Origin of the sequence: Solimicrobium silvestre, from assembly GCF_002976435.1 — a bacterium.
Classification (GTDB): domain Bacteria; phylum Pseudomonadota; class Gammaproteobacteria; order Burkholderiales; family Burkholderiaceae_D; genus Solimicrobium; species Solimicrobium silvestre.
Genome location: NZ_PUGF01000031.1, coordinates 1 through 52996 on the forward strand (window position 1 = coordinate 1; position 52996 = coordinate 52996).

Consider the following 52996-nt stretch of genomic DNA (forward strand, 5'->3'; position numbering starts at 1 on the left):
TGACGCGCGTATTACATCAGGGCCAGAGCAAAAAACCGCTCATCTATCAGGCCGTATAGATACACGCAAGCTTACCTACTGGTTGAAATCAAATTCTTCTTGCAAAACGGGTGGAGTCCATAGATACCGTGTTGCGCACAACCAAACATTTAAAAACGCGGCAGGACGCACAGCAATTAACAGTAGGATTTTATGGCAGAGTAGCGCGCATTGCGCGAATACATCAGGAAGGGTTGAAAGATAAGGTAGCTAAAAATGGCGTTGACTATCAATATCCAGAACGGCAATTGCTGGGTTTTAGCCCCAGCGATCACACGCTGATTCGGGAGTCGTTGTTGCTGCATTTAAGTAAAAATTAACGCACTATGAAATCATTTTTTGATTAAGTGATCGCCCGCATAGCGTCAAAATTTGAGGCCGCTGGCGTACACAATATGCGGCGTAGCAGCAACCCTTTATTGTTTATTCTAATGGATCGACCAATTAAACCTCAGCTGCACTGCATACCTCCCCATTTTCCAAGGCTACGAGATAGCTCTCCAAATTGTTAGCAATTTTTTCAAGGACACGAGGAAAGAACGGAACGAGATCTTCAAAGCTGGCATCGTCTGTTAAAGATCCACCATGATAGTGACGGCAGTGCGCAAGAATGTCGTGACGCTCTTGGCGAGGAAGCTGCACAAGTGGGTCTCGATCATTGTAATCATGAAGTCCAGAAAGATGTATAAATGCGCAACCAAACTTGTAAACGGATTGCGTCCAACCTTGTAAAGATTGCGAAAGATCGACCATTTCTCTATCTGTCACTGTAGCACGCGAGTTTTCCTGTAACCATTTTTCGCCTTTGACCGAGGCCTCGATAAGCAATTCTCGACGCTCAAGATTCCGAGTAAGCAAATAAATGACACGAACCATCGAATCCAACTCTTGCCGTAGAACAGAAACCATTTGCCCCGCAAGTCGGGCTTGCGCTAAAAGTTGCATTGCCTGCAGATGCTCACGCGATCGACTGCGAACCTGACGTAGAAAAATAGAGAGACTTGACATATAAGGTTTATCGTTTGAATTCACCGGCCTGCGCGGCACCTTGCGCAGATCTGATGGAGTGAATTGTTAGCCTTTTTTGGCAACACGTAGGGTGTAATAGCAACCTATATTACGCCAATTGGTTATTCAAGATTACTTCAATTTGCTCAATCATCTGCGCAGCGTATTGCGACGCATGGGAAGGTAAAACAACCTAATGCATAATTTGTCAGCGTAATACGCTGCGTTTTTAGCGCCCTACGGTAATGCGTTGGGTTTTCGACCGGTTTGCTCGCTTCGCGCTAATTTACTACTTCGGTGTACCATTTTGCGATCGACTATTTATTTTTTTCTCGATGGCTTCAATTCTTTTGGCCTGGTCATTCACAATCGGGCCTAAATTATCATAGACGAACTTACTATGTATTTTTTCATCTGCTTCGTCATCGACTACCTGGGAGGCCAGTTTGTCTGCACGTTCGTTGAGCTCTTTTAGCTTTACTACCTCACTGGCAATCTGCATATTTAATGCGGAATATTTCTGATTAACCTCTTGAAAACCACGATATAGCCCGGCACCGGCAACAGTAATCATTATGACTAAAAGTACAATGCTAAAAATAAATATTTTTTTATTTTTCCTTGAAATATCATCAAAAAGAATTTCAAGTTTTTCCTCTGGCTTGCTGGTTAGAATTTTATTCTTATCTTCGCTGATCATATTCTCTCTCCACTGAATTAATGATGTCTTAGATTCGCAACAAAAACTTTCAAGCAATGGCTTTTATCCATTGTCGATGCAACCTTTCTCTCATTTCCAAGTGCAATATAACCCAAGGTTAATTCGCAAGCATTTGCGCACTGAAGAAAGTAAAACGAGCAAGTTATTAACGCCCCTATCAATATAATCAAACCACCAATTCTTTCAACAAGTAGCATTGAATCGATGGGAACAATAATTATGTATAGCAAGGCAAAAAATAACAGAACAAGGAAACACGCACCGATGAGTAAGCAAATCGTAGATCTTTGTTTAATGTTGCTAATATGCACATCCAAGCTTGCCATTTATCCCTCCATGAAGAATATATTCGAAGAGCCCCAAGTAGGGTTAAAACCCAGCATCTAATTGGTTGCGTGTATAAACCCAGCCTACTCGCTGATCGTCCGCATCACGTCCTGAATCAATCACAAAATGTTGGGCTGATGCAGCATTAGCCCAACCACCATTAATTAGTTACCTATTTGCATTAACAAAAGAATCTATAAAGTGCCCAAAGATACTATAGTGTATTAAATCCATTGGCTATACCCTAAATAGGGCATTATGAACACAATTAACAAAAAATCCCCTTAGAACAACCCCTCAACCGCCCCAAAATCCCAGTTAGCTATCACCAATTCCTTGCTAGTCGACGGCTGGCCATGCACACTCCCCATGCTGTATTTGATATCCAGCCCCATCATCGTAAAGCCTTCAAACACGCGCCTAATATCCGGGTGGTCGTTAATACTCACCATCACACGCCCCTTGCAGTTACGCATAAATTCAGCCATCAGCTCATACTGTTCAAAGCCAAATTCCACGCCATAGCCTTCGGTCTGCCAGTACGGTGGATCCAAATAAAAAAACGAATGCGTCCGGTCATACCTTTTCATACAATCCAGCCAGGGCAGGTTTTCTACAAAGGTGCCAGCCAGGCGTAAATGCGCGGCACTCAGGTTTTCTTCTATTCGGCACAGGTTAATGGCCGGTGCAGTGGTGGCAGTACCAAAATGCTGCCCGGTGACTTTGCCGCTGAAGGCGTGCTGCTGCAAATAATAAAAACGAGCGGCGCGTTGAATGTCGGTGAGTGTTTCCGGCACCACCGCCTGGTGCCACTTAAAAATCTGACGGCTGGTAATCGCCCATTTAAACTGGCGCACAAATTCTTCCATATGGTGCTGTACCACGCGGTATAGATTGACCAGCTCACCGTTTATGTCGTTGATGACTTCGGTATGCGCTGGTACCGGCCGCAGGAAATACAGCGCGGCACCGCCGCAGAATACTTCTACATAACATTCGTGCGGTGGAAATAAGGGGATGAGTTTATCCGCCAGACGGCGTTTGCCGCCCAGCCAGGGAATGATGGGACTTGCGTGCATGAGATAGCGTTTTCAATTCAGAAGCTCTGGGGCTTGCCGGTTCGGAGCGCGTGGCTCTCAAGTGATTTAAGGTGCCGCAACGTGGGCATTTAATAGACAGGGTGATGTACTCACCCTCGCCTAATTTACGGGAACAACTTCCGCAACGGATATCCAACATGGTCAATACCTATCTAAATATGATAGCCTTCGGCCTACCTGATCAGGTGGCGCGGCCTTGGCTGTCTTGCAGGTACAACTGCCGGAACGGTGGCGTGGATATTAGTTAGTGCTAATGTCCACGTCGCCGCGTTTTTATGTAAGCCCGTACTTTCTCACGCGCACGCAGCCAGTGAAACATCGGCAAGGTTAGCAAGCCGCTTTCTAACCCGCCCCTTAATGCACTTCCGTCAGCAACACGGCAACATAGCCGTATGACTTCTGACCTCTCCGACCTCCTCCGTTTAATTTTAAATTTAATCCGTTTTGGCTCCATTGCCGAAGTGGATTACGACGCCCAAAAAGTACGCGTGCTGGTCGGTAAAAATTTAACTGATTGGCGTCCCTGGGCAACGCAACGCGCCGGTGACACGCAAACGTGGTGGCCACCCACAAAAGGTGAACAAGTCATTCTGTTTTCGCCTGAAGGTGACTTTAATCAAAGCATCTTGTTTCCCGCCGTGTATTCCGAACACGCCAAGCCACCGTCCACCAATCCGGCGCACCACACGACTAAATATCCGGATGGTGCCATCATTCAATACGACCATGAGGCTCACGCCCTCACGGCTATATTACCGAGCGGTAGCAGCGCGCTGGTCAAAGCCGACAAAGTCACGTCCGACGCAAAAGAAACACTCTGCACCGGCAACCTGACCGTGGCAAAAAATTTAATCGTGAATGGCATGAGTTCACTCAATGCCGGTATGGCAGTACTGCCAGGAACAGACGGGGCAGCAGCAAGTATTCAAGGCAAGCTGAATGTGTCTGACGACGTCATTGCCAAGGGTATTAGCTTGACTGGCCACAAACATCCCGTGATTGCACTGGGTGCCGATTCTGGAGTTGCGAAATGATCGGCATGAACGCACTCACTGGCCGCGCCTTGTCCGGTCTGGCGCATATCCGCCAGTCGCTGGCCGACATACTTACCACGCCACTCGGTAGCCGCGTCATGCGCCGCGATTATGGTTCTGAAGTGCCGGAGCTGATCGACCAACCGCTCAATAGCGTAACGCAATTACGCCTGTATGCCGCCACCGCGTATGCCGTGCAGCGTTGGGAACCGCGTATTCGTTTAACCAGCCTGCAACTGGACTACAACGCCGCTGGTCGTGCCAGCTTATCGCTGCAAGGGATTACCGAGCAGCAAAGTGTCGAACTGACTGTTCCGCTTAATAGTGATCAACACCAGGTGGCCGCATGACTAATTCCACCATTGATTTATCGAAATTACCGGCACCGGCGTTTGTGGAAGCACTGTCGTTTGAAGCTATTCTTGACGACATGCTCACGGATTTACTGGAGCGTCACGCTAGTTACAGCAACCTGCTTGAGTCTGATCCTGCCTATAAGATTTTAGAAGTCGCGGCGTACCGCGAACTACTGCTGCGCCATCGGATTAATGAAGAAGGTCGCGCATTACTGGTCGCCTTTTCTACCGGCACCGATTTGGATCATATCGGCATTACCTACTATGCCGGAGAAAAACGCCTGGTCATTTGCGAAGCGGACCCGACTACCTCGCCACCCACGGAACAGCTGATGGAGGAAGACGAAAGCTATCGCCGTCGCTTGTTATTGAAGGATGACAGTTACTCGACCGCTGGTGCCGGTAATGCCTATAAATTTCACGCCTTGTCTGCTGACGGTCAGATTAAAGATGCGTCCGTCACCAGCCCACGTCCCGGCACCACTGTCGTCACGATTTTAAGCCGTACCGGTGATGGTACCGCCAGCGAAGAACTGCTCGACAAAGTGCGCGCCACGCTCAATAGCGACGAAATCCGGCCGTTATCAGAGGAACTGATCGTCGCAGGTGCTGAGATTGTGCGCTGGGAATTGGATGCCGATATTTATACCTACAATGGCCCCGATCAAAACCTGGTCTTAAAAGCCGCGCAAGTCAGTTTTGCAACCTACCTGCTGGAACAGCAATTGCTCGAAGCCGACATCACCGATTCGGCTTTGTCTCGCGCTTTGCATGTGCCTGGTGTGTTTAAAGTAGTGCGGCGCAGTCCGTTAGTCGACATTGTCTGCACTGCCACGCAAGCCGCGTGGTGCGTCTCAACCGCCATCCACATCGCCGGAGTAAAGCCAACATGATGACGCGCTCATTACTACCACCCAACACCAGCCCGCTTGAACGCGCCCTGGAACAAAGCACTGCACGTCTGGGTGCCGTTCCGTTCCGCTTGCGCGACAACTGGAACCCGCAAACTTGCCCCATCACCTTACTGCCCTGGTTAGCCTGGGCAGTGGGCGTGGAAGAGTGGGACAGCACGTGGCCAGAACAACTACAGCGCGATGTGGTCGCCTCCACCCGCGCCATCCGGCAACAAAAAGGCACACCGGCCGCCGTGAAACGCGCCCTGAGTGCAGTGGGCCATCCGAATGCCGAATTGATCGAGCGCAGTAATAGTGAGTGGGCGACCTTTAAAGTCATCTTGACCCGGCCGGTTTCACATGTGCAAGCGCAACTGATCCGGCAGCGCATCGAAAACGTCAAACGCGTCTGCTGCCATTTGACTGCGCTCGACTTTACTTCCAACCCCATTAAGCACAACGGCACCATCAAACGCGACGGCACTTATAGTCGTGGCGTGGTTTAAGGAATCCGCATGGCAAATGTAAAAGAAACAAATCAGTGGGTAGACGGCATTTATCAACTAGAAAAAACCGACGATGTGATCGGTGGTGAAGACGGCATCGATAATCGCCAGGCGATTCAATTGGCGTCGCGTACCACGTTCTTAAAAAACCATGTCGAGGATTTAGAAACAGGCAAAAAAGCGGCAGGTAAGGCCATCAAACTCAACACGGCACGCACCATCAATATTGATGGTGATGCGGAAGGCCACGCTGAATTTGACGGCTCGGAAAATGTCACCATGACCCTTACCCAAAAAGAGAGCGGTATTAAAGCAGGAAGCTATCGCCAAGTCACCGTTGATGCAAAAGGCCGCGTCACAGACGGCAACAACCCAACCACGTTGGCGGGTTATGAAATAACGGACGCCGCCTCTATTAGTTACGTGGAAAAATTTGAGGCGTGGGTACAAGATAGCCTGAGTAATAAAGCCGGCGGCAAGGGTATTATTCTCAACTGGGATGAGCGAGAAGGACAGCCAACTTGGCTGCACGGAGGAAATTCACCCGGTAATTGCGCGCTTTACAATCCAAGTAATTTCGCTGTGAGACATGCCGGTACAGCGGGAAATGCCACTAATGCCGACACGGCGCAGGTCACCTTCAAGATCAATAACGGCGCCGACCACATGGCGTTTAACTGGCATGATCCCGGTGGACAAACCACCTACGTATGGGGTAGTGATAACTCAAATTCGGCGCGATTAAGTGCAACTAAAAATCTCCGTGTTGGTCATGCCGATACGGCGGGCAACGCCGCTCTATGGTGTGGCTACGGCTACCGCTACGAAGAGAATCCGGGCCAAATACCTTACTACGTATTAGGTGTGACAGCCACGTCAAAAGGTCAAATATCTATTTACAACGTCAGCAACTTATTAGCAGGTAAAGAAGACCGATTTCCTGCTGGAACGCGAATGCCATTTGCCCAAGCGGCCGCACCGACAGGTTGGACGCAAGTCAACGACGATTCCACCAACAACCGGATGCTGCGCGTTGTCAACGGTGGTGGCGGTGGCACTGGCGGCGACCATGATCCTGTCATTAACAACGTGGTTCCAGCCCATACCCACTCATTTACAACCGGTGTTGAAAGTGCCGACCACACGCATTACATTCAAGATCCAGGTCATGTCCATAGTGTTCCTGTGCGTGCCAGAGGTTCAACCGGCGCTGGCTTTTCAGACAGTGGTGACCGAATCACCTACACAGGTTATTCCAACGCTGCAGTAACCGGCATTTGGAATAGTGGTATCAGCGCCAACCACACCCACAGCGGCTCCACCGATAACGGCTCATCGCAAACCAACTGGCAAGCACGTTACATCGACATGATTATTTGCGCAAAAAATTAAGAGGCTATCAATGGCAACGAGAACTAAAGCAATATCCAAAAAAATCGACGTCAACATTGTCGAAACAACGGCCGTAGAAAAAATCATTCCAATCTTGATCACCGGCTACCAATACGGCGACTACGGCAACTTTATTGGTGAATATCAATTTGAAAAAAATCGAGATAAAGAAGAAATTCATTGCCCACCACGTACAACACTAATTCCACCGCCAACCGATCTGCCTGCAGATAAAGAAACCGTTTTCGATGGCGAAAAATGGATCATTCGCAACCTAGAAATGCCTTGGCTACCGGACAGAGAAATACCTGCAGATGACGAGGTCAGTGATGGAAATTAAAACTGTTATCAGTTGCCCGCTCGGTTCCAAGTGCGAAGAAATTAGAGGTGATGCATTACATCGCTGCGCCTGGTTTATTCAACTTGCCGGAACCAATCCCAATACCGGCGATGCAGTCGATGAACGCGGCTGCGCCATGAGCTGGGTACCAATTCTGCTGATTGAAAATTCACAGCAGCAACGTAGCACCAACGCTGCAGTGGAGTCATTCAGGAATGAAGTCGTCAACGCGAGCAATGCTAGTCAGCACCTGTTCGCCGTTGCTGCAGGTATTCCAACGCTAATCAACACCTAACCATTTACATAACAGGAGAGCACTATGGCAGCAGACTACCACCACGGCGTCAGAGTCATCGAAATCAACGAAGGCACTCGCCCTATCCGTACCATCAGCACGGCCGTCATCGGTTTAGTGGCCACCGCCAGCGATGCCGACGCCACCGTATTCCCCTTAAACACGCCGGTGTTACTGACCAATGTCATTGCTGCTGCAGGTAAAGCAGGAACCAAAGGGACACTGCGTCGCACATTAGACGCCATCGGCATGCAAACGAAACCATTCACTATTGTGGTGCGCGTGGCAGAAGGTGCCGATGAGGACGAAACCACCAGCAACGTGATCGGCGGCTCGGATGAAGACGGCAAATATACCGGCATCAAAGCCTTGCTGGCCGCTCAAAGCAAACTCGGCATCAAGCCGCGTATTCTCGGTGCGCCCGGCTTAGATAACAAGGCCGTTACCAACGCCTTAGTCGCGGTGGCACAGCAGTTGCGTGGCTTTGTGTATGCCTCGGCGTATGAGTGTGCTACCAAGGAAGAAGCCGTGTTGTACCGTAAAGATTTTGGTCAACGTGAGCTAATGCTGATCTGGCCGGACTTTGTGAACTGGAATACCGCCACGAACAGCGAAACCACCATTCCGGCGGTAGCTTATGCGCTCGGCCTGCGCGCCAAAATTGATGAAGAAATCGGCTGGCATAAAACCCTCTCGAATATGCCGATCAATGGTCCAACCGGTTTATCACGCGATGTGTTCTGGGATCTTCAAGATCCGGCGACCGATGCCGGATACTTGAACAGTAAGGAAGTGACGACGTTAATCAATAACGGCGGTTTCCGGTTCTGGGGTTCACGCACTGCAGAAGTGCCGGAGTTCTTCTTTTTTGAAAATTACACCCGCACCGCGCAAGTGTTGGCCGATACGATTGCTGAAGCCCATTTTACTTATGTGGATAAGCCACTGCACCCATCACTGGTCAAGGATTTGATCGAGAGCATTAACGCTAAATTCCGTGACTTGAAAGCGCAGGGTTACATCATCGACGGCAGTGCCTGGTACGACGAGCAGTTCAACAGCAAAGACACACTCAAGTCCGGCAAGCTGGCCATTGACTACGATTACACGCCAGTGCCACCGCTAGAAAATCTGGTCTTTCAACAACGCATTACCGACCGCTACCTGGCCGACTTTGCCAGCCGCGTCAACGCGTAACGCACCTTAACTTATCCAGGAGAACAGCATGGGCTTACCCAGCAAACTAAAAGACTTTATTTTATTTAACGACGGCCAATCCTATATGGGCAAAGTGCCGGAACTCACGTTACCGAAACTAGCGCGCAAGATGGAAGAGTACCGCGCTGGTGGCATGACTGGCCCGATCATGGTGGACTTTGGCAGTGAAGCAATCACGCTGGAATGGACTACTGGCGGCGTGGTAGTGGATGCACTCAAACAATACGCAGCCAATCGTCACAACGCCGTGCAATTGCGCTTTGCTGGCGCGTACCAAAACGACGACACCGGCGAGGTTGCGGCGGTGGAAGTGGTGGTACGCGGCCGTCATCAGGAAATTGATATGGGCAGCGCCAAACACGCCACCGAGACTGCACACAAATTCAATACTGCATGCAGTTACTACAAGCTCAGTGTTGACAATGAAGTTTTGATTGAACTGGACTTCATGGCCGGAGTGGAACTGATCGGCGGCGTGGATCGCAACGCGGGCATTCGTAAAGCCATTGGCTTGTAAATTCGCCTGAATTCGGATTGCATCACATGACTTTTTATTCTATTTTTAACTGAAGGATCACACCATGAACACAGCGCAACATGCAACGAGCAACGCCAACGGCATCTATGTAACGATCACCTTAGATGAAGCGATCCAGCGCGGCGAGTCATTGATTACCGAGATTCAATTACGCAAACCGAAGGCGGGTGAATTGCGCGGCGTATCGCTAGTCGAGCTGGCGCAGTTGGATGTCACCGCCTTGCAAAAGGTCTTGCCACGCATCACACAACCAACCTTAACCAATCATGAAGTCAACAATCTGGACCTAGCCGATCTGATGTCGCTCGGTGCCGAGGTCGCCTTTTTTTTGGCGAAGAAGGCGGATCGGAACATGGCCTCCCCGACGTAGTCGAGAACGCGATGGCCGACATTGCGGTGGTGTTTCACTGGCCACCGGCCGCCATGTCGGAATTTACCTTATCGGAACTGATGGACTGGCGCGAACGTGCCAGAGTGCGCAGTACAACAGAACAGTAGAAAGACACAATGGCCGACCTCAAATTACAGGTGATTCTCTCTGCCCTGGATAGAATCACGGCACCACTCAAAGCAATTCGGGGCGCGGCCGCTCCGACCTCTGACGCCATTAAAGCCACCAGTGACCGGCTAAAAGACCTCAATGCCCAGCAAGACAAAATCAGTCAATTCCGCGAACTCAAAAAAGGATTGAATACCACCTCCATCGAATTGCGCGCTGCAAAACAGCGTGTCTCTGAGTTGGGTACGCAGTTGACCACATTGAAGTCCCAATCTTCCCCGGCAGCGGGAGCCGTTAAAAAACTCAGCAGTGAGTATAAAAAAGCACAAGCCAGCGTTGAAAAACTGACCACCACCTACCGCACGAATTTAGAAACAAATAAGACGGTTCGTAATGCGTTACTCGCCACCGGTATTAGCACCAAAAAACTCGGTGAGGCTCAGACCTGGTTAAAAAATAGCATTGCGTATACGAATGCCGAACTGACTTCGCAAAAAAAGAAACTGGCCGATGTCGCCACCCAGCAAACTCGTGTTGCTGCCATGCGTGCCAAGTATGCCAAGACCAAAGACATGGCGGGTAAAGCCGCCATGGTCGGCGCAACCAGTGCCGCCATCGGTGGCGGCGTATTAATGGGTGCCAGGCAGATGCTCACGCCAGGGATTGAATTTAATGAGGCCATGTCGCGGGTGCAGGCATTGAGTCGCGTCGATAAAAAATCCGACGACTTCAAGGCCATGCGCCAACAAGCGCGTGATCTGGGTGCGAACACCAGTTACACCGCCACCGAAGCAGCGCAAGGACAAGGTTATCTGGCCATGGCCGGTTTTAAACCAGCGGATATTCTGCAATCCATGCCAGGTGTGTTATCCATGGCCAAGGCTGGCGGCTCGGATCTGGCACGCGCCGCCGATATTTCTTCCGACATCCTGACCAGCTTCGGCCTGCAGGCCGACCAAATGACGCGGGTCGGTGACGTCTTGACCATGACGTTTACCACCGCCAATACCGATCTGGAAATGCTGGGTGACACGATGAAATACGTCGGCCCGATTGCCAGGGCAGCAGGTATGTCGCTGGAACAAGCCTCGGCCATGGCCGGGTTGCTGGGTAACGCCGGGATTAAAAGTAGCCAGGCCGGAACAACACTGCGCTCGATGCTGCTGCGCTTGGCCGCGCCGACCTCGGCCGCCGGTAAAGCGCTGAAAGAATTGAGTGTATCTTCGCAGGATCTGAAGGGCAATGTGCGCGACATTCCCAGCATTCTGCGCGACGTGGCCAAGGCAACGGAAAAAATGGGCAGTGGCCAGCGTCTAGGATTCCTAAAACGTATCTTTGGTGAAGAGCCTGCCGCCGGTATGGCCGAGCTGATCGATAAACAAGGCGCGGATGGTATCGGCAGGTATGTGGCCATTGTTGAGAACTCCAAAGGCGTTGCCGCTAAAACAGCGCAGGTGATGGCCGACAACTTAAGCGGTGATCTCAAAACCCTGTCCTCCTCGTGGGAAAATCTCGGCATCACCATGTCCGATGCTATCGATGTGCCAATGCGCAAAGTCACTGACCGCATAACTGACATCCTGCGCGTGACCGACAAGTGGATGAAAGACAATCCAAAACTAGCCGAAACACTGCTGATGATCACGTTGGCAGTCGGCGCGGTGTTGCTGGTACTCGGTACTTTGACGATTGCTCTGGCGGCCATTGTCGTGCCGATGGCCGCAGTCAGCACGGCATTCGGTGTGCTGGGCATCACAGCGGGCATTGCCTTAGCACCGTTACTACTGATTATTGCTGGCATTGCCGTCTTCGCGGGGTTGGCGTATCTGGTCTATCAATACTGGGAGCCGCTCAAGGCATGGTTTACCGGATTTTGGGAAGGGTTGAGCGATGGCCTTGCTCCGTTGGGTGAACTGTTTAGCCGGGCATTTGGTGCGATGGGTACCGTACTTGAGCCACTAAAACCGTTATGGGATTGGTTTGTCGAAAAATTTAACGAAGCAGGAAAGTGGTTGTCTGAATTGATCTCACCGCTGCAGTCAACGCAAGCGGAGCTCGATGCAACTACAGGTAGTGGTTATTTGTTCGGAAAATGGATAGCAGGACTTATCCTCCTCATGGCAGATGTGGGTATCAGCATCATCACGGGAATGTTTAAAAGTCTCTTGACCGTCAACGCGTTTATATTGAATTGGTCACCGTTGGGCATCGTCTATAAAGCCATTGCGGGCATATTGCGCCTATTTGGTGTGGACATGCCAGAACAGTTTAGCGAGTTCGGCAGCAATATGATTGCGAGTTTTATTAAAGGAATTCGCGCACAATTTCCGATGCTAGATGCCCTTATTTCTAAATTTGAAAACATACTTCCCACCGGAAAACTGGCCATCGATAGCAAGCCGCTCTCCAGTGAGCAGGTACAGCAATCGCAACAAATGATGGATGCGCTAAAACTCAAGCGCCCCATTGCACCGGTATCGAATTTTAGTGAGGTGGGCGGCATGGCCAACCACCTCACCCAGGCCGGTGCTGGAATTCGTGCCAATCTAACCGCCATGCCAGCCCTGTCGTTTGACACCCGCCCACCGGTGGCTACCCGTCCGCCTGGCAGCAGCGTGATGATGCAGGGAGACACCAATCATTTTACGATCAACCCAGCACCCGGTATGGATGAAGCGGCCATTGCCAAAGCCGTGACAAAAGCCCTAGAAAAGCAGAGCCACCAGAAAGCCGCGCGCCTGCGTTCCCGATTAGCCGATTAAGAAAGAACTCACACGATGATGATGGCATTAGGCATGTTTGTATTTAGCTTGCCCACCCTGGCCTACCAGGAACTGCAACGCCAGACCGAGTGGAAACATCCCGGTACCAGCCGGGTCGGTACCCGCGACGCGCACCAGTTCACCGGCAAGGGTGACGACACCATTACCTTGTCCGGGTGGATCGCGCCGGAATTAACGGGCAGCCTGTATTCGCTGGATGCCTTACGCATGATGGCCGATACCGGCCAGTCGTGGATTTTAATTCAGGGTAACGGCCGTATTCTCGGCACCTTCATCATCACCGGCCTGACCGAGAACAGCAGCCACCTGGCCGCTACCGGCGCAGCAGGCAAGGTCGATTTTACGATCAGCTTAAAATGCATTGATGACGATCTGCCGGGGCTGATGAATAGCCTCGGTGATCCAGGCAGTATCAAAAATATGCTGGGTCTAGATGGCTTGGCCAGAGGTGCTAACGACGCACTCACCGCTGGTAACCGGTTCGGCAGTGCGATGGTGAGATCATGATAACGCGCTACCCCAGCCCCGGCTTTTTGATTACGCTGGATGAACAAGACATCACCGGCAAGATCGCGCCACGTCTGGTCAGCCTGACACTGACCGAATGCGCCGGTGATGACAGCGACCAGCTCGACCTAACGTTGAGTGATGCCGACGGCAAGTTAGCCATTCCGCCACGCGGCGCTAAAATCAATCTGCACATCGGTTGGGCGCAGGACGGTCTGGTCAATAAAGGTGAATTTACGGTTGATGAAGTCGAACATAGCGGCACGCCGGATCAGATCACCTTGCGTGCCCGCACCGCCAATTTAATCGACGCCTTCCGGCAACTGCAAGAAGCCAGTTTCCACGACACCACATTAGGTGCCATCATCGAATTGATCGCATTTAAAAATGAACTGCAATCCGGCATTGCCGACAGTTTGCGCAACGTCGTCGTCATGCATCTGGATCAGACCCGCGAATCGGACGCGGCATTTCTGCGTCGCCTCGGCAAAAAATACGACGCCACCGCTACCGTCAAAAACAACACGCTGTTATTCATCCCGACCAACCAAAGCAAAACGGCATCCGGCAAAGCATTGCCGATCATTCACCTGACCCGCCAACTGGGTGACAGCCACCGCTACCACAGCAGCGAGCGCGACAGCTATTCTGGTGTGCGCGTGTTCTGGCATGACCAAAAATATGCGGTACGGAAAAGTGTGGTGGCCGGTAACCCCGGCAACAGCAAACGGCTGCGCACCACCTACGCCAACGAAACCGACGCACGGCAAGCCGCCGTGGCCGAATGGCAGCGCCTGCAGCGCGGACTGGCCACGTTTGAACTGGCACTAGCACTCGGCAATCCAGCGCTCATGCCAAAATCTCCGGTGACCGTATCCGGTTTTAAAGACGCGATAGATCAGGTGGAATGGCAAGCGGTCAAAACCATACACAGCATCAGCGATGGAGGATTTACCACCCGCATAGAATTAGAAACCAAGGTGGAAGAAGCCGAGGCCGAACGTGAACCTCAAACAGATCCGGACGAAGGCATCACCGGCGTGCTCACCAAATGGAAAGAAAAGGGAAGAAATCGCAGCGGGGAAGAATTAGCAGGCAGCACTGACAATGCTAAAACACTAGAACTCGTCTACGCCAGCCGCCAGTACGCCGCAAAAACCGCCAGGGATCAATGGGTGGAAATTCAGGAGCGCCGGGAAATTATTGCGGAAAACAATAGGGATTAGCTCTGCGCCACTGGCGCAGCCGCGGATCAATTTGATTTAGATACAATCTGAGAACTAATCCATTCAACAAACTCGATAGCTTGTTGAATCAATGACTCTACCTGGGCAATTTCAATCAGATCACCGGTGTAATCAGCGACTTGTCGGATGTCATGTGCGCGATTAAACGCACGGCCAAACTCAACAGGAACAAGACCGGTTTTAACTAAATGTTGTCCAAATGCGGAAATCAGTCCGCTATGTGTTTTGCCGATCGTCGGATCAATTCCCGGGACAGATTTAAGCAATCCCGCCTTCGCAGCATCAAACATCGCATAGTAAGCACGATTACAGGCACCATCGACATCGCCTGCATGACGAAGCAATTGCGCAGATTCAATCGCCCGATTGGCTTTAAGAATCAAATCGTGTGGGGAAATGATACTCATCAGAGGATGATCCCATCGCGCTCAATATTGCGCAGTAAAAAAGGATTGCGGTACGCATCTGGATTGGCCCACTCATCCTCCCATAGCGGAATAGCTTCAACGCGAATACCGGTATCAAGCATGACATCAAACGCAATGTCAGACATCGCCATTTTTGCGTCCATGAATTTACCGTGTTGGCCAGAGAGCAAAACCGCGACATCAGCATCGCTGTCTGGTTTAAATTCGCCGCGTGCGCGACTGCCAAACAATATTGCACTACGTACAGAAAATACAGCAGTCACGCGTTCCATAAAGGCCTTAACTGTCGCGGCTGTCGCCATATCAAGTGGGTGCATTGCCTGGGTCTGCATTCTGATTTCCTTTCATCTTCTGAGCTAAGTGCTTAGTAGTATATTATAGTTTAAAACCGTACCAGCGCATTCCGCCACAAAGTCTGGCACAGTAAATCCCCAGCGCTGCAAAATAAGCTCGCGTAGCCTGTAATAAGTAGGGCGCAATGGGCTTCATCTATTGCGCCGCATGGTTGATACGTCAAAAAGGTGCAATGCGCTTCGCTTATTGACACCCTACCTATTCATGTTGTTTTGCATTACAGGTTACGTGTTAATCATACTTTGCAGTGGCATTCAACCCGCATTGCTGGGTTTCGGTGCAATCGGTGCTGCCCACGACGACGGTGGATTGTTTCGCAACGTAGGCATGAATAGTCGACTCAATAGTCTGCGAAATAACGGTCTCGGGGGTATGTATATAAAGTAGATAGTCACATACAAGACCCATGCCCAAAAACGCCGAAAAAAATACTAAATAAAATAGGTGGCCAGGTTGAAAGCTACCGATAAACACCTGGCCAGTACTGCCAAAAAATACGGTTGGCTTGTGGGGTTGCAGAATACTCAGGATTCGGGCGTGCTCTTTTTCTTTTTTTTATCGCCACCGACATTTATAGTTTTACTTCCAGAATTATATTGATCGCCTTTTACATCCGTCATTTCACCCACTTTCCCGTAAAAATGATTGCCGCCACTAATTGGCGTTACTGGGATTTCGAGATTCTCTTTTTTAAGCTCTTCTTTTTTTGTTTTTTCGATTGGTGCCATGCCATCAATTAAGCCAAGCACGCCAGCTTTGCCACGTGTGTCTAGGCTTCGATATCCAATCAGGACTTCATTTTCTTCTTGCGTCAATGCAGACACAGCAAGTTCACCTGTTAATAAATAAAGTACATCAACTCCGGCGCGAGCGATTGCGGCTAGATAGTCTGAATCTGGCTTTCGCGATCCACTTTCATAATTTAATTGAGTGTCTTTTGTAACTCCTCCAAGAACAGCAAATTTCTCCTGGTTTAAACCAAGTCGCTTTCTTTCTGCGCGAAGACGCACATTAAAATCTATCATATGACCAATTATTTAATTGACATGTGGACGTTTGACCACTATAGTTGAGCTATCCCTAGCTAATGACAAAGTATATACCATGACAACCACCCAACAAAAACAGCCCAAACAGCTCCGCGTTCAACGCGGCATTCTGGGTGGACCATTGAATCTGCGCCTGACCCCAGATGAAATGATCCGCGTAGAAAAATATGCGGCCGATGAGTTCCGCTCTCGCGCTTCCTTCTTGCGCGTCATGATCCTTGCGGGTTTAGAACAGTATGAACGCAACATTGCCATTAATCAATAATTGCAAAGGACTTTAACTATGTATCCCGATACAAAACGTCTTCGTCACAACCGCATTATGGTGAGCCTGGACGATTACGAACATGATCTGATTAATGCGCTGGCGAACTACCGGGGCGAATCATTAGCCGTCATCGCCCGCCAGATGATCATGCGGGAAGCTGTCGCTTTGCTTACTGCTGACCATGCCGACAGCTTATCGCGTCGTAGCGCATAAACGAAGCCAGACATCAGCAACTTTTGAGTTACTCAAACTATGCCAACACAAGAAATTACCTTTAGTGACGATGAGCGCGACATGCTAGAGCGCGTTCGTTTGCAACAAGGTCTGGCCACGTTAGAGCAGACCGCCGAGTGGTTGGTAAAGTCACGTTTACGCAATCAAACCAAACATTTTACTGGTCGCGGTCGTAGCCTGTATGCCGTCACTGCGTCAAGCACAAGGAAGTCACATGAGAGTCATTAGCCTGCCCTGCCCCCATTGTGAAAGCCGTGTGTTAGCCAGAAAAAGCCGCACCTTGTCACCGTTATTTAAAGAGATTACGTACATGTGTCAGAACCCAGACTGTGGTCATACTTTTGTAGCTGGTTTAGAAGTATTGCGCACGCTGTCGCTGTCAGCACTACCTAAAACGAATCTACGCATTCCCATATCGCAGCATGTCCGCCATAACGCGGCGAATCAACTTTCATTGAATCTGTTTGTCGCTTAAGGACTGCCATGTTACCGACCATCCTCGCCCCGCCGTAATTAACACCACGCTGATTTAGCGCGCCCATTATTTCGTCGTACCTGCAACGCTTGAAAAATAGCGTGCGGGATTTGCTCACCCCAATGAAAGTGAATCATGAATTTCAACAGAAAAAAATCAGGAAGCAGAGCGGTTAATATTCTGAAAATTATTGCTAACAAACCTGCGCTGGGCGTAGCGCAAGGCAAGTTAACGAAGAGTGTGTTTCCTTTAATTGGCCAGATCCATGGGGAAGCCAAAGATACCGTCAAACTTCCCCTTTTTGGGGATGCTGTCAATCATGTCGCGCATCCCGATGGAATGCAAGAAACCGAGCATGTCGAGTGCTTCTGGCATGCCCATGGCCTCCACCGTGCGATACGCTACATAGCTCCCGTCAACGATCATGGCGATGCCGATGTAACGGGGCGGCGAGGGCCAGGGGTAGTGGTCATAGGTATTGATGAAATCAGTGATTTTGGTATCAAAGTCGGGTGCTTTATGACCCGGGTGCAGCGTTGTTTCCATACGGTGAACTCCATTTTATTTGAATGTGGATACTTGGCGATCATGCGTTATCCAAAGCGCACATGGTTACTATATTATAAATATGCTACGCCCTTAATGGGCGTGGGTATTAAAAAAACACGATTGCAAAACTTTTTGAGCGGAGTTCTCTGTGGCATCGCCATGTTCGCTCCTACCTTTGTGGTAGCGCTTGGTTGGGCAAAGGATTAGCCATGCAACTACCGCTTTCGATTCGGATTACTTCCCCTAGCTTGTTCCGTGTAATTTTGCGGGAATACGTTTTCTGCAAGCAAGAACGCTTTTTTTGGTCGGTGAGTTTGCTTAGTTTTGATTTGCAAAACTTCTTGCACGAAGCTGGCGGTATGGCGGGGGAATGGTAATGAGCGTTTCACTTATTAATGATCACCTCTCTTTTCGCCCCGCGACTGACATCTTTAAAGTATGGGATCAAGGCAGACCAACTCCGCCAAATAGCCCACTTGCATTACGTGCGCTAGCCGAAGCGAAAGCCGCGATACAACATCGCCAGGTAGAAAATAAAAGCCCACTGACGGCGCAACTATGGGGCGTGACACCTGCGGGTGTGCGACGCAATATATTGCGGGCGGCAGGCTTGGAAGACCACCGTTGGGATTGCCCTGTGCATTCCTTTAGCGATGCGGAGCGTATTGCCATGAAGGCGGCGGCAGAACATGGCGTTCGCTTGTATGAAAGAGCTAGTCATGCGATCTAAACAGAGAGAAATGCCAGCGCAGCGTCGTCATGAATTATTTTTTGAAACGGCTAAATTTAAAACAGAAATTGCCCACATTCCTTACAAGTGGCGCAAGCGGTTAATCGCACGCACGCTGGATAAAATGGCCTGGTCTTCCTGGCACAAAATTTATGAATCGATTGCGGTGAATTTCGTACGTGACTTTGCTAAACAGTACGTGCCAGCTGGTATCAATATGACTCAGGATGATAACGACATTATCGCCACCGCCAAGAAAGCCGCTGGCCAGGTATCGCAAGGGCTGTGTGCCGCGCAATCGGATCAACACGCCTTGCTCATCATTAGCGCCCTCTGTCGTGACTATGGCATCGATACACCTGCCTTTGAAGAGTTAGCCGATGTCGTGGCACGTGCCATTGACCACCGCTGGTGGCGTCGCCAGCTACGCAAGAGCATCGGTCGTGCTTTTGAGGCCGGTAATATCCGGCTCGGTTATGTGCATTATCGGGGTGAACCGTATGCTAGCAATGAAGCAGTGCTCGGACGGTTAGCACAGAACCGTCGTAACGCACTGGCCATGGCCGCCACTGTATTAGAAAACGAGAACGGCGAGCAATTCAGTATTGCCGATCTCGCAGAAAAAACGACTGCCAATAAATCCATACGAAGAGGAGAGTTAATGCTACGTATCAATGGTTTTGAAACCATCGCCAGGGAAACCGGCGACCAGGGTATTTTTGTGACGTGGACATGTCCATCGCACTTTCACGCGACCCGCCGTAATGGGTATGCCAACCCCAAATACAGTCATGCCACACCGCGTGAAGCGAATCAGTATTTGTGCAAAATGACCGCATTGTGTCGTTCGGCTCTAGCGCGTCTGGGCATTGGCATATACGGTTTCCGGATTGCAGAACCACATCATGATTCCTGCCCACACTGGCACATGCTGTTATTCGTTCGTCCAACTGAAAAGTACAAGAAGCACCACATCCATGATGTCGCCGGCCGTGCGATTCGTATCATGAAGCGTTACGCCTGGCGCACTGAACGCGGTGAGCCTGGTGCATTTGAACATCGCTTAGATGTTAAGCGTATTGACTGGAGCAAGGGCAGTGCCGCTGGCTATATCGCCAAATATGTCGCAAAAAACATCGACGGTGTTGAGCAACATAAAACCCGTGAAGGTTATACGGTCGCGACTGATTTAAATGGCGACGTGGAATTAACACCTTCTATGCGCGTTGAAACGTGGGCTGCAAAGTGGGGCATCCGCCAGTTTCAACAATGGGGCGGTGCACCGGTCACCATTTGGCGTGAATTGCGTCGCATAAAAAAAGAGATGGTTAACAAAGCGCCGGAACCGATGCGACGTGCTTGGGACGCAGTACAAAAAATCGATGGCGAAAAACGCGCAGACTGGGCCGAATATTTACGCGCCCAGGGCGGTGCAATTGTGCCACGTAAAGAGCTGGTGATTACCTTGGCCAAGGACGAAAAAACCGTCATCGGCCGGTACGGTGAAACGATCAAAGTGACACCTTACGGTGTCCATTGTTCTGCCTTGATTGGGGTTGTTTTTAAGTCTGTGCGTCATACATGGATGCCGGTAAATAACGGTGGTGATGGGGCTGTTTTTGATCTTCCTCGGACTCGTGTAAATAACTGTACTCACCAAAACCCAGAATCACCTAAAACTAGACTGAACTCATCAACTTTTGATGTTAACGATCAAAGTGAAAACAATAAAAGAACAACCAATGGTGATATTAGGGGTACTAACTTCCCCATATCCAAGAATGATCAATTAAAAACGCAACCAAGAATAAAGGAGTTAACTAATGAATGCTGAATTCATGCTTTTAGCAATCTACAATTCTCCAGTCTTAACACTGGAGCAGGTTTGCCATATAGTCGGCGTAGCTAAGGATACCGCCTACGTACAACGATCAAATGGCACCTTCCCTATTCCGATGTCAGGGAAGCCCCTACGGGCTGATGTGCGCGACGTGGCTTTGTACATGGACAAAACTAGAGCTTCGGCAACGTGAATTTAATAAATAAAAACTGCTTTCAGCATAATTTGTGCTGAAAGTAAGATTATAAAAATCCTAGTTAGATAAGTTTATCTTGAATACATTATGCGTATTCGCATGAAAAAAGCCACCCATTGCAGTCATTGATGTTTTGATGGGAATGCCTGCAGTGCGCCTGACCCACCAGATGAGGTTCTCCGAAGCGGTCATTCACAGCACTAAAATTATTTGGGGATTCCCCAATAACTGGCGCAAGCGTATCACGGCGTCCAAACCACGTCATCCCGCATTATGGAGCGAGGGGTTCGATCGACTTTGCAGATTGCGGCCCTTGTTCGAAAATATGGCCAGGAGCCGGGTCACGATTGAATCACCTGGCCTCCCGCATTCAAATATTGAGGCACACTGCCAGGGACATTCGTCGCCTGCTGAACGCTCAGCGGCCCTGAGCCAGGGGGCCAGCTCATCATCGCACGGAACGCATCGGGCTGTTTGGCTTGCAGTGCGAATATGTCGCTGATGATTTGTCCCGGCGGGGTTCCTTTTGCGCTATCCGAGTTGTAAAGCTGAGTGACTTGGTTTTGATAAGACGCGTATTGCTTGGTGAAATAGGCTTGGCTGGCCACGGTCACCGGCGCGCCGTTCGTGTAAGTCACGGGGTCTCCAAAGGGCGCGCTGATCGACACCAAGCCGCCCACCGCCGATCCATCCATAGAGGTGTCGTGTGCCATCGCAGACGCCAAGCCCGCCCCCCATTGCGGATCGCTGTCGGCACTGGCGATAGTCCTGCTTTGATTTTGCTGATCTATCGCCATTGTTTGTTCATAGTTCAAATAGGTTTGGCCAGCTGCAGAAATAGCCACGCTGCTGGCCCCACCAGACGATTGAGGCTGGGAAGCGGGAATCTGCTGCCCGTCGCTTTGCGCCGTGCTGGAGACGAATGAGGGTTGCGAGGCGGAAATCGCTGAGACGAAAGACATGGCATGGCTCCTTTACAACTTGGACCAACATCCGAAGTTGGACTCTTGCGCGACATCATACCCGCGCCACCGTGGCGACGATCGATGGATCAGTCAGACAAAAGCATCTCAAATCCTCGAATTGGCGACAAACATGGGACTTTCAATACCCCGCCTCACTTGTGCTCTTACCTTCAATCTAGCACATTGCGGGAATGGCTTATTTGAAATGCGAATAAGCACATTACGGATTTATTACGGATTTTAGAGGTAGCTCTATAGGAGAAAAGTACCTTATTCAGTTCAATCCATCATCGGAGCGACGGAAACGCGGCGGGAGGGTAATTTAGGTGAAGTCACAAACGGGCTCTTAAAATAGCGTACAGCAAAAATAAGTCGCTATTTTACCTGTTCGTAGCACATTGGGTGAGGTGCGTCAGAACAAAACGCCGCATCAATAGTATGTTGATGCGGCGCAAATGGTGTTTTGTTACGATTATTTTTTGGAAGAAGTTGATTCAGTTTCAGGTTTGTTAGCGGAATCTGGCTTAGGCATACGCTTAAATATCTCAGAAAAATTACGGGGATCTTGCTCCGCATATTTCGCCCACAAAGCGTAACTTTTCGGATAATAATTCTGATTTAAACGTTGATTCGCCGTCATTACCTGTAAAGCTTCTGTTGCCCGCTGATTTAAGGCGTACGCCAGAGCCAACCTTTCCAAAACAGGGGGAAATCCAAAACTGAGTGACATTTTTTCAAGGAAAGTAATATCTTGTGCTGGCATTCCTGTATAAATCTTGATTTTATCGATACGGAAATAATCGTAAAACTGCGGAAACAAAGTAAATTCAGGTTTATCTGTGCCTCCCTTCCCTTTAGTAGAGCCCATTTGCTCCCAATACAAAGCCTGGAAACCATCTACTACGCGATGATAATCCCAACTTACCGCACCAATTGCAAGCAGTGCAGCGACAAAAAAACTAATAATCCAACTACGTACACAACCAAACTGAAGCCCCCCTAAATTTGAGCCATGTGCAGCGCCAACCATAACGCCAAACGGAATTAATATATATGCATTCCAGAGCGGAAATTCAACCATACTATGTACCGCTACTGCACAAAACATCAAACTAAGATAACGAATATGTACATTACGCCAATATTTAAGACAACTGACATAGAACCAGTAAACTGTGCTTGCAACAATCAGCAATGTAGCCGGCCAACCAAGTTCAGCAGCCAAATTGAGCACAAAATTATGCGCATAATCACTCATTCCCACTGGCTCAAACAAAGGTGATAACGCCACTTGATATTGACCGAACTGCAACCAGCCAACACCAAACCACGGATGCATTAAACTCATCACCCACGCTTGATGCCACAAGATAAGCCGCTCATTATGTCCAGCACGCTGAGCAGCGGTTTCAAATGAATGATAACCAACATAAGACAAAAAACTCGGTGCAAAAACCACCATTAAAGCAAATAAAAACAATAAGAATACAAGCACATGCCGATCCACTAGCTTGCAATCGCGTGGATGAAACCAACAAGCAAGAACAAACAAAGGCAAAATAATCCAGGCAATTCGGGATTGGGTAAGGGTTAATCCCCACAATACAATCATCACAATACTAATTGCCATCGATTTATTTAGACGGCTGCTCTGATACATCCACCATACAGACGCAAGTGAAAAACACATCAATAAAGCCAATAAATTAGGTTGAGCAAGATTAGCATATAGGCGGCTGACGATTCCATTTACATTCGTAGGCATCACAAACGGCATAGCGTTCAAACCAGCTATCTGAATATGTTGAAACACCACCGATAACAATGAAGTCACCACAAATACACAAGAAAACGCAAAGCAAAGCTTTTCCATCCCTTGTAGATGCCTGACTAGCGTAGCACCAAAAATGATCGCCAATATAAAACAAAATAGTTCAACAATTGGAAAAAAACTATCCATCGGCATCAACAAAAATCCGTTCCAAGTCTGTAGAGCAATGATAATTATCATGCCTATTGGCAAAAATACGGCGGATGGTATTTGTATAGTTAGTTTTGGACTAAAACTTAAAAAACCAATACCAAATACCAATGCTGTTATCGTCAAAGCATCATGATAATAATTACGGTATGGATGGATATGAAAAGGATGAATGTAACTACAAAACAAAAAAAACGCGAATATCCCAATGACGTAGTTCAGTTGTTTATTATTAAGCATAAATAGGGAAAGTTATAATGAGGAAGTTACTTCAAGGCACTGTCGCGTCTTATGCTTACAGACTTGTCGGCAAAGATTAAATAATACCGATAATTTCACCTGTCTGTGCGTTAATTACCACAAACAATGCAATTCTCTTATTAATCAACGCTATAAATGACACGGATGTTCCTGCATTTTCACGTTCATATGATTTCAGCCGCTGCTTAGTCTCCGCATCGATTGTTTTCCATTCCTGACTCGTTTTTGCAGCCGCCTTAATTTGTTGTTGTATCTTATTCAACGGCACAAAATACTGCGGCAAATTTTGAATTCCCATGCCCGCCAGACTACTAAACACAATATCGTTTTTAATTTTTGGATCAGTTGGTTCCTGTGTACCGACATACTCAGGGCCAAATACAGGCAAACTTTTGAAATGGGTATCGGTTACCTTAGCTTGATCAGTTGCATCAATTTCATTCGCACGCACCATGTAAAACTTATTTTCTGCAAACGCTATGTAAACCGGGCGAACGGTATAAATTGACCAAACTCCATAGAATAAAAAACCTAACTGACAAAGTACAACAATAATCAGATCCTGTTTTAGTTTCTTTTTTTGAGGATTAAAAATAATCAATGTGACCAGTGGGCCAATAATAAGGTCGACGCAAATCAACAAACGCAATAGTTCCACACCTGCCGCAGCAGAAAACAGTTTACCGGGATACCAAACCTGGCTAACCATTAAAAAAAATACCGCCAAAAAACAGGCACTGCCAAACAAATGTAATGCTGATGCTTGAAATCTATTCATCTTCATGTTCACAACCAAAATAAAATCCCATTCAATTCAGTTAAAAAAAAGCACGGCTATACCGTGCTTTTTAGTAAATCGCAATATATTAACAAATTGATTGAGTAACACAAGTTGAAGCAGTGTTTTTTACCCAGGTAATCATTGTTGCTGAACCAGCCGCATTGAGAGTTGGATTCAATATATAAGTTTGACCAGACAAACCATTTACAGGGGTGCCAGCAGCTCCAACTGCTGTTGCTGTAATTGTGCCATTTGCAACAGTAACAACTGAAGCCAAATTACCTGTTGCGGCTGGAGCAGCACCAACTTCACCGGTAGTATTGGCGTTTGCGCACGCAGCCAATGCACCAGTATCAAGTGCGCATAATTCCACAGCCAATTTCCAAGGTGCAGTTGCACCAACTACTTCAGTAAATTTTGATTTAACCGTGTAGGTTTGATATTGAGGAACAGCAATTGCAGCTAAAATACCGATGATCGCAATAACAATCATTAATTCGATTAAAGTAAAACCTTTTTGGGTAGTTTGAGTATTCATTTAGTTTCTCCAGTGAAGTAGAACAATTTCTACATAATCTTTATCAAGCAAATTATGTGCCAGAACCTTCTCTTGATTTACAGCAAAAATTTTGTGTGATTACAATATAAAGCAAGTAAATTTTGTCACTCTGTGACGTATATTGTCATCTACACCTACATATTGGGTCAATAAATAGCAGTGACAATTCACGGCAATGGTAATAATTAACACAGACCCAGGCCTACACATCCACTAGTTGTAAGCTTAGTCCAGACAATCAATGTCGAACTATTAACAGCATTTAATTGCGGTGATAAAGTATAGTCAGTCTGCACGCCAACTGAGGCACCAGAATTACTCGTTGCCGCAATAACTCCAGCATCAGATACATTAATTGATAGAACCTGGCCAGACGCAACAGCGTTAGCGGGCACTCCATTACTTCCTCCAGAGCACCCTGTGATCGCCCCCCCAAGCGCCAAACCCTGTTGAATCACGCATACCTCAACGCCAAGTTTAAATGGCGTAGTTGCCTGTATCACTTCAGTAAAATAAGATCTTTTCGTATACTGCTGGTATTGTGGAATAGCAACAGCCGCCAAAATTCCAATAATGGCAATCACTATCATCAACTCAATTAAAGTAAATCCTTGTTGTGCCGCTTTCATTTTGCTTCCCTCGCTTCATTAATAGTTATAGTAAAGCAGTAAGCAATAAGCAAGCCATGTAAGATTTTGTAACCTAATTGTGCTAAAAAAACCGTAGTTTTATCCAATAAAACCAACACACCAATTCAGCTAATTACCCAAAGGAACCACAAACATTGCTGGTAGGGATTTTATGTTTCCGCTGACGTGGGAATCCCGCTATGGCTTTGATATTTTCACAAATCACGCACAAAGCCATCTTGCTACAACAATCAATAACTCAACCCGTTTGGAACATTAACCTCGTACCAGACAAATCAATCACATCGCCTTGCTTTAATTCACGCACTTTATTACCGATGCCAGCATCATTAACCAAGGTGGATTGAGCGCCTTCGACATGCGTTAAAAAATAAGTATTATTGGTACGAGTGATGGTAGCAACTTGAACTCCGGGAGTGCCGAGCGTTGTGAGTTCTTTGCTTAAAACCAATTGTCGGCCAGCATTACTTCCATTCAATACTTTTACAAAAGCATGTTTAACCGATGCGCCGGGAACAGGATTAGGATCAGGAAATTGGCTATTAATAACATGATGCATGCCATCCATTTCAAACCGCAACTTGTACTTGGCGAGTGAAATCACATCACCATTTTGCAAAAAATGACGCTTAACTGGTTGCCCATTTACTTGCGTACCATTGGTACTGTTAAGATCTTCCAGAAAAGAATCGTTGCTGTGCGTTTCAATAACAGCATGCTCACCACTAATGGCAAGGTGATTTAACACCACGTCATTGCTTGGACGCCGACCTATGGTGATTTTGACTTTATTAATGGGGATTTCTTGTAATATTGCGCCTTCGAGTGTCACGCTTATTTTTGCCATTGATAAACTCCATGAATATTTTAGCTATTTTATTTGCAACCATTAAAAGTGGTGGCGTTAAATAGAATGTATGTGCAAAATGCTACATAGCAATAGTATAAGCACGATTCGTGCCTTGCAATTTAGAAAAGTTGCTTTAAACCAAAATTTTTAATACTGTTTATTTTAAACAAAATGACCGAAATATTATCTCGCCCGCCTTCCTCGTTAGCTAAGCGAATTAATTCAGCGCACATGTCTTGAATATTTACATTATCTTGTTGCAACGTTTCTTGTATTTTTTGTGCACTGAGCATATCAGATAAGCCGTCAGAACAAAGTAAATAAACATCGCCTATCTCAACTTGATGTAAATTTACTTCGGTTTCCACCGGATAAGACACGCCAACCGCTCGCGTTACTAGGTTTTTAATATCAGAATACTGGGCAGTTTCAACACTGATCATCCCCGCATCGATTTGCTCTTGAACAACAGAGTGGTCATGGGTGATTTGGGTTAACTGGCCTTGCCGATAGCGATAAGCACGTGAATCGCCGACATGCGCCACAACTAATATATCGCGATAACAAACCGACATGACCAACGTGGTCCCCATGCCGAAATACTGCGGCTCGGTCAGTGCGGCTTGCAAAATAGTGTTATTTGCCAGCTCAATTGCCTGCTCTACAATTAGCTGAAGATCATCGGGCTGGTAAGGGATTAAATGTGACAAAAACCGGTGTAATTTTTCATTTACATAGTCCTTAATCACTGTGATAGCGATTTCACTCGCAACTTCACCCGCATTATAGCCGCCCATCCCGTCCGCCAAAATGGTCATGGCGCTTTCTGGACAGACTGCAATCGCATCTTCGTTATGCACACGCTTTAAACCGGTATCGGTTTGGGATGCATAATCTATGCTGTCGCTATTAGGCATGAACAAAAACTCTCACTGTTTTACTAGCTGTATTTTATAAGCTAATTTAATTCGATAGCACGGGTTAATAACTATAACAAAACCAACTTAAGCTAGGTGCTAAAAACTTTAACAAAGAGTAACAAAAAAGGGAAGCATATGCTTCCCTTAATTCCCTGCAGTGCATAAAACTTAAAGCATAGCTTTCAACAAACGAGCCATTTCTGATGGGTTTTTAGTCGCTTTAATACCACACTCAGCCATAATATCTAACTTGGCTTGCGCTGTATCTGCGCCGCCAGAAATCAACGCGCCGGCATGGCCCATGCGCTTACCTGGAGGAGCTGTTACACCAGCGATAAAGCACACTACTGGTTTTTTCATGTTGTCACGAATCCAGTAAGCGGCATTCGCCTCGTCAGGTCCGCCGATTTCACCGATCATAATTACGGCATCAGTATCTGGATCATCATTAAAGGCTTTCATGATGTCGATATGTTTTAAACCGTTAATTGGATCGCCACCAATACCAACTGCTGTTGACTGACCTAAGCCCAACGCAGTTAATTGACCAACTGCTTCATAAGTCAATGTACCTGAGCGTGACACCACGCCGATACGACCTTTACGGTGAATGTGGCCTGGCATAATCCCGATTTTGATTTCATCAGGAGTAATCAAGCCTGGGCAATTTGGGCCTAACAACAATGTTTTGCTACCAGCTTTAGCCATGCGGTCTTTCAACATCATCATGTCGCGCACTGGAATGCCTTCGGTAATACAAATTGCTAAATCCAAGTCAGCTTCTACGGCTTCCCAAATAGCGGCAGCAGCGCCAGCTGGCGGTACGTAAATAACTGAAACAGTTGCACCAGTAGCGGCTTTAGCTTCGCCAACATTCGCAAAAATTGGAATGCCTTCAAAGTCTTCACCGGCTTTTTTCGGGTTCACACCTGCGACGAAACAGTTTTTACCGTTAGCGTAGTCACGACAGCCGCGAGTATGGAACTGACCGGTTTTGCCGGTAATACCCTGGGTGATTACTTTGGTGTCTTTATTGATTAAGATTGACATAGTGTTTCCTTCTTATTTAGCTGAAAACGCGGCAGCAGCAGCAACCACTTTCTGAGCAGCTTCTTCCATCGTATCTGCGGAGATAATAGGCAAACCAGAGTCAGCCAACATTTTTTTACCGATTTCTTCGTTAGTACCCTTCATGCGTACTACCAAAGGTACCGTCAACGATACTGCTTTAGAGGCAGTAATAACGCCTTCAGCAATAACATCACAACGCATAATGCCGCCGAAAATGTTAACCAGAATTGCTTTCAAACCTGGGTTTTTCAACATGATCTTGAATGCTTCGGTTACTTTTTCTGCTGTTGCTCCGCCGCCGACGTCCAGGAAATTGGCTGGCTCACCGCCAAACAATTTAATGGTATCCATTGTTGCCATCGCCAAACCTGCGCCATTAACTAAACAACCGATATTGCCGTCTAAAGAGATGTAAGCCAAATCGAATTTAGATGCTTCGATTTCTGCTGGATCTTCTTCATCCAGATCGCGGTAAGCCACGATTTCTGGTTGACGGAACAAGGCGTTGGAATCAAAGTTGAACTTAGCGTCCAAAGCGATAATTTTGCCAGAACCGGTTACGATCAATGGGTTAATTTCAGCCAAAGAAGCATCGGTTTCCATGAAAGCAGCGTACAAGCCTTTTAATTGAGTGCGAGCATCAACGACAGACGCTTCCGGCACACCAATTTTGCGGCAAATATCATCCGCTTCAGCATCTTGTAAACCCGCTGTTGGATCGATTGCGATCTGATGAATTTTTTCTGGATGGGAAGCGGCAACTTCTTCAATATCCATACCGCCTTCGCTCGATGCCATCAGCACCACGCGTTGACTGATACGGTCTGTCACCAGACTGATGTACAGTTCTTGTTTAATGTCAGCGCCTTCTTCTACCAACAAGCGACGCACTTTTTGGCCTTCTGGGCTAGTTTGATGCGTGATTAACTGCATGCCCATGATGGCATCCGCGTATTCTTTCACTTGCTCCAGCGTTTTTGCTACTTTCACGCCGCCGCCTTTACCACGACCGCCTGCATGAATTTGCGCTTTAACAACCCAAACTGGGCCACCTAACGTTTCAGCCGCTTTAACAGCTTCTTCAACTGACATACACGGAATTCCGCGTGGCACTGTTACTCCGAATTTACGGAGAATTTCTTTACCCTGATACTCATGGATTTTCATGCGATTTCCCTTCGAACGCGTTTAAATAAAAATTAAACAAAATGTGACCAGATTGACCTGTTATTGCGAGATTGTCTTATTACGCACTGGCTTGCTTCACCCAGCGCGGATAATATGTTGCAACTGCTCCGCTATCGAGCTTTAAAGCATGACAGCGGTCTAACTGAAAAGGTTGTTGCTGATTGTCTTGCACAGTAGCATTAATAGCGTTTTTAACTTCGCCACCGCCAACTTCATGGGTTTTCAATACTTCGCCCGCAAATGCCTGAAGAGCTGCAGTAGGTAATACCTGGGCTAACTCGGTTAAATGAGTGCAACCACGGGTTCCACCTAAACGCACTTTAACTTCATGACGGAATTGTTTGAGCAAATTCAAACCGACCAACTTAGTATAGTCAGGCGTAATTGCATTGCAATATCCGGGGTAAGGGTGCGCGCTTGAAACCGCTTCTGCATCAACAATATCAAATTGCGTGTTGATGCAAATACGTAGACCAAGGTCATGAATCGGCATTCCGGCAGGGCGTAGGCCGGAGGCTAATTGCGTGTCAGAGGTTTTGGTATCGCGAATTCTGGCTTCAATGTCCCACAAGCTATCTTCTCGAGCGTAAGCGTCGATTTCAATAACACGGCTGTGTTTTAAAGCGCGGCGGGAATTGGGTGGTGAAAAAAACATGGGGAGAGGCTAGGCTATCTTCTACGCTGTATTCTACTAACTACTAACTAAAATCAAAAAGCCGCATGTCGAGTCGTTGGCATAGTTTCTACGCTAACAGCCGCTCTTGCGGCACTACAAAATATCACGGGATTTTAGCACAGCTGATCAGCGATCAGTTCTTTTCTGGATAAATTGAGCGGTTGCAAGCGGCGTTATCAGCGTTAAATCTGGAATTTCTCAGCAATAGCGCCCAAATTATTGCAAAAAATGAAAAACTCAGCAAGTTTGAGCACAAACAAACTTAGTCCATTCCATCCAACTCGTCCACCTCACCGCGTAATGCAACCCGAATCGCACTGGACGAAAAACCACGCTGGGCTAAAAACCGGATTTGCTTGGCGCGTTGTTCCGGTGTGGTTTTTTCTGTGGGATTGATGGTGTGAGCAAACTTCTTTTGCCAAACAGCGCAGGCGCGCGCTACTTCCGACTCAGCCAATTCCGCTTTGCTTTGTGCTAATAACAGAGGATCCAAACCATGTGTTTGCAGCTCAGCCAAAATGCGGCTATTGCCGTAGCTTTCTGAACGACGTCGCACTAAGGCCTCGGAAAATCGCTCACAGGATAGAAATTTAGCTTTTTCTAAAAAATCCAATAAGGCTTCCACATCATCCTCTTCCTGCGCGAAACGCACCAGCTTACGCCCAAGCTCAAGCCGGCTGTGTTCACGCAGGAAAAGGTAATGAAGCGCCCTATTCTTTAGACTGAGCTTTTGCTGCTTTTGCTGCGCTTGGTGCATTTACTGAGCTTTCATCCACGTTGTCTGCTAAAGCTGAAGCTGCGGCAGCCGCTGCTGCCTTGCTAACTTTAGGTGCTGCAATCACAGGCAAAGGTCGCACACCTAAATGCTCACGCACTTTATTTTCAATTTCACGCGCTAAGGCTGGGCGCTCTTTTAAATAGTTACGAGCATTATCTTTACCTTGTCCAATACGCTCACCATTGTAACTATACCAAGCGCCGGCTTTTTCGACGATTTTGGCATCGGAACCTAAATCAAGAATTTCGCCTTCGCGGGAAGTTCCTTCGCCGTACATGATGTCAAAGTGTGCTTCTTTGAACGGAGGGGCAACTTTGTTTTTAACGACTTTTACTTTTGTTTCATTACCGATCACTTCTTCGCCCGATTTAATACCGCCGGTGCGACGGATATCTAAACGCACTGAAGCGTAAAACTTCAGGGCATTACCACCAGTAGTGGTTTCTGGATTACCGAACATCACGCCGATTTTCATGCGGATTTGATTAATGAAAATAACCAGGGTATTCGTGCGATTGATACTACCGGTCAATTTACGCAAGGCTTGTGACATTAAACGCGCTTGTAGGCCAGGTAACGATGCGCCCATGTCGCCTTCAATTTCGGCCTTCGGCGTTAATGCAGCGACTGAATCGATCACGATCAGATCAACACTGCCTGAACGCACCAACGCATCGGTAATTTCTAAAGCCTGTTCGCCGGTATCAGGCTGGGAAATCAGCAGATCAGATAAAACAACATCCAGTTTTTGTGCGTAGCCAACATCAAGTGCATGTTCGGCATCAATAAATGCGCATGTGCCGCCGAGTTTTTGCATTTCAGCAATAACTTGCAATGCCAAGGTAGTTTTACCTGATGATTCCGGTCCGTAGATTTCAATCACACGTCCACGTGGCAAGCCACCAACGCCCAAGGCAATATCTAATCCTAGGGAACCGGTGGATACCACGGCGACTTCTTCGACAACTTCACCGTCAGCCATACGCATGACCGAACCCTTGCCGAATTGTTTTTCAATTTGCGCTAAAGCGGCTGCCAGTGCTTTGGCTTTTTCTGCATTTGGAAGTGGTTTTTTATCGTCCATGATATCTTTCAGCAAGTAATTATGATGTGATTCAGATGTAATTTCGAAGTGATTCGGACCTGGTGAAACCGATTTTTCTTCAATACGGCGTATTCTACTTCAAATTTTTACCACTGTATAAAAAAACAGTGGAAAATTTAAAAAATTTTAAAACTGTTGCTACCACACCTAAAACTCTCACTCCCCAAAAAAACTATTATCGATCGCGGTAATAGTAACAAGCACCACATAAACCGATTCCAACCACGTACAACATCCAGGTAGATGGCACCGCGTACGGATAAAACATTAAAACGACACCTAACCATTTAATATAATTGTTCGTGGTTTTTTTTCCGAACCGGTAGGCGACATAGCCGATGATGCCAAACAAAATTGCACCAAATAAATAGGCCGGTGTAGGCAAGGTGAATCCTAATGATTCCAGGGTGTTTATTTCATCCATAAGGCGTTATCTATTGGTGGGTAGTGAAATTAATATTGCGCGGATTCATATAAAAACTGCGGCTGAAGAGTGCCTCACGTTGAGTGACCTGTAAAAACAAGATGGGATGTATGTAAAAACTACTTAAAAGCACGCTTTTTTTACACAAAAAGCCAAAACAAGTTCGAATTTTAATATAGAACAACAAATTCTTGGACAAGATTAGCTGACACCCCTACTATTATTTCTTTACACAAACAAAACCAGCTATGGAAAAAGGTCGCTTAGAAGCATTTAGTGATGGTGTTATCGCCGTTATCATCACCATCATGGTGCTGGAATTACATGTACCTCACGGCAATCAACTAGCCGACTTAGTGCCGCTACTGCCCAAGTTTCTTTGCTATGTGCTGAGTTTTATCAATGTAGGACTGTACTGGAATAATCATCACCATTTGATGCAAGCCGCCAAACACGTCAATGGCCGGATACTCTGGGCTAATTTGCACGTGTTATTTTGGATGTCGCTGATTCCGGTGACCACCGATTGGATGGGTGAAAATCATTTTGCGCAAACGCCAGTGATTTTATATGGCGTGGTGTTACTGATGTGCGGTGTTGCCTATTCTTTTTTGGTGAAGGCGCTAATTGCCAAACACGGCAAAGATTCAGTTTTAGCGCAAGCAATTGGACGTGACAAAAAAGGAAATATATCCGTCCTGCTATATGCGTTGGCGATAGCGTTAGCCTTTATCAGCTCTTGGATTGCGATGGGACTTTACCTGACTGTCGCGGCAATGTGGTTGATTCCCGATACCCGATTTGAAAAAATCATATATCAAAAAAAATAAGCCCCAGAACGGGGCTTATTTGAACTCATCAAACCTAGCAAATTTAAATCACTTGCGTCTGCGCTTCATCACCAGCACGAGCGCGGATTTCACCGATTTGCCAAACTTGTTCGCCAGCAGCAGTTAATTGCGCTAAGGCAGCAGCAGCATTTTCTTTCGACACAATCACGACCATGCCGATACCGCAGTTAAATACGCGGTGCATTTCAGCATCAGCGACGTTACCGTGTTCTTGCAACCAAGTAAACAATGGCGGCATTACCCATTTTGAATGATCCAAAATCGCGGTTAAATGCTTGCCTAACACGCGCGGTACGTTTTCAACCAAACCACCACCGGTAATGTGCGCCATGCCTTTAACTTCTAATGACTCGATCAACGCTAACAACGGTTTAACGTAAATACGGGTTGGTGCCATCAACACATCGGCTAATTTTTTACCGTGGAAATCGCCATCCAAATCAGGCTGCGCAACTTCAATGATTTTACGCACTAAAGAATAACCGTTGGAATGCGCGCCGGAAGAAGCTAAACCTAAGACGACATCGCTTGGCGTAATTTTTGAACCATCGATAATTTTTGATTTTTCAACCGCACCAACTGCGAAACCAGCCAGATCGTATTCGCCATCGGGATACATTGACGGCATTTCTGCAGTTTCACCACCGATTAATGCGCAACCAGCTTGTTCGCAACCGAGCGCAACGCCTTTAATTACATCGGCAGCAGCAGCGACATTCAATTTACCGCAAGCGAAATAATCAAGGAAAAACAACGGTTCTGCGCCTTGCACCAAAATATCATTGACGCTCATCGCGACTAAATCGATACCCACGGTGTCGTGGCGATTTAAGTGAAAAGCCAGTTTTAATTTAGTACCGACACCATCGGTGCCAGCCACTAAAACCGGCTCTTTATATTTTTTACTGACTTCAAACAACGCACCAAAGCCGCCGATGCCGGCCAAAACGCCTTCACGCATCGTGCGTTTTGCATAGGGTTTAATAACGTCAATTAAGGCGTCGCCAGCGTCGATGTCAACGCCTGCGTCGCGATAAGAAAGGGAAACTTTGGAGGATGATGTCATGATATCTGGCTAAGTATTTAGGGAGGAAGCAGTAAAAATAGCAGTAAAGGCGGCGCTATCGGGTAAAATTCGGTGTTTTGATTTGCAAGCAAGCTACTACTGCAAATACCACCAAGTGCCGACGAAACCGACATTTTAACAAATCGCACCTGATTCACCTATTGATTCGCATATTTTTACCGGACATTAGTTAAAAAGAACCATAAAATTCTCAATAAACCGCTTGTGACCCCCTATGACCATTACTAAAGAACAATTTCAAACTGCTATTTGGGTACTACTAGGTATCGCTTTAGTCCTGTTATTGTTCATGCTCGGCCCAGTACTAATGCCTTTTGTCACAGGTGCGATTTTGGCGTACATACTTAATCCGCTGGTGGATCGCTTGTGCCGTTGCACTATCGGCAAAAGATCCTTAGCGCGCTCAATGGCGGTATTAATTGCCATGGTTGCATTAATTGCCAGCATATTGGCACTGGCATTAATCGTGTTACCGGTAGTTCAAAACGAAATACCTTTACTCCAAGAACAAATTCCACGCTTTCTCGATCAGATGGACGCCATGTTCGCCCCAAAATTGCTTGACTACGGCATACACGTCAAGTTAGACAGTGCGGGAATTAAACAAATGTTGTCAGAACAGTTGGCAGGCAGCGGACAAAAAGTCACTTCCGGCATTTTGGAGTCACTCAAAGTCGGCGGCACCGCCGTTATTGGCCTTGTTGCCAATGTGCTGCTAATTCCCATGGTTTTGTATTATTTGCTACTCGACTGGCACGCGATCCTAAACCGCATGCATCTGTTTATCCCGCGCCGCTGGGTCAATAAAACCACAGACTTAGTGCAAGAAACCGATGACTTATTAGCGCAATATCTGCGCGGCCAATTATTAGTGATGTTTATTCTGGCTGTATACTATTCCAGCGCATTGGCATTGGCCGGTTTTTCAGTCGCTTTGCCGGTCGGTATTTTGACTGGCTTGCTGGTCTTTATTCCCTACATCGGCTTTGGTTTTGGCTTGTGTTTAGCCTTGATAGGCGCAGTATTGCAGCTCGATCCGCTGCACGGCTTACTGATGGTGGCGATTATTTACGGCATTGGTCAAGTCGTGGAAGGCTTTTATTTAACGCCCCGCTTAGTCGGTGAACGGATCGGCTTACCGCCTTTAGCAGTGATTTTTGCGTTACTCGCCTTTGGTCAGTTATTTGGCTTTATCGGCATCCTGCTAGCCTTACCTGCTTCAGCCATTACCTCGGTGGCGCTCAAGCACTTACGCGCCCTTTATTATCGTAGTCGTTTTTATACCGCCTCATGAAGCAATTGCTGTTAGATTTAGCTGCGGAAAACCCGCACACCTTAGATACCTTCGTGGTTGGTCAAAATGCCGAAGCCGCGCATCTCTTGCGCCTGTTCGCGCAACGTACCCCCAGCACCTACGGTGAACGCGCTGTGTATTTATGGGGTGAAAACGGCGCCGGCAAATCACATTTATTACATGCATTAGCCAACACTCCAGCGGCACGTTACATCCAGGCTACCGCCGTTATTGCTGATTTTGAATACAGCCCCGCAGTTAGCCTGTATTTATTAGATGATTGTCAAAACATCGCCAGCACAAAACAAGTTGCGGCCTTTAATTTATTTAACCAGATCAAAGAACATAACGCGTTTTTTGTGGCCGCAGGATCCTTACCGCCCGCCATTTTAGGTGTGCGTGAAGACTTGCGTACCCGCTTGGGCTGGGGTTTAATTTATCAAATACACGGACTGACCGACGACGATAAAATGGCCGCCTTAGAGCGCGCTGCGAATGCGCGTGGTATTACCATTCCAAGTGGCGTGTTACTTTATTTGATTACCCACTATCGGCGCGACATGCCTTCGCTTTCCAAAATGTTAGATACCCTGATTAATTTTTCATTGGAAAGCAAACGCCCGATCACCTTGCCGATTTTGCGCGAAGTGATGCAGCAACAGGACGGCTATTCGCTATGAACCCTGCCAACATCGCCATTTTTGATCTGGACCACACGCTGTTACCGATCGATTCGGATTACGAGTGGGGCCGATTTTTATGCCGGATCGGCGCGGTCGACAAAACCTATTTTGAACAACGCAATCACGATTTTTTTGCCCAATACCAGGCCGGCTGTTTAGATGCCAGAGAGTATTTAGAATTTGCCTTGGGTACCTTGGCGCAATTTTCACAAAGCCAACTCACCACGCTACATCAGCAATTTATGACTGAAGTCATCAACCCGCTACTGTTGCCGGCAGCTTATGAATTGTTAGCGCGCCATAAAGATGATTTGATCATCATCATTACCGCGACCAACCGTTTTGTAACCGAACCGATCGCGCACGCGTTAGGCGTACAACATTTAATTGCCGCACAGCCAGAAATTTCCACGGATGGGCGTTTAACAGGTAAACTATGCGGCAATCCGACTTCCGGCGAGGGTAAAGTAGAGCACCTTAACGCTTGGTTAGCCCAGCACAACACAACGTTAAATAGTTTCGAGCGCAGCTACTTTTATAGTGACTCGCACAATGATCTGCCTTTACTTAAGCTTGTCAGTCATCCAGTTGCAACAAACCCAAATGCACAATTATCCGCACACGCACACATACACGGCTGGCCAATTTTGAAGATTTTCAATGATTAAGCAACTAATAAAAAAGATTTTTGGTAGCCCTGAACCAAAGCCAGTCAAACCGGCAGTGGCGAAGCTAAAAACGCTCACCGTGAAACAGCACGGCATTGATCCGGGTTTGGTATCAAGCAATGCAGTACGGGTAACGCACACCTTGCAACAAGCCGGATTTAAAGCCTTTATTGTAGGCGGTGCGGTACGTGATTTACTGTTAGGCGTTAAACCAAAAGATTTTGATATCGCCACCGACGCCACGCCAGAGCAAGTAAAGCGCTTATTCAGACGCGCCTTTATCATCGGCAAACGTTTTCAGATTGTGCATGTGATGTTTGGCTCAGACTTATTAGAAGTCACCACCTTCCGCGGCGCAGCGACCGACGGCGCACCTAAAGATGAATTTGGCCGCGTGTTACGCGACAACACCTTCGGCGAACAACCGGAAGACGCCACCCGCCGCGACTTCACCATCAACGCCATGTATTACGACCCAGCCACCCAAACGGTGCTGGATTACCACGGCGGCATGGCCGATATCCGTAAAAAAACCTTGCGCATCATCGGCCAGCCGGAAGCGCGTTACCGTGAAGACCCAGTGCGGATGTTAAGGGTAGTCCGGTTTGCCGCAAAGCTGCAATTTGATATCGCCCCCACCACCCGCGCACCGATTCCCGTCATGGCGGCATTAATCGACAACGTGCCAACCGCACGCGTGTTTGATGAAATGCTGAAATTACTCACGAGCGGGCACGCACTGGCCTGCTTGCAACAGTTACGCCAGGAAGGCCTGCATCACGGCTTGTTACCACTGCTCGATGTGGTGTTAGAACAGCCATTGGGCGCAAAATTTGTGACCCTGGCACTCAACAATACCGACGAACGGGTAAAACAAGGCAAAACCGTCTCACCGGGATTTTTATTCGCATCCCTGCTCTGGCATCAAGTACTGGCCAAATGGCAAGCTTACGAAGCGGCCGGTGAATTTCCGATTCCAGCCTTGCATTTAGCTGCCGATGATGTTTTGCAAACCCAAACCGATTCATTAGCCTTGCAACGCCGCATCGGCTCCGACATGCGTGATATTTGGGCAATGCAACCGCGATTCGATCGTCGGGTAGGTAAAACACCGTATAAATTAATCGAACATCCGCGCTTTAGGGCTGGCTTGGACTTTTTAGTATTACGCGCAGCTTCCGGTGAAATTGATCAGGAAATAGCTACGTGGTGGACGGAATTTTTAGCTTCGGACAATGTGGGACGTGAAACCTTATTGGCGGCTAAACCACGTAGTACCAAAAAGCCTGCGACTAGCAAGGCGCAAGATAAAGTAGTGAATAAGGCTCCAGCGCCGTCAGATGCCGAGGAAGAAGCCGAAACTAAAGCTGCCGCCCCAAGAAAACGTCGTCGTCGCCCAAAAAAACCAGCGGCGATGGAATAAGTACGTCATGAAACAAGCAGAAGGTATCGCCTATATTGGACTCGGTGCTAATTTAGGCGACCCGCAAGATTCCATTAACGCAGCAATTGTGGCACTCGGCGCACTACCATCGACTCGGCTCACGCAGGCGTCCAGCCTATATACCTCCGCGCCGATGGATGCCGATGGTGATGATTATGTTAACGCCGTAGTTGAGCTACACACGCAACTCAGCCCAACCGAGTTACTTTCCGAGTTACAAAACTTAGAACAGCAATTTGGCCGTATTCGCTCCTATCAAAATGCACCACGTACGCTTGATTTAGATTTACTGCTGTATGAACAGCTCACTATCAACACTGCTACCCTGCAAGTCCCTCATCCCCGCATGACGCAACGCGCCTTCGTAATGGTGCCGTTGCTAGAAATCTCGCCTGAGATCAACATTCCTGACTTCGGTTCGGCACACACTCTATTACCGGCATTGTGCGATCAAGTTATTCAAAAAATTGCTTAAACATTAAAAACAAAACCCTTAAAGCTGAAATTACCAAGACAAGCGGCTAATTTCAGCTGACCAACGGGATATTATGTTTCCTTAGATCAATGTATATTGATGTTAAACGGTAAGTAGAATTACTTATCACCATAACGCATCACATAGACACATCGGGAAACCAACATGTTTTTAATTCAATATCGATCATTTAAGCATTGGTCGTTCACCAAACTTCTCAGACCGGCAAGCCGAGCCGGTGGATTCACTTTGGTCGAATTATTGATCACGATGACGATCGCGGCAATTTTACTGGCAGTTGCTGTTCCCCAATTCAAATCAGCTTTTCAGTCCCAACAAGCATCAACAGAAATAACCAATTTATTAAATGATATGGCATACGCCCGTTCTGAAGCGATTAGAGAGGGCCAATACGTGACTATATGTGCCTTACCAGCTCCCCCCCTCACAACAGGAGTCTCTTGTGGCACTTCTAATAATTGGCAAAATGGGTGGATAATTTATTCAGATTCAGGTACTAGTAGCACAACTACAAATAGTGCCACGCAAACATATGCGGCAAGCACATCTACCCTGCTACGTGTACAAAATGCGTTTACCTCCACTGATACCTTAACAAATTCAACCGGCAGTGCAAACTCATCTGTGCACACAGTTAGTTTTAACCGCGATGGTTTTGTTCCAGGCCTTACGGCAGGTGCCGGGCTATTATTTACGCTAGACAACTCCCCAGTTAATAACAGCGCAACCCGGTGTTTATGGCTAGATGTATCGGGTCGTCAATATATTCAAATCCATAATCAAACAGCCGCCACTGGACAAGGTACTAACACATGTTCATAAAATTACGCTCAACAAAACACCAGCAAGGCTTTAGCCTGCTGGAGGTATTGATTTCAATTCTCATTATTGCCATCGGGCTGCTCGGCCTATCGAAGATGCAAGCCTTATCCATTGCAAACGCCCAAGTATCTGGTGCGCGCGGGTTGGTTGCACTTCAAAGCCTTAGCTTAGCAGCAATAATGCATGGTGACAAAACTTACTGGCAGACAGGCGCAACCGCAACCGCGGCCGCAACCACACCTCCCTGCAATTCAGCATGTTCATTGAGCGGTACGACACTCCCAAGTTCATTTGGCACTGTAGCTTCCAGTGGATGTTCATCAACCACAACAGCTTGCACTCCAATACAAATTGCTGCGTACGATATTACTACCTGGATGGCCCAAATGAACCCACAAGTTCCCGCTTATAAAACCACCATCACCTGTGCTAATACCAATTCCGCCACTGGTACTTTTCCCACCACCTGCATAATTGAAACTACTTGGACAGAAAGACAGTTGGGAATGAATAACAATGCAGTAAATGATAGTTCGAGCACGACACAATCTTATTACTTATACGTACAGCCATGACTAATTTAACCTTTTCGCCACATGCTTCCATGGCACCCGGCTTGCGGAAAAATGGATTTAGCCTGATTGAATTAATGGTGGCAGTGACCATTGGTTTATTCATTACCTTAGGTCTAAGCCAGGTTTTTTTAAGCATGTACAGTACGTCAAAATCACAAAACAGTTTGGCGCAATTTCAAGATAACGAGCGGTTGGCTCTAGTGATGTTAACCAACACGGTGGAATTGGCTGGTTATTTTGCAAGCCCTCTTACTACAACCCTCGCAAGCCTCCAAGCCACTGCATATACCAATACAGATGGTTCCGTATTTTCTAACGGCATAGGTGTTGTCGGCAAGAATACTTATCCGACCACAGGTACTAGTGATTCACTCAATGTGTACTACCAATCCTCTGGAAATGACGGCGTTATTAACTGCCAAGGTCAACCTGCTACCACAGGCACTTCCACTGTCTTTATCAACAGTTTCACAATAAATAGTAAGAATGAATTAGTGTGCGCCGTTACTCCGATTATTAGCGGTACCACTGGTAGCACTACTAGTGCGCTCGTACTTGCCAGCAACGTAGCAAGTATGACCATACTATATGGGGTTGACGTGTTAGGCACGGGAACCACAAGCTCATATTTAACTGCCACAGCTTTAAATAATAGTTCCCCGTCACTTTGGCCCAATGTACGCACCGTACAAATCACCCTTAACTTTTATGTCGCTAATGTATTCAACTTAGCAACCGCGCCCACCACGACGACTGCCTGGGTTCAGACAATTAATATAATGCGTGCATCATGATGAATATCCCACACCACCCTACCCAACAAAATCAACGCGGCGTAGCCTTAATCGCCAGCCTGATTATTATGTTGCTGATGACGATAGTGGCTTTAAGCATATTTCGCGGCAATAATTTGTTTGAAAAAATTGCAGGGAACACGCGTGAAAAACAACGTGCCTTCCAAAGCGCGCAAGACGCCTTGTCCTACGCTGAATGGTGGATAAACTCGACAACAACTCCACCACCTGTCGTTTCTAGCGGCTGCCCAACTAGCGCGCCTTCGGCTATTACAGTTTGTGGCGGCAACACAAGCTACGACCCCGGCACCTCAGCAAGCACCATTTTAGGTCTACCGCTGTATACAGGCTATACGCCATCTTCCATGACGATCAAAAGCGGAGGGGGAGCACAAACTGGCGGCGATGTAAATTATTCGAAGGCTCCTGGCATTTATATTTATAAAGAACCAAACCCCAGTTCTAACGGCTCGACGGTTTATGAAGTAACAGCAGTGGGCTATGGCGGGGCAAACAGCACAGTGGCCATAGTACAAAGTTATTTTGCTTTTGGAAGCGCGGCAACTTCTGGCGGTACTCCCTCCACTACGCCTACTGCGACTTCATTAAGTGGGCCCTAATTAAGTTGAATCATATTTAGCTGGATCATTAAAATATCAAGGAGTAAAGCAACATGGATAAGAGATCAATTGGGCTGTTGTGTGCCTCATCATTAGCTAGCCTATTACCGTTGTACGCGTTTGCACAGCTAACTGTGACGGAAAATTTCAACACTGGCTCAACAAATCAGACTTGGACAACAACCGGTGGTGCTTGCCTTACAGCTGGCACTTACGTTGCACCATCCGGTTCAACTCCTGCTGCCAACGTAACACCGGCCGGCACAATTCCTGGCTGTGCAACCTCGGGGGGGGCCAGCGATTCTTACTATCTAAACTTAGGCTCCAAACTTATTGGCGGCAACACAGGCAATGCATTACCAGACCCATCTGGCAGAGGGGCTTTACGCCTAACCAACGGTGACACTACCACCGGCTCAAATGGTAATAATGAAACCGGCGCTATTATCAGCACCTCAGCCTTTCCAAGCTCTGAAGGTCTTCAAATTACCTTTAATACGGTGACTTACGGCGGTAATGGCTATAACAATGGCGCTACCAATAGTGGTGCAGATGGTATGGAGTTTTTTTTAGCGGATGCCTCGGTAACAACGCAAATAACTACCACGTCAACATCAACATCTGGCGTCACCACCACGCTAACCAGCTACCCACTCACCATTGGCTCTTTTGGTGGCTCACTAGGGTATGACTGCTCTTCAAGTAAAGGTGGCGGTATGGCGGGCGGCTATATCGGATTGGGTATTGATGAATTCGGTAACTTTGCCAACAATACGGATAATGGTAGTCTCACTGATGCCAATGCATTCAATGTACGCTCACCGAATACAGTTTCATTACGCGGCGCTGGAAATATTACCGCAGCAATGATCAATTCGTTAAATTACAACTCTGCCGCAACAACGAGTGCACCTACATCGACCACTTCGCTGTCATATTCATATACGCCCGTAGTAACAGTAACAGGCTCTGGAAGAAATAGAACGACATCGACGTCGACGACAACGTCGACATCCACCACGGTGCTGACAAGTACTTCCTCAACCTCAACAAATTACGCCACAAACGCAATACTCACCTCGCTATGCGCTAAACCGACCTATACACTCACTGCCACGCCGATTACAGTTACTACAGTAACTAAAACCGTCAATGGTGGCACGCCGTCAACTCTAACGCCTAGCACCACAAGCGCGACATCTACCACGACGACAACTACCGTGATGGATTACCCGATGCTGGCGCACAATGTATTACCTAGTGCTAACTTAATTTATAGCCAGGAAGCAATTAGCAACGCAAGTCGTACCAGTGGCACTCCAATTTCTTATACACTCACCCTGACCAAAACTGGCTTGCTAAGCCTGAGCTATTCGTACAATCAAGGCGTGTATGTACCGGTAATTTCCAATCAAAGTATTACAGGTTCTGGAACAGGCTCGTCTGCAGTAAATAATGGTCCAATCCCAGCCAACTTCTTATATGGTTTCACGGCAGGTACCGGTGGTGGTAGCAACGTGCATGAAATTACCTGTTTTAAAGCTGCACAAATAACTGAATCATCCAGCTCGGCTGCCGGTAACGTGCCGCAGGCTAATAAAGTTGAAAATAATGAAGGAAGTCAAATTTATTTGGCCTCATATAACCCAACCTTCTGGACAGGTTCACTTACTGCCACCCCGCTCACCGTCCTAACCAACGGTAACATCGTTATCGGCGTACCAAGCAGCAATGGATTGATCAACACCAACGCCACATGGGATGCTAGTTGCAAATTGACTGGTACAGCAAATAATTTACCGAATCCAGTTTGCGCTACGACTGGGGGAACCAATACGCCTGAAGCTCCTACCGCCAGAGCTATTGCAACTTGGAACGGTTCGGCGGGGATAGCTTTTACGGGAGCAAATTTAGCCGGATCAACTGCACTCAATGCTGGAGATCCGAGTAACAACCAATTAGGTTCCGCACGCGTCGACTACTTACGTGGCGTCCGAACCAACGAAGCTAACAATACTTTCCGTACCCGTTATAGCGTGCTAGGCGACATTATTAATTCCAGCCCCGTTTCAGTCGGGGGGCCGAGTTCGTCGTTCACCCAAAGCTGGAAAGATTTACTTTATCCATCAGCCACGGCGCCGGAAGGAAGTACTTCTTATGCGACATTTGCATCTAACAATGCAGGCCGCTTAAATGTTGTGTACATCGGTGCTAATGACGGTATGTTGCACGGTTTTGAAGCTGGTCAATCGACAAGTAGTTCGACTGGAGGGGTCACAACTACCACATTTAATTCAACCAACAATGATGGGCTGGAAATCATGGCCTATGTCCCTAGTTTGGCTCTTAGTACCATTCACTCCACTACTAATTCACTAGATTACTCAGGTCTTACCTACGCACACAATGCGTTTGTTGATGCAACTCCAGGTACAGGAGATTTATTTTATGGTGGTGCATGGCATACATGGTTAGTCGGTGGTTTAGGCGATGGCGGTAATGCTGGCGGCATTATTGCCGGCCCAACAGTGACTGCGGCCGGTAATGTTTTTGCGCTAGATATCACTAGCCCAAGCTCATCACTGACAGATGCTAGCGTTGCAAGCTTGGTGATGGGTGACTGGACAAACAGCAATATAACTTGCGTTGGCAACCCAACCTGTGGAAAAAATATGGGTGGCATCTACGGCACCCCAATCATCCGCCGCTTACATGATGGCAACTGGGCTGCAATTTTTGGTAATGGGCTAAATAGCAGTTCTGGGACTGCGGGAATTTTCGTCATGGAAATTGCCCAAGCCAATGGCGCAGTTTCTTTCTACTATATCGATACTGGCACGTCAGCCAGTTCTGATCCAACCGGAAAAAATACTAAAAACGGCATTGCCTATGTTACTGCCGCGGACTTAGATGGTGATCATATTACCGATTATGTCTACGCAGGCGATGCATTAGGCAATGTATGGCGCTTTGATTTAACCAGCAATAATGCCACGACTTGGACTTCAGCCACACCATTTAAACTGTTTACAGCGTCAACGGCCTCAGCACTACAACCTATTTCCACTGCCGTAACCGCTTCCGTTATTAACACGAATAACACCAACCGAATTATGATTGATTTTGGGACGGGTCAACAACTCCCTCAAACCTTAAGTAGCGCTGCAACTTATGCTACCCAGACTCAAAATTTATATGGTATCTGGGACTGGAATTTGGGAACCTGGAATAACAACAGTGCTGTGCAATATTTGACGGGGACCAATTTATCGATCACAACGTCTACCTTAACGCAGCAAGTTCTTTCTTCTGTCACGCTCTCAAACCCAACAGCCAATACCAGCGGGAGCACCAAGGCATATACCGCCACGAACAACCTTGTTTGCTGGCCTGGAGCTGCGAACTGCGCTCCCACCACCAACGCCACACCTAACCCTAGTTATGGCTGGCAGCTTTCTTTACCGAACAGCACTGAACAAATCATCTATAACCCAACGGTATACTCTAGTATTTTTTGGGTAAACAGCATCATCCCGGCACAAGCGGATGCGTTCGCTTGTACCATTACTGCAGCGTCCGGTTACAGTTATGGCATTAGCATTGCTACTGGTGGAGCAACTGCTGGCATATTTAACAGCGCCATTGGTAACACGAATACTACAGACGCTAACGTTGTTGGATTATCACTGAACGGTGTGGGTACAGTTCAATTAATGCAGTCCACAGGAACCGTGACATCAGCGGCTGGTGTTACCACAACAGTCAACGTCACCACATTAGGCACTGCACTAGCGGGCGGCGGCGGGAAAACGGTAGTAGTTAATCCACCACCACCTAACCCTGGAGGCGGTTCTGGCAATGGCAGCCCTACTGGTCGTATTAGCTGGCTAGAAATTCGCTGATATTCCATAATTAACCAACCGTGAACCATCTCAATAATTAACCAAAAGCCATCATGAAATATTTATCAAAATTAAAGTTTTCAGACCATGTAGGTAAAGACCGGCAAGCAGGCTTTACCTTAATTGAACTAATGGTGGTTATCGTGATTATCGGTATTTTAGTAGCAGTTGCGGTGCCTGCTTATAACACTAGCGTGCAAAAGTCACACCGAACGGATGCCAAAACAGCGTTATTAGATTTAGCGAGCCGCGAAGAAAAATTTTATAGCCTGAATAATGAATACAGCCAGACTGCATCCGATTTGTATGGTTCTAGTGTCACGGCTTTTCCAAAAGCTCAATCTGGCACCACTGCTTATTATTCGCTTAGCGTAACGGCAACAACTACAACCTTTAAAGCGATAGCATCAATCATCACCACTACCCAACAAAATGGTGATCCATGCGGAGATTTCACCATCAGCAATACTGGAGTTACTGCTAACCAAGATGCTAGCGAAAATGCAATTACTGGACTTAGCTGTTGGTAGTTGATCCAGTTGTTATTTATTAATAGTTATTATTTTTTCTGGTTCACGTTAACATAATGTCCTCAGTTCGTTTACTTCCCAGTTCATACTGGGGAGTAAATTCTTTTCTTGGCAGATCTTGCCCATTTCAGCAACAGCGAAAATTCCCAAAATCCAACTCAGCATACCAAAGCATTTTTTTTCAAAAATGCACTAAGTTTCATTAAGACACTTCATTATTAAAATCTACAGTCAAAAAACAACTATTTAACGGCAGGTAAAGCCATTGGATACATTAATTTTTTTGAAAAGTATATGGGATATATAAAATGCCGATATTCAATTTTCAACCCAAATTAAACAAAATTTTTCCAGAGCCATTACACTAGCCGTGTTTTAAGTTTTGGCGCGCAGATTTTCACCATATCCACGCCACTTCAGCTAAAGTTAATCATCTTAAAAACCGACTTCGGAGTATTACCATGGCCAGCTATTTACAAGATTCCAACCGCAAACTAGTCACTGTTCCCAGCTTAGGCGCGCTGAAAGCGCAAGCGGAAAAGATCACCATGCTGACCTGTTATGACGCCAGCTTTGCCGCGCTGATGGATCGCTGTGGGGTCGATATTTTGTTGATCGGCGATTCACTCGGCATGGTTTGCCAGGGCCACAATTCCACATTACCGGTCAGTATGGCCGACATGGTGTATCACACTGCCAGCGTGGCACGTGGCAACCAGCGTTGTTTAGTCGTTGCCGACATGCCGTTCGGCAGTTATTCCACACCCGAATCCGCTATGCACAACGCCGTGCAATTAATACAGGCCGGTGCGCAAATGGTGAAATTAGAAGGCGGCGCCTGGCTGGCACCGACGATTCAATTTTTAACGGAACGATCAGTATCAGTCTGCGCGCACTTAGGTTTAACGCCGCAATCGGTACACCAGATGGGCGGCTATAAAGTACAGGGGAAAACCACGGAAGCTGCCGACATATTAATAAAAGATGCGCTGGCAGTACAAGCAGCGGGCGCTAGCTTGCTGGTGTTGGAAGCGATTCCTAAAGAGCTCGGCCAGCAAGTGACCGAGCTCTTGGCAATTCCCACCATCGGTATCGGCGCAGGTGTTGATTGCTCTGGCCAAGTATTAGTGATGCATGATTTGCTAGGCGTTTTTCCCGGCAAAAAAGCGCGTTTTGTTAAAAACTTTATGGACGGCCAAACCAATATTGATGATGCGATCAAAGCTTATGTGGCGGCGGTAAAAGACGGTAGCTTCCCCGCGCCGGAACACTGTTTTTAAAGTCAGATTTGAGCTGGTGGTTTTTTAACAAACTGCGGCTTTTCATAAACGGATAAACTTTGTGCCAAATTAGCAGTCAGCATTTCCGGGCTGCTAATACTCATCCCCAAATCCCCTAGCAAACCGTCTTGCAACCCATAGACCCAACCGTGAATAGTAAGCTCTTGCTGTCGCTCCCACGCATCATTAACAATGGTGGTCTGGCATAAATTAACCACTTGCTCAATCACATTTAATTCACATAAGCGATTTTGTCTGACGTGATCTGATAACGCCTCGCCCAAATAACGCTCATGTTTTTGATGCACATCCTGCACATGCCGCAACCAGTTATCGGCCAAACCGATGCGCCGGCGTTTTAACGCCGCATCTACGCCGGAACAGCCATAGTGACCACACACAATCACATGCTTTACTTTCAGAACATCCACCGCAAATTGCAATACCGACAAACAATTTAAATCCGAATGCACCACCACATTCGCGATATTCCGGTGTACAAACAACTCGCCCGGCAATAAACCTAATAATTCATTGGCTGGCACACGGCTATCTGAACAACCTATCCACAGATATTCCGGCGTTTGCTGCGCTGCCAATGTCGCAAAAAAATCCGCATCTTGTGCGGTAATTTTGGCAGCCCAATCGCGATTATTTTGAAATAACTGCTCTGGCGTCAATCCACGCCCAGTCTTGGCTAATTTTGAACTAGTCATCGCACTCCTTAGCTTGAAAGAATAGCCGCTATTGTATACTAGAGTGATGAATCTAATACCCTGTCGCAACAACTGTGGTGCTTGTTGCATCGCTCCCTCCATCTCCTCCCCCATCCCCGGCATGCCAAATGGCAAGCCAGCCGGCGTACGCTGCATACAACTAGGCGAGGACATGCGCTGCGGCATATTCACCAGCCCGGAAAGACCGGCTTGCTGCGGAGGCTTACAGCCGTCTCTGGAAATGTGCGGTAATTCTAAACAAGAGGCGATTATGTGGCTGTCTGAGTTAGAATTGGCAACCCGACCCTAGGCCGTGAATTAAATAGATAAAGATTGGCAAGAATGAAACAAGCAGCACTCGCATTACTTCAGAGCGTTTTTGGTTACCCCGCATTTCGTGGTTCTCAAGCAGAAATTATTGACCATGTAGTCGGCGGTGGCGACGCGCTGGTGTTAATGCCAACTGGCGGCGGAAAATCCCTCTGCTATCAACTGCCCGCCATGCTCAGAAACGGCGTAGGCATCGTTGTTTCCCCCTTGATCGCATTAATGCAAGATCAGGTCGATGCACTGGCTGAAGTCGGCGTGCGTGCCGCATTTATCAATTCAACTCAAACCTTTCAGCAAGCTTTGGCGATAGAACAAAAAATGCGCAAGGGCGAATTGGATTTGGTGTATGTAGCACCGGAGCGCCTGCTGACCCAACGCTGTTTAGAATTACTCGAAGTTTGCCCGATCTCTTTATTTGCCATTGATGAGGCGCACTGCGTTTCCCAATGGGGCCATGATTTCAGGCCGGAATACATCAAATTATCGGTTCTGCACGAACGCTTTCCCAACATCCCGCGAATCGCCTTAACTGCGACCGCAGACCAGGCAACCCGAGCTGAAATTATCAGCCGTTTGCAGCTAGAAAATGCGCTCCAGTTTGTTTCTTCTTTTGACCGCCCCAACATACGCTACCGGATCGTAGAAAAAGCCAGCGGGAGGCAACAATTGCTTGATTTTTTACAAGCAGAGCATGTGCAAGATGCCGGCATTGTGTATTGCCTGTCGCGTAAAAAAGTGGAAGAAACCGCTGAATTTTTAAATCAGCACGGAATCACCGCTCTTCCCTATCACGCTGGTTTAGATTTAAAAATCCGCACCCAAAACCAGGCACGGTTTTTACGCGAAGAAAGCATCGTCATGGTGGCCACAATCGCCTTCGGCATGGGCATCGACAAACCCGATGTGCGCTTTGTAGCTCATCTCGACCTACCAAAAAGTATTGAAGGTTATTACCAGGAAACCGGGCGTGCGGGACGCGACGGCGGCGCAGCCAATGCATGGATGGCCTACGGCTTGCAAGATGTAGTGCAACAACGCCGCATGATCGACGAATCGGAAGCCGATGAAAACTACAAACGCCTACAAAGCAGCAAGCTCGACGCGATGCTGGCACTCTGCGAAACCATCCACTGCCGACGCCGTCATTTACTCAGTTATTTTGACCAAAACGACAGCGGAGCAAATCCACAATGTGGCAATTGCGATGTCTGCATTAACCCACCCATCGCCTTCGATGCCAGCGTAGTTACTCAGCAATTACTGTCCGCGATTTACCGCGTAGACCAACGCTTTGCCGCCGGCCATGTGATCGACGTATTACGCGGCATGGACAGCGAGCGCATCCAGCAATGGCGCCATAATCAGCTCTCCACTTACGGCATAGGATCTGAACGCAGCGAAGCCGAATGGCGCGCCATTTTGCGCCAAGCGATTGCGCAAGGCTACGTCAGCGTAGACTATGAATCGTATAATTCGTTAAAACTAACCGAGACCGCACGCGCCGTATTAAAAGGCGAGCAATCGGTGCAAATGCGCCGTTACGAAAAACCGCAAAAAGCATCCAAACAAAAACGCAGCACCAGCAAAGGCTACAACGAAACCGATCTATCACCCGAAGGCCAGCAAGTCTTTGAAAAATTACGCAGCTGGCGTATGGAAACCGCCCGCCTGCACAACGTGCCCGCCTACGTTATTTTCCACGACAGCACTCTACGCGACATCGCCAAAGCAAACCCAAGCTCATTAGCTGATTTACGCGGTGTGAGTGGCGTGGGTGAGAAAAAATTAGCGACGTATGGTGAGCAGATTGTGGAGTTGGTTACGGCGTTGGGGTAAATGAACAACATAAAATCCGAATACCAATTCTGTAGGGGCTCCCCTTGTGGGTGCCCTTGGTTAAATATTCTAGATGTAATACCAAGGGACTCCACAAGGGATACTCCTACAATTTAGGCTAGGCTATTCAATTTAAATCAAAGCACACAATAAATATCGTCCAGCCATCTTTGCGGATTTGTTTGAATATATTCGGCAATACTCAAATACGACTTCTCATTACGAATCACGTGTTCGTAAAAATTGCGTTGCCAAATTTTTTTATTAAATTTCGGCCATCCATTATCACGAACACCTTGCACATAATCATTGGTAGTTAATGATTTGAACGCACCAACAATTTGACCTATCGTTACTACAGGGGCACTCGTTGATACTGGTGGCTCACTATTCTCGGTGCTAATACCAAGGGCACCCACAAGGGATGCCCCTACAATTTTAACCATCGGATTAATTTGAAGAATTCCATGCAGATGATTGGGCATCACAATAAATTCATGTAATTCAATTTTCGGATAGCGCAAAGGTAATTCCATCCAACGTTTTGCGATCATTTCTCCCGCACCATTCAAACTCATTTGATCATCAGCGATCTGCCCAAATAAAGGAATTCGCCTATCAGAGCAAATGGTAATGAAATACAGACCTGGTAAAGAATAATCGTAGTCTTTTAAACGAAGAGATTGTCGGCTAGGCAGATTCGGCTTCATAATTTTTCCAATACATACTTTTGCACTGGATATTATAGAAGCGAATAAAGGTAACTTCGAACTTAGAAAATCCTACTTCTTAACAAACACCAAATCCCAAACCCCATGCCCCAACTTCAACCCACGATTCTCAAACTTAGTCACCGGCCGATAAGCCGGACGCGGCGCAAAACCTTCCGCACTATTTTGCAAAGCAGATTCAGCGCCCAACACCTCTAACATCTGATCAGCGTATTCTTCCCAGTCAGTCGCACAATGCAAATACCCACCAACCGCCAAACGAGAAGTGATTAACCGCACCATCGCCGGTTGAATCAAGCGCCGCTTGTTATGCCGCGCCTTATGCCAAGGATCAGGAAAAAACACATGCACGCCAGCCAGAGAATTCGGCTTAATCATGTGCGTCAATACTTCAAACGCATCGTGTTGAATTATTCGCTGATTGCTTAACTGCTGTTCACCAATCAACTTCAATAAACTCCCCACGCCCGGAGTATGAACTTCCACACCGATAAAATTCTTATCCGGCATGCTGCCAGAAATCGTCGCACTAGTTTCACCCATGCCAAAACCAATTTCAAAAATAGTCGGCGCGCTACGTCCAAAAGTAAGTTCCACATCCAGTTCAGCCTTTTGATAAGGCACACAAAACTCAGGGCCCAACAATTCCAATGCGCGCGCCTGCCCGCTAGAAACACGCCCGGCACGCGTCACAAAACTACGAATACGATGTTCGCTCGGATCATAAAACATCGACTTGGAGGTAGCTAAATTGGTAGCTTCTTCGGTAGGTTCGACTGAGTCTAACGATTCAGGTAAATGAGGATTTTTGGATGACATACGGTGACTTTGCGGAGGAACTTATAGTGGAATAACGAAAACATGGAGCGGGTGAAGGGAATCGAACCCTCGTCGTAAGCTTGGGAAGCTTCTGCTCTACCATTGAGCTACACCCGCGAAACCGCAATTTTACGCGGGTTTCACGTGTTTTGACAAACTTGGGTTGTGGCCGCTGTAGTAGGAAATGTGATGGCCGTTATTTTCTTGCTGTGGTGGCATTGAATCTTAAAGTCTGTATTTTAGTTTTTAAAGTCCTTCAGTAGTGTCCCAACGTTCTCACGCCAGGAGCTTGTAAGTTAATGATTTACTTGCATAAAACGACGAATTTGTTTGGTCTCGATTTGAACGTCGAGGCGCAAAATAGGCGCTTTTTGCGGATTTCC

General features: G+C 47.4%; 63 protein-coding genes and 1 tRNA gene. 39 read left to right on the plus strand and 25 right to left on the minus strand.

Features of this window, described 5'->3' with window-relative positions; translation table 11 throughout:
* Positions 1 to 110: 110 nt before the first annotated feature.
* Entirely contained in the window at positions 111 to 359 is a 249-nt protein-coding gene (locus tag S2091_RS21320; protein WP_243405522.1) for a phage virion morphogenesis protein, read from the plus strand.
* A 124-nt stretch (positions 360 to 483) separates the two neighbouring features.
* Here the strand turns inward: S2091_RS21320 and S2091_RS21325 are convergent, their stop codons facing one another.
* From S2091_RS21325 to S2091_RS21345, 4 genes are all read right to left on the minus strand, one after another.
* Positions 484 to 1047 carry a hypothetical protein gene (locus S2091_RS21325; protein ID WP_105533996.1) on the minus strand — a complete coding sequence of 188 codons (564 nt, stop codon included), beginning with the start codon at positions 1045 to 1047 and terminating at the stop codon, positions 484 to 486.
* Between the two features lie 289 nt (positions 1048 to 1336).
* The gene (locus tag S2091_RS21330) at positions 1337 to 1747 is read right to left on the minus strand and encodes a hypothetical protein (RefSeq protein WP_105533997.1); all 411 of its coding nucleotides are present in this window, start codon (positions 1745 to 1747) and stop codon (positions 1337 to 1339) included.
* A 632-nt stretch (positions 1748 to 2379) separates the two neighbouring features.
* On the minus strand, positions 2380 to 3174 hold the full coding sequence (locus S2091_RS21340; protein WP_105533999.1) for a DNA adenine methylase: 795 nt from the start codon (positions 3172 to 3174) through the stop codon (positions 2380 to 2382).
* Positions 3119 to 3334, minus strand: coding sequence for a Com family DNA-binding transcriptional regulator (locus S2091_RS21345; RefSeq protein ID WP_105534000.1), 216 nt, complete (start codon positions 3332 to 3334; stop codon positions 3119 to 3121). Before S2091_RS21345 ends, S2091_RS21340 begins: the two co-directional genes overlap by 56 nt.
* A gap of 253 nt (positions 3335 to 3587) precedes the next feature.
* Between S2091_RS21345 and S2091_RS21350 the strand changes: the two genes are divergently transcribed.
* The 14 genes from S2091_RS21350 (at position 3588) to S2091_RS21415 (ending at position 14782) form a co-directional block, all read left to right on the plus strand.
* Positions 3588 to 4229, plus strand: coding sequence for a phage baseplate assembly protein V (locus S2091_RS21350; protein ID WP_105534001.1), 642 nt, complete (start codon positions 3588 to 3590; stop codon positions 4227 to 4229).
* Entirely contained in the window at positions 4226 to 4579 is a 354-nt protein-coding gene (locus S2091_RS21355; RefSeq protein WP_105534002.1) for a GPW/gp25 family protein, read from the plus strand. Before S2091_RS21350 ends, S2091_RS21355 begins: the two co-directional genes overlap by 4 nt.
* A complete protein-coding gene (locus tag S2091_RS21360; RefSeq protein WP_105534003.1) occupies positions 4576 to 5478 on the plus strand; it encodes a baseplate assembly protein in 903 nt (300 codons plus the stop codon). The genes S2091_RS21355 and S2091_RS21360 overlap by 4 nt, the downstream gene beginning before the upstream one ends.
* Positions 5475 to 5984, plus strand: a complete 510-nt coding sequence (locus tag S2091_RS21365; protein ID WP_105534004.1) for a phage tail protein I — start codon at positions 5475 to 5477, stop codon at positions 5982 to 5984. The genes S2091_RS21360 and S2091_RS21365 overlap by 4 nt, the downstream gene beginning before the upstream one ends.
* 9 nt (positions 5985 to 5993) lie before the next feature.
* Positions 5994 to 7376, plus strand: coding sequence for a hypothetical protein (locus tag S2091_RS21370; RefSeq protein WP_105534005.1), 1383 nt, complete (start codon positions 5994 to 5996; stop codon positions 7374 to 7376).
* A 10-nt stretch (positions 7377 to 7386) separates the two neighbouring features.
* A complete protein-coding gene (locus S2091_RS21375; RefSeq protein WP_105534006.1) occupies positions 7387 to 7716 on the plus strand; it encodes a hypothetical protein in 330 nt (109 codons plus the stop codon).
* Complete coding sequence (locus tag S2091_RS21380) at positions 7706 to 8011, plus strand: hypothetical protein (RefSeq protein ID WP_207769779.1); 306 nt, start codon at positions 7706 to 7708, stop codon at positions 8009 to 8011. Before S2091_RS21375 ends, S2091_RS21380 begins: the two co-directional genes overlap by 11 nt.
* A 24-nt stretch (positions 8012 to 8035) precedes the next feature.
* Positions 8036 to 9208, plus strand: coding sequence for a phage tail sheath protein (locus S2091_RS21385; RefSeq protein WP_105534007.1), 1173 nt, complete (start codon positions 8036 to 8038; stop codon positions 9206 to 9208).
* A gap of 28 nt (positions 9209 to 9236) precedes the next feature.
* Entirely contained in the window at positions 9237 to 9746 is a 510-nt protein-coding gene (locus S2091_RS21390; RefSeq protein ID WP_105534008.1) for a phage major tail tube protein, read from the plus strand.
* 64 nt (positions 9747 to 9810) lie between these two features.
* Positions 9811 to 10137, plus strand: a complete 327-nt coding sequence (locus S2091_RS21395) for a phage tail assembly protein (protein WP_105534009.1) — start codon at positions 9811 to 9813, stop codon at positions 10135 to 10137.
* 11 nt (positions 10138 to 10148) lie between these two features.
* Positions 10149 to 10265 (plus strand): GpE family phage tail protein, encoded by a 117-nt coding sequence (locus S2091_RS21400; protein ID WP_105534010.1) that lies wholly within the window; start codon positions 10149 to 10151, stop codon positions 10263 to 10265.
* Between the two features lie 9 nt (positions 10266 to 10274).
* Positions 10275 to 13028 carry a phage tail tape measure protein gene (locus tag S2091_RS21405; protein ID WP_105534011.1) on the plus strand — a complete coding sequence of 918 codons (2754 nt, stop codon included), beginning with the start codon at positions 10275 to 10277 and terminating at the stop codon, positions 13026 to 13028.
* Positions 13029 to 13043: 15 nt separating this feature from the next.
* The gene (locus tag S2091_RS21410) at positions 13044 to 13556 is read left to right on the plus strand and encodes a phage tail protein (protein ID WP_105534012.1); all 513 of its coding nucleotides are present in this window, start codon (positions 13044 to 13046) and stop codon (positions 13554 to 13556) included.
* Positions 13553 to 14782, plus strand: a complete 1230-nt coding sequence (locus S2091_RS21415) for a phage late control D family protein (protein WP_105534013.1) — start codon at positions 13553 to 13555, stop codon at positions 14780 to 14782. Before S2091_RS21410 ends, S2091_RS21415 begins: the two co-directional genes overlap by 4 nt.
* A 26-nt stretch (positions 14783 to 14808) precedes the next feature.
* Here S2091_RS21415 and S2091_RS21420 read toward each other — a convergent pair whose 3' ends face one another.
* From S2091_RS21420 to S2091_RS21430, 3 genes are all read right to left on the minus strand, one after another.
* A complete protein-coding gene (locus tag S2091_RS21420; RefSeq protein WP_165795062.1) occupies positions 14809 to 15210 on the minus strand; it encodes a HEPN domain-containing protein in 402 nt (133 codons plus the stop codon).
* On the minus strand, positions 15210 to 15563 hold the full coding sequence (locus tag S2091_RS21425) for a nucleotidyltransferase family protein (RefSeq protein ID WP_105534014.1): 354 nt from the start codon (positions 15561 to 15563) through the stop codon (positions 15210 to 15212). Before S2091_RS21425 ends, S2091_RS21420 begins: the two co-directional genes overlap by 1 nt.
* 546 nt (positions 15564 to 16109) lie before the next feature.
* Positions 16110 to 16610 (minus strand): helix-turn-helix domain-containing protein, encoded by a 501-nt coding sequence (locus tag S2091_RS21430; protein WP_105534015.1) that lies wholly within the window; start codon positions 16608 to 16610, stop codon positions 16110 to 16112.
* Positions 16611 to 16689: 79 nt separating this feature from the next.
* Between S2091_RS21430 and S2091_RS21435 the strand changes: the two genes are divergently transcribed.
* The 9 genes from S2091_RS21435 to S2091_RS21470 all read left to right on the plus strand — a co-directional run bounded on the left by S2091_RS21435 (position 16690) and on the right by S2091_RS21470 (position 20923).
* Positions 16690 to 16899 (plus strand): hypothetical protein, encoded by a 210-nt coding sequence (locus tag S2091_RS21435; protein ID WP_105534016.1) that lies wholly within the window; start codon positions 16690 to 16692, stop codon positions 16897 to 16899.
* Positions 16900 to 16917: 18 nt separating this feature from the next.
* Entirely contained in the window at positions 16918 to 17115 is a 198-nt protein-coding gene (locus S2091_RS21440; protein WP_105534017.1) for a hypothetical protein, read from the plus strand.
* A 39-nt stretch (positions 17116 to 17154) separates the two neighbouring features.
* Positions 17155 to 17364: a hypothetical protein gene (locus S2091_RS21445; protein ID WP_105534018.1), complete on the plus strand. Its 210-nt coding sequence runs from the start codon at positions 17155 to 17157 to the stop codon at positions 17362 to 17364.
* Positions 17351 to 17611, plus strand: coding sequence for an Ogr/Delta-like zinc finger protein (locus tag S2091_RS21450; protein ID WP_105534019.1), 261 nt, complete (start codon positions 17351 to 17353; stop codon positions 17609 to 17611). Before S2091_RS21445 ends, S2091_RS21450 begins: the two co-directional genes overlap by 14 nt.
* Before the next feature lie 135 nt (positions 17612 to 17746).
* Positions 17747 to 18367 carry a hypothetical protein gene (locus S2091_RS21455; protein WP_105534020.1) on the plus strand — a complete coding sequence of 207 codons (621 nt, stop codon included), beginning with the start codon at positions 17747 to 17749 and terminating at the stop codon, positions 18365 to 18367.
* 2 nt (positions 18368 to 18369) lie between these two features.
* The gene (locus S2091_RS24145) at positions 18370 to 18537 is read left to right on the plus strand and encodes a hypothetical protein (protein WP_165795063.1); all 168 of its coding nucleotides are present in this window, start codon (positions 18370 to 18372) and stop codon (positions 18535 to 18537) included.
* Positions 18537 to 18890: a hypothetical protein gene (locus tag S2091_RS21460; RefSeq protein WP_105534021.1), complete on the plus strand. Its 354-nt coding sequence runs from the start codon at positions 18537 to 18539 to the stop codon at positions 18888 to 18890. Before S2091_RS24145 ends, S2091_RS21460 begins: the two co-directional genes overlap by 1 nt.
* Positions 18880 to 20724 (plus strand): replication endonuclease, encoded by a 1845-nt coding sequence (locus S2091_RS21465; protein WP_105534022.1) that lies wholly within the window; start codon positions 18880 to 18882, stop codon positions 20722 to 20724. Before S2091_RS21460 ends, S2091_RS21465 begins: the two co-directional genes overlap by 11 nt.
* Positions 20714 to 20923: a helix-turn-helix transcriptional regulator gene (locus tag S2091_RS21470; protein WP_105534023.1), complete on the plus strand. Its 210-nt coding sequence runs from the start codon at positions 20714 to 20716 to the stop codon at positions 20921 to 20923. The genes S2091_RS21465 and S2091_RS21470 overlap by 11 nt, the downstream gene beginning before the upstream one ends.
* A gap of 344 nt (positions 20924 to 21267) precedes the next feature.
* Here S2091_RS21470 and S2091_RS21475 read toward each other — a convergent pair whose 3' ends face one another.
* The 13 genes from S2091_RS21475 to S2091_RS21535 form a co-directional block, all read right to left on the minus strand.
* Positions 21268 to 21888: a hypothetical protein gene (locus tag S2091_RS21475; protein WP_105534024.1), complete on the minus strand. Its 621-nt coding sequence runs from the start codon at positions 21886 to 21888 to the stop codon at positions 21268 to 21270.
* Between the two features lie 475 nt (positions 21889 to 22363).
* Positions 22364 to 24112 carry a PglL family O-oligosaccharyltransferase gene (locus S2091_RS21480; protein WP_105534025.1) on the minus strand — a complete coding sequence of 583 codons (1749 nt, stop codon included), beginning with the start codon at positions 24110 to 24112 and terminating at the stop codon, positions 22364 to 22366.
* A gap of 76 nt (positions 24113 to 24188) precedes the next feature.
* Entirely contained in the window at positions 24189 to 24917 is a 729-nt protein-coding gene (gene tfpZ, locus S2091_RS21485) for a TfpX/TfpZ family type IV pilin accessory protein (RefSeq protein ID WP_279338279.1), read from the minus strand.
* A gap of 82 nt (positions 24918 to 24999) precedes the next feature.
* Positions 25000 to 25452 carry a pilin gene (locus tag S2091_RS21490; RefSeq protein ID WP_105534027.1) on the minus strand — a complete coding sequence of 151 codons (453 nt, stop codon included), beginning with the start codon at positions 25450 to 25452 and terminating at the stop codon, positions 25000 to 25002.
* 206 nt (positions 25453 to 25658) lie between these two features.
* Entirely contained in the window at positions 25659 to 26102 is a 444-nt protein-coding gene (locus tag S2091_RS21495) for a pilin (protein ID WP_105534028.1), read from the minus strand.
* Positions 26103 to 26361: 259 nt separating this feature from the next.
* Complete coding sequence (locus S2091_RS21500) at positions 26362 to 26970, minus strand: FHA domain-containing protein (RefSeq protein WP_105534029.1); 609 nt, start codon at positions 26968 to 26970, stop codon at positions 26362 to 26364.
* A gap of 122 nt (positions 26971 to 27092) precedes the next feature.
* On the minus strand, positions 27093 to 27890 hold the full coding sequence (locus S2091_RS21505; protein ID WP_105534030.1) for a Stp1/IreP family PP2C-type Ser/Thr phosphatase: 798 nt from the start codon (positions 27888 to 27890) through the stop codon (positions 27093 to 27095).
* A 171-nt stretch (positions 27891 to 28061) separates the two neighbouring features.
* The gene (gene sucD / locus S2091_RS21510; protein ID WP_105534031.1) at positions 28062 to 28943 is read right to left on the minus strand and encodes a succinate--CoA ligase subunit alpha; all 882 of its coding nucleotides are present in this window, start codon (positions 28941 to 28943) and stop codon (positions 28062 to 28064) included.
* 12 nt (positions 28944 to 28955) lie between these two features.
* Positions 28956 to 30131: an ADP-forming succinate--CoA ligase subunit beta gene (sucC, locus tag S2091_RS21515; protein WP_105534032.1), complete on the minus strand. Its 1176-nt coding sequence runs from the start codon at positions 30129 to 30131 to the stop codon at positions 28956 to 28958.
* Positions 30132 to 30210: 79 nt separating this feature from the next.
* Positions 30211 to 30807, minus strand: a complete 597-nt coding sequence (locus S2091_RS21520) for a DUF2889 domain-containing protein (protein ID WP_105534033.1) — start codon at positions 30805 to 30807, stop codon at positions 30211 to 30213.
* 283 nt (positions 30808 to 31090) lie between these two features.
* Positions 31091 to 31585, minus strand: coding sequence for a recombination regulator RecX (gene recX / locus S2091_RS21525; RefSeq protein WP_105534034.1), 495 nt, complete (start codon positions 31583 to 31585; stop codon positions 31091 to 31093).
* Positions 31539 to 32690 (minus strand): recombinase RecA, encoded by a 1152-nt coding sequence (gene recA / locus S2091_RS21530; RefSeq protein ID WP_105534035.1) that lies wholly within the window; start codon positions 32688 to 32690, stop codon positions 31539 to 31541. Before recA ends, recX begins: the two co-directional genes overlap by 47 nt.
* Positions 32691 to 32886: 196 nt before the next feature.
* Positions 32887 to 33135: a hypothetical protein gene (locus tag S2091_RS21535; protein ID WP_105534036.1), complete on the minus strand. Its 249-nt coding sequence runs from the start codon at positions 33133 to 33135 to the stop codon at positions 32887 to 32889.
* Positions 33136 to 33383: 248 nt separating this feature from the next.
* Here S2091_RS21535 and S2091_RS21540 point away from each other — a divergent pair, with 248 nt between their 5' ends.
* Positions 33384 to 33965 carry a TMEM175 family protein gene (locus S2091_RS21540; protein ID WP_105534037.1) on the plus strand — a complete coding sequence of 194 codons (582 nt, stop codon included), beginning with the start codon at positions 33384 to 33386 and terminating at the stop codon, positions 33963 to 33965.
* A 43-nt stretch (positions 33966 to 34008) separates the two neighbouring features.
* On the opposite strand, the gene purM is transcribed toward S2091_RS21540, so the two are convergent.
* The gene (purM, locus tag S2091_RS21545) at positions 34009 to 35052 is read right to left on the minus strand and encodes a phosphoribosylformylglycinamidine cyclo-ligase (protein ID WP_105534038.1); all 1044 of its coding nucleotides are present in this window, start codon (positions 35050 to 35052) and stop codon (positions 34009 to 34011) included.
* A 235-nt stretch (positions 35053 to 35287) separates the two neighbouring features.
* On the opposite strand from purM, the gene S2091_RS21550 reads away from it, so the two are divergent.
* The 12 genes from S2091_RS21550 (at position 35288) to panB (ending at position 48181) form a co-directional block, all read left to right on the plus strand.
* Positions 35288 to 36367: an AI-2E family transporter gene (locus S2091_RS21550; protein ID WP_105534039.1), complete on the plus strand. Its 1080-nt coding sequence runs from the start codon at positions 35288 to 35290 to the stop codon at positions 36365 to 36367.
* Entirely contained in the window at positions 36364 to 37047 is a 684-nt protein-coding gene (gene hda / locus S2091_RS21555) for a DnaA regulatory inactivator Hda (RefSeq protein ID WP_105534040.1), read from the plus strand. The genes S2091_RS21550 and hda overlap by 4 nt, the downstream gene beginning before the upstream one ends.
* Complete coding sequence (locus S2091_RS21560; RefSeq protein WP_105534041.1) at positions 37044 to 37718, plus strand: histidinol-phosphatase; 675 nt, start codon at positions 37044 to 37046, stop codon at positions 37716 to 37718. Before hda ends, S2091_RS21560 begins: the two co-directional genes overlap by 4 nt.
* Entirely contained in the window at positions 37711 to 39141 is a 1431-nt protein-coding gene (gene pcnB, locus S2091_RS21565; protein ID WP_105534042.1) for a polynucleotide adenylyltransferase PcnB, read from the plus strand. Before S2091_RS21560 ends, pcnB begins: the two co-directional genes overlap by 8 nt.
* A 7-nt stretch (positions 39142 to 39148) precedes the next feature.
* Positions 39149 to 39637, plus strand: coding sequence for a 2-amino-4-hydroxy-6-hydroxymethyldihydropteridine diphosphokinase (folK, locus tag S2091_RS21570; RefSeq protein WP_105534043.1), 489 nt, complete (start codon positions 39149 to 39151; stop codon positions 39635 to 39637).
* Between the two features lie 165 nt (positions 39638 to 39802).
* Positions 39803 to 40480, plus strand: a complete 678-nt coding sequence (locus S2091_RS21575) for a GspH/FimT family pseudopilin (protein WP_105534044.1) — start codon at positions 39803 to 39805, stop codon at positions 40478 to 40480.
* Positions 40471 to 41055, plus strand: a complete 585-nt coding sequence (locus tag S2091_RS21580) for a prepilin-type N-terminal cleavage/methylation domain-containing protein (protein ID WP_105534045.1) — start codon at positions 40471 to 40473, stop codon at positions 41053 to 41055. The genes S2091_RS21575 and S2091_RS21580 overlap by 10 nt, the downstream gene beginning before the upstream one ends.
* Complete coding sequence (locus S2091_RS21585; RefSeq protein ID WP_105534046.1) at positions 41052 to 41849, plus strand: PilW family protein; 798 nt, start codon at positions 41052 to 41054, stop codon at positions 41847 to 41849. The genes S2091_RS21580 and S2091_RS21585 overlap by 4 nt, the downstream gene beginning before the upstream one ends.
* Positions 41846 to 42469 (plus strand): pilus assembly PilX family protein, encoded by a 624-nt coding sequence (locus S2091_RS21590; RefSeq protein ID WP_105534047.1) that lies wholly within the window; start codon positions 41846 to 41848, stop codon positions 42467 to 42469. Before S2091_RS21585 ends, S2091_RS21590 begins: the two co-directional genes overlap by 4 nt.
* A 53-nt stretch (positions 42470 to 42522) precedes the next feature.
* Entirely contained in the window at positions 42523 to 46371 is a 3849-nt protein-coding gene (locus S2091_RS21595; protein WP_105534048.1) for a PilC/PilY family type IV pilus protein, read from the plus strand.
* A 53-nt stretch (positions 46372 to 46424) separates the two neighbouring features.
* Positions 46425 to 46901, plus strand: coding sequence for a type IV pilin protein (locus tag S2091_RS21600; protein WP_105534049.1), 477 nt, complete (start codon positions 46425 to 46427; stop codon positions 46899 to 46901).
* Positions 46902 to 47362: 461 nt separating this feature from the next.
* Positions 47363 to 48181: a 3-methyl-2-oxobutanoate hydroxymethyltransferase gene (gene panB / locus S2091_RS21605; protein WP_105534050.1), complete on the plus strand. Its 819-nt coding sequence runs from the start codon at positions 47363 to 47365 to the stop codon at positions 48179 to 48181.
* Positions 48182 to 48183: 2 nt separating this feature from the next.
* On the opposite strand, the gene can is transcribed toward panB, so the two are convergent.
* Positions 48184 to 48897, minus strand: coding sequence for a carbonate dehydratase (can, locus tag S2091_RS21610; RefSeq protein WP_105534051.1), 714 nt, complete (start codon positions 48895 to 48897; stop codon positions 48184 to 48186).
* A 46-nt stretch (positions 48898 to 48943) separates the two neighbouring features.
* Between can and S2091_RS21615 the strand changes: the two genes are divergently transcribed.
* Both S2091_RS21615 and recQ read left to right on the plus strand, forming a co-directional pair.
* Positions 48944 to 49207: a YkgJ family cysteine cluster protein gene (locus S2091_RS21615; protein ID WP_105534052.1), complete on the plus strand. Its 264-nt coding sequence runs from the start codon at positions 48944 to 48946 to the stop codon at positions 49205 to 49207.
* Between the two features lie 32 nt (positions 49208 to 49239).
* The gene (recQ, locus tag S2091_RS21620) at positions 49240 to 51063 is read left to right on the plus strand and encodes a DNA helicase RecQ (RefSeq protein ID WP_105534053.1); all 1824 of its coding nucleotides are present in this window, start codon (positions 49240 to 49242) and stop codon (positions 51061 to 51063) included.
* A gap of 137 nt (positions 51064 to 51200) precedes the next feature.
* Here recQ and S2091_RS21625 read toward each other — a convergent pair whose 3' ends face one another.
* From S2091_RS21625 to S2091_RS21635, 3 genes are all read right to left on the minus strand, one after another.
* Positions 51201 to 51773 (minus strand): transposase, encoded by a 573-nt coding sequence (locus S2091_RS21625; protein WP_105534054.1) that lies wholly within the window; start codon positions 51771 to 51773, stop codon positions 51201 to 51203.
* A 72-nt stretch (positions 51774 to 51845) separates the two neighbouring features.
* The gene (gene trmB, locus S2091_RS21630) at positions 51846 to 52613 is read right to left on the minus strand and encodes a tRNA (guanosine(46)-N7)-methyltransferase TrmB (protein WP_105534055.1); all 768 of its coding nucleotides are present in this window, start codon (positions 52611 to 52613) and stop codon (positions 51846 to 51848) included.
* Positions 52614 to 52656: 43 nt separating this feature from the next.
* Positions 52657 to 52730, minus strand: a tRNA-Gly gene (locus S2091_RS21635).
* Between the last annotated feature and the right edge of the window lie 266 nt (positions 52731 to 52996).

Bases quoted from the DNA above. Each gene is read 5' to 3' on its own strand.
- S2091_RS21325 (WP_105533996.1), bottom strand. From the start codon at position 1,047: ATGTCAAGTCTCTCTATTTTTCTACGTCAGGTTCGCAGTCGATCGCGT.
- S2091_RS21330 (WP_105533997.1), bottom strand. From the start codon at position 1,747: ATGATCAGCGAAGATAAGAATAAAATTCTAACCAGCAAGCCAGAGGAA.
- S2091_RS21340 (WP_105533999.1), bottom strand. From the start codon at position 3,174: ATGCACGCAAGTCCCATCATTCCCTGGCTGGGCGGCAAACGCCGTCTG.
- S2091_RS21345 (WP_105534000.1), bottom strand. From the start codon at position 3,334: ATGTTGGATATCCGTTGCGGAAGTTGTTCCCGTAAATTAGGCGAGGGT.
- S2091_RS21350 (WP_105534001.1), top strand. From the start codon at position 3,588: ATGACTTCTGACCTCTCCGACCTCCTCCGTTTAATTTTAAATTTAATC.
- S2091_RS21355 (WP_105534002.1), top strand. From the start codon at position 4,226: ATGATCGGCATGAACGCACTCACTGGCCGCGCCTTGTCCGGTCTGGCG.
- S2091_RS21360 (WP_105534003.1), top strand. From the start codon at position 4,576: ATGACTAATTCCACCATTGATTTATCGAAATTACCGGCACCGGCGTTT.
- S2091_RS21365 (WP_105534004.1), top strand. From the start codon at position 5,475: ATGATGACGCGCTCATTACTACCACCCAACACCAGCCCGCTTGAACGC.
- S2091_RS21370 (WP_105534005.1), top strand. From the start codon at position 5,994: ATGGCAAATGTAAAAGAAACAAATCAGTGGGTAGACGGCATTTATCAA.
- S2091_RS21375 (WP_105534006.1), top strand. From the start codon at position 7,387: ATGGCAACGAGAACTAAAGCAATATCCAAAAAAATCGACGTCAACATT.
- S2091_RS21380 (WP_207769779.1), top strand. From the start codon at position 7,706: ATGGAAATTAAAACTGTTATCAGTTGCCCGCTCGGTTCCAAGTGCGAA.
- S2091_RS21385 (WP_105534007.1), top strand. From the start codon at position 8,036: ATGGCAGCAGACTACCACCACGGCGTCAGAGTCATCGAAATCAACGAA.
- S2091_RS21390 (WP_105534008.1), top strand. From the start codon at position 9,237: ATGGGCTTACCCAGCAAACTAAAAGACTTTATTTTATTTAACGACGGC.
- S2091_RS21395 (WP_105534009.1), top strand. From the start codon at position 9,811: ATGAACACAGCGCAACATGCAACGAGCAACGCCAACGGCATCTATGTA.
- S2091_RS21400 (WP_105534010.1), top strand. From the start codon at position 10,149: ATGGCCGACATTGCGGTGGTGTTTCACTGGCCACCGGCCGCCATGTCG.
- S2091_RS21405 (WP_105534011.1), top strand. From the start codon at position 10,275: ATGGCCGACCTCAAATTACAGGTGATTCTCTCTGCCCTGGATAGAATC.
- S2091_RS21410 (WP_105534012.1), top strand. From the start codon at position 13,044: ATGATGATGGCATTAGGCATGTTTGTATTTAGCTTGCCCACCCTGGCC.
- S2091_RS21415 (WP_105534013.1), top strand. From the start codon at position 13,553: ATGATAACGCGCTACCCCAGCCCCGGCTTTTTGATTACGCTGGATGAA.
- S2091_RS21420 (WP_165795062.1), bottom strand. From the start codon at position 15,210: ATGAGTATCATTTCCCCACACGATTTGATTCTTAAAGCCAATCGGGCG.
- S2091_RS21425 (WP_105534014.1), bottom strand. From the start codon at position 15,563: ATGCAGACCCAGGCAATGCACCCACTTGATATGGCGACAGCCGCGACA.
- S2091_RS21430 (WP_105534015.1), bottom strand. From the start codon at position 16,610: ATGATAGATTTTAATGTGCGTCTTCGCGCAGAAAGAAAGCGACTTGGT.
- S2091_RS21435 (WP_105534016.1), top strand. From the start codon at position 16,690: ATGACAACCACCCAACAAAAACAGCCCAAACAGCTCCGCGTTCAACGC.
- S2091_RS21440 (WP_105534017.1), top strand. From the start codon at position 16,918: ATGTATCCCGATACAAAACGTCTTCGTCACAACCGCATTATGGTGAGC.
- S2091_RS21445 (WP_105534018.1), top strand. From the start codon at position 17,155: ATGCCAACACAAGAAATTACCTTTAGTGACGATGAGCGCGACATGCTA.
- S2091_RS21450 (WP_105534019.1), top strand. From the start codon at position 17,351: ATGAGAGTCATTAGCCTGCCCTGCCCCCATTGTGAAAGCCGTGTGTTA.
- S2091_RS21455 (WP_105534020.1), top strand. From the start codon at position 17,747: ATGAATTTCAACAGAAAAAAATCAGGAAGCAGAGCGGTTAATATTCTG.
- S2091_RS24145 (WP_165795063.1), top strand. From the start codon at position 18,370: ATGCAACTACCGCTTTCGATTCGGATTACTTCCCCTAGCTTGTTCCGT.
- S2091_RS21460 (WP_105534021.1), top strand. From the start codon at position 18,537: ATGAGCGTTTCACTTATTAATGATCACCTCTCTTTTCGCCCCGCGACT.
- S2091_RS21465 (WP_105534022.1), top strand. From the start codon at position 18,880: ATGCGATCTAAACAGAGAGAAATGCCAGCGCAGCGTCGTCATGAATTA.
- S2091_RS21470 (WP_105534023.1), top strand. From the start codon at position 20,714: ATGAATGCTGAATTCATGCTTTTAGCAATCTACAATTCTCCAGTCTTA.
- S2091_RS21475 (WP_105534024.1), bottom strand. From the start codon at position 21,888: ATGTCTTTCGTCTCAGCGATTTCCGCCTCGCAACCCTCATTCGTCTCC.
- S2091_RS21480 (WP_105534025.1), bottom strand. From the start codon at position 24,112: ATGCTTAATAATAAACAACTGAACTACGTCATTGGGATATTCGCGTTT.
- tfpZ (WP_279338279.1), bottom strand. From the start codon at position 24,917: ATGAAGATGAATAGATTTCAAGCATCAGCATTACATTTGTTTGGCAGT.
- S2091_RS21490 (WP_105534027.1), bottom strand. From the start codon at position 25,452: ATGAATACTCAAACTACCCAAAAAGGTTTTACTTTAATCGAATTAATG.
- S2091_RS21495 (WP_105534028.1), bottom strand. From the start codon at position 26,102: ATGAAAGCGGCACAACAAGGATTTACTTTAATTGAGTTGATGATAGTG.
- S2091_RS21500 (WP_105534029.1), bottom strand. From the start codon at position 26,970: ATGGCAAAAATAAGCGTGACACTCGAAGGCGCAATATTACAAGAAATC.
- S2091_RS21505 (WP_105534030.1), bottom strand. From the start codon at position 27,890: ATGCCTAATAGCGACAGCATAGATTATGCATCCCAAACCGATACCGGT.
- sucD (WP_105534031.1), bottom strand. From the start codon at position 28,943: ATGTCAATCTTAATCAATAAAGACACCAAAGTAATCACCCAGGGTATT.
- sucC (WP_105534032.1), bottom strand. From the start codon at position 30,131: ATGAAAATCCATGAGTATCAGGGTAAAGAAATTCTCCGTAAATTCGGA.
- S2091_RS21520 (WP_105534033.1), bottom strand. From the start codon at position 30,807: ATGTTTTTTTCACCACCCAATTCCCGCCGCGCTTTAAAACACAGCCGT.
- recX (WP_105534034.1), bottom strand. From the start codon at position 31,585: ATGCACCAAGCGCAGCAAAAGCAGCAAAAGCTCAGTCTAAAGAATAGG.
- recA (WP_105534035.1), bottom strand. From the start codon at position 32,690: ATGGACGATAAAAAACCACTTCCAAATGCAGAAAAAGCCAAAGCACTG.
- S2091_RS21535 (WP_105534036.1), bottom strand. From the start codon at position 33,135: ATGGATGAAATAAACACCCTGGAATCATTAGGATTCACCTTGCCTACA.
- S2091_RS21540 (WP_105534037.1), top strand. From the start codon at position 33,384: ATGGAAAAAGGTCGCTTAGAAGCATTTAGTGATGGTGTTATCGCCGTT.
- purM (WP_105534038.1), bottom strand. From the start codon at position 35,052: ATGACATCATCCTCCAAAGTTTCCCTTTCTTATCGCGACGCAGGCGTT.
- S2091_RS21550 (WP_105534039.1), top strand. From the start codon at position 35,288: ATGACCATTACTAAAGAACAATTTCAAACTGCTATTTGGGTACTACTA.
- hda (WP_105534040.1), top strand. From the start codon at position 36,364: ATGAAGCAATTGCTGTTAGATTTAGCTGCGGAAAACCCGCACACCTTA.
- S2091_RS21560 (WP_105534041.1), top strand. From the start codon at position 37,044: ATGAACCCTGCCAACATCGCCATTTTTGATCTGGACCACACGCTGTTA.
- pcnB (WP_105534042.1), top strand. From the start codon at position 37,711: ATGATTAAGCAACTAATAAAAAAGATTTTTGGTAGCCCTGAACCAAAG.
- folK (WP_105534043.1), top strand. From the start codon at position 39,149: ATGAAACAAGCAGAAGGTATCGCCTATATTGGACTCGGTGCTAATTTA.
- S2091_RS21575 (WP_105534044.1), top strand. From the start codon at position 39,803: ATGTTTTTAATTCAATATCGATCATTTAAGCATTGGTCGTTCACCAAA.
- S2091_RS21580 (WP_105534045.1), top strand. From the start codon at position 40,471: ATGTTCATAAAATTACGCTCAACAAAACACCAGCAAGGCTTTAGCCTG.
- S2091_RS21585 (WP_105534046.1), top strand. From the start codon at position 41,052: ATGACTAATTTAACCTTTTCGCCACATGCTTCCATGGCACCCGGCTTG.
- S2091_RS21590 (WP_105534047.1), top strand. From the start codon at position 41,846: ATGATGAATATCCCACACCACCCTACCCAACAAAATCAACGCGGCGTA.
- S2091_RS21595 (WP_105534048.1), top strand. From the start codon at position 42,523: ATGGATAAGAGATCAATTGGGCTGTTGTGTGCCTCATCATTAGCTAGC.
- S2091_RS21600 (WP_105534049.1), top strand. From the start codon at position 46,425: ATGAAATATTTATCAAAATTAAAGTTTTCAGACCATGTAGGTAAAGAC.
- panB (WP_105534050.1), top strand. From the start codon at position 47,363: ATGGCCAGCTATTTACAAGATTCCAACCGCAAACTAGTCACTGTTCCC.
- can (WP_105534051.1), bottom strand. From the start codon at position 48,897: ATGACTAGTTCAAAATTAGCCAAGACTGGGCGTGGATTGACGCCAGAG.
- S2091_RS21615 (WP_105534052.1), top strand. From the start codon at position 48,944: ATGAATCTAATACCCTGTCGCAACAACTGTGGTGCTTGTTGCATCGCT.
- recQ (WP_105534053.1), top strand. From the start codon at position 49,240: ATGAAACAAGCAGCACTCGCATTACTTCAGAGCGTTTTTGGTTACCCC.
- S2091_RS21625 (WP_105534054.1), bottom strand. From the start codon at position 51,773: ATGAAGCCGAATCTGCCTAGCCGACAATCTCTTCGTTTAAAAGACTAC.
- trmB (WP_105534055.1), bottom strand. From the start codon at position 52,613: ATGTCATCCAAAAATCCTCATTTACCTGAATCGTTAGACTCAGTCGAA.